A 57,671-nucleotide genomic window follows, 5' to 3' on the forward strand; every position below is an offset into this window, starting at 1 on the left:
GATTTTGATGGTGCCCCGGGCCGGACTTGAACCGGCACAGCGCGAACGCCGAGGGATTTTAAATCCCTTGTGTCTACCAATTCCACCACCAGGGCAACGCAATCATGCGATGGGTTAGACACCATCTGTCTCAGCGACCTTTGCCGTGAGAACGTGGCGTACTTTAACGGATTAATTTATCTGGTCAACAATAAATTTTATCTTTTTGATTTAAGTGCTTAAAAAGCGATCCAGACGGTACAATTGGCATTCAATTAGGCCAAGAAACACTCGTTAGCTTTCATCAACTCTAAGTCACACACATGTTGATGCCCGTAACAACTTAGTTTGTAAACGCCTGACTAACGCGGATCGTAGTCACCACTCTCTTCAGCTCTGTAACATCTGTAACAATTGGAGCCCCTACTCTTGGCACTGTTTCACACGAAATATCATATTTTGTTACCGATAACTTTGCATCGAATGTGGTCGTAGCTTTATAAAATCATTGACATTTTTTATTTTCAAAAAAAGCTCAATTCATTATCGAAAATATCAATAAATAATGATAGCTTACACTCGTTGCAGTAATTTAATGGACATATATCACATATAAGGACGTGGTTTACTTTGGCGACACACCATAAGAAAAACAAGGTATATCACTAATGTCTATCAAGAATCTTTCTATAGCGAAAAAGATATCGCTATCGTTTTTACTCATTGCCATCGTCAACATTGCGTTTGGCGTATTTTTATCTACAGAGCTCAAAAGCATTAAATCTGAGCTTTTAAACTATACCGATGATACGCTTCCTGCTATGGAAAGAGTAGATTCGATCCGAGATCACTTGTCTCGCTGGCGCCGTGCTCAGTTTGCGACATACACTTATGAAGACGCAGACCAAATCAGAAACAAAATTGCCAGCAACATTCGCGAACGTGAAAAGATCAGCAAAGAGCTCGATTCTTACGGTGAAACGATTTGGCCTGGTGAAGAGCAACAAACTTACCAGCGCCTTATGCGTCAGTGGAAAAAGTACCTGGTCACTATGGATCAGTACAACGAAGCGATGCTAGCCAACGACAAAAGCAAGGCCCACCCTATTTTGGCGAACTCTTTACCTGCTTTCGAAGCGGTTGACTCTGAGCTCGGTGAACTGATCCGTCTACTTAAAAATGCTATGGACAGTAACAAAACTCATATTCTTTCTTCTGTAAATGGATTGAGTAACTCGTCAATTGCGAGCAACGTGATTATTCTGCTTATCATGGTAGGCATGACGTACGTGCTGACACGCCTTATTTGTGGCCCACTAAAACTTGTTGTCGAGCAAGCAAATGCCATCGCAACAGGTGACCTATCAAACGACATCGATCGTAAAGCCATCGGCAATGACGAGCTAGGTGAGCTGGCAGATGCGACCACTAAGATGCAAGATGACTTGCGCCAAGTTATCGACAACGTGATTGCTGCGGTCACACAGTTAAGCAGTGCAGTAGAAGAGATGAATCAAATCTCTGATATTTCTGCGTCTGGTATGAAAGATCAACAACTGCAAATCACACACATTGCTACGGCAATGACAGAAATGAAAGCAGCAGTAGCAGATGTTGCACGTAATACTGAAGATTCAGCGAACCAAGCTAACGAAGCAAACCGTCGTACACAACATGGTGTTCGTGAAACGCAAGGCATGGTTGACGCGATTCATGAAGTTTCAAACGTAATTGGTGCTGCGGGCGATACTGTGGCAGAGCTTGAACAGCAATCGAATAAAATTAACGTTATTGTTGATGTTATCCGTGACATTGCCGATCAAACCAACCTACTTGCGCTTAATGCAGCCATTGAAGCTGCGCGTGCTGGTGAGTCTGGTCGCGGTTTTGCCGTGGTTGCGGACGAGGTTCGAACGCTTGCAGGCCGTACGCAAGATTCAACCAGCGAAATTACGTCGATCATTGAACAGCTACAATCGCTTGCAAAAGACGCGAAATCTGCGACAGAACTTTCTAGAACCAGTATCTCAGAATGTGCAGAGCAAGGCATTCAATCAAAACAGCTGATGAGCGACATTGAACACTCGATTTCTGATATCTCAGACATGGGCACCCAAATCGCCACGGCTTGTAACCAGCAAGACTCTGTTGCAGAAGAGCTTAACCGCAGCATTGAAAACATACACTTGGCATCTCAAGAAGTATCACAGGGCTCAGAGCAAACCGCACAGGCTTGTCGTGAGCTAAGCCAGCTGTCAATTTCTCTTAAAGATGTAATGAGCCGCTTTAAACTGAGTTAAACTCAGTGGATACCTTAGTTGATATTGAATCAACCTCGATTTGCGCAAATTGAGTGCAATCACTGAGATATATTTAGGTATATTGAATCATGATCTTCAAAAACGCTCCAAAGCACTCCTTGGAGCGTTTTACTTCGTCAGGTACTTTCCCCAAGTACTCAATAACATAACCAATACAAAAAACGCGTACGGAGACTTTATGCGCTTAAATAAAACCTTACTATCACTGACTATCGCTGCTGCAACCGTTGCTCCTGCGATGCAAGCTACTGCTGCCCCTCTTCAAATTAGCAACACTGTAGTAAAAGCAGAGCAAGTTCAAGGCGCTAACGCTTGGCTGGAAATAAACTTAGGTCAATTCCGCGATAATATTGAGCAGTTCAAGTCGCACATGGATGGCAAAACGAAAATCTGCGCCGTGATGAAAGCCGACGCATACGGTAATGGCATCGCGGGCCTGATGCCGACTATTATCGAACAACAAATCCCTTGCGTTGCCGTTGCAAGTAACGCCGAAGCACAGACCGTTCGCGACAGTGGCTTTAAAGGTCAACTTATGCGTGTACGCTCGGCGGATATTGGCGAGATCGAAGCTGCAATCGACTTAAATATTGAAGAGCTGATTGGCACTGCAGAGCAAGCCAAAGTACTGTCTAAGCTAGCAGAGAAAGCGGGTAAAGAAATCAAAGTTCACCTTGCTCTTAACGACGGTGGTATGGGACGTAATGGCGTTGATATGACGACAAAAGCGGGCAAGCAAGAAGCGCTAGAAATCGCTCAACAAGCTGGCGTTAATATTGTTGGCATCATGACTCATTTCCCTAACTACAATGCAGACGAAATTCGTCAAAAGTTATCTTCGTTCAAAGACAGCTCTGCATGGCTGATTAAAGAAGCGGGCCTAAAACGCGAAGATATTTTGCTGCACGTGGCCAACTCTTACACTGCACTTAATGTTCCTGAAGCACAGCTTGATATGGTTCGTCCTGGTGGCGTTTTATACGGTGATCTGCCAACCAACCCTGAGTACCCTTCTATCGTGTCTTTCAAAACACGCGTGGCATCCGTTCACCATCTGCCAAAAAATAGCACTGTCGGTTACGACAGCAGCTACAAAACGAGCAAAGAAAGCCTAATGGCGAACATTCCTGTTGGTTACTCTGATGGCTACCCACGAAAAATGGGCAATACGGCAGAAGTACTGATCAATGGCCAACGAGCAAAAGTGGCGGGTGTTGCTTCAATGAACACCACTATGGTTGATATTACAGGTATCAAAGATGTTGAGCCTGGTTCTGAAGTTGTACTGTTTGGCTCTCAGCAAGGCAAAACGATTTCGGCAGCAGAAATGGAAAAACATGCAGAGGTCATCTTCCCAGAACTATACACGGTTTGGGGTGCTGCGAACCCTCGTGTCTACGTAAAATAAACCCTTTCAGTTGTTCGTAACAGAACGAAAAAGCGAGCCTCGTGCTCGCTTTCCTACTCATATACTAATCTGTAACAATCCGTGCTCTTCTCAATTGAACAGAGCTTGCTATTTGCGTTGCGTTACTTTCCTTGAGCCCTAGCAAATGACAAACCCTCTAAACCCTTCATCTTAAAATCGTTCAGGTATACTTGTTTTTTATATAGCACTTAGTGTTTGAAAGCCCTTTCAATTGATGTTAAACATGAAGTTTACAAAAGAATAACAAACGCATTCATATGGCACTGCCCTTTTTGCCTGCTGGCTAGGTATCTCTATGACAGAAAATACTCAACATCTTCAGCGTTCCTCATCAGAGTTGCACGAATTTACTCGGGTCGACGTGTGGAACGGTTTCACCCAACTTTTACCTCTGTCCATGTTTGTGGTCATATTTGGCCTCGCATTCGGTGTTGCCGCCGTACAAACTGGACTAGATGTATTTCCCACTATGCTGATGAGCACACTGGTCTTCGCCGGTGCTTCACAATTTGCCACGCTAGAAATGTGGGGAGCAGAAGTACCTCTGATTCCAGTGCTTATTACTGTATTTGCTATTAATGCTCGTCACCTCTTGATGGGCGCTACGCTTTATCCATGGTTACGACAACTCCCACCGACAAAACGTTACGGTGTAATGCTGGTAGCATCAGACGCAAACTGGGCAATGGCACTCAATGCATTTGGTAGAAAAGAACCAGGTTTTGGTTTGCTTGTTGGCGGCGGCTTAGCGATGTGGTCGTTTTGGATTGTTGGCACCTGGATCGGCATTTATTTTGGTAACGCAATCAAAGACCCGGTGAGCCTCGGACTCGATATGGTTATGGGATGCTTCCTGCTGTCTATGGTGGTGGCAGGGCCGAAAGACTTAAGAATCTTTGCGATTTGGGCCACAGCAGCAGCCTCTTCTATGTTGGCGTACTGGTATTTACCAGAGAATAGCCACGTAGTGGTTGGCGCTATTACTGGTGGAGTCTTAGGTGCTTGTTGGAAGGAGAAAAAAGCATGAACATCGAAACGAGCGTAGGTGGCACACTGCTTATCATCATCGCTATGGCGTTAGTCACGCTCATAACCCGCTGGGGCGGAGTGTATGTTATGTCATTTATTCCAATTAGCGAGCGGGTTCAACGTTTCATCACTGCGATGTCAGGTTCCGTATTGGTTGCCCTTTTAGCCCCACTAGCGGTTGAGGGTGATTACGGTGCTAGAGCAGCACTTTTTTCTACTGCCGTCGTTATGTTCATCGTGAAAAAGCCTCTGCCCGCAATTGCAGCTGGCATCATCGCAGCCGCCGCGGTACGCGCTATTTAACCGTTGTTTCAACGCCGATACCAGTCATCAATAAAAAGCCCCAAAACACGAAGCCCTGATGTCACGAGTGTCATCAGGGCTTATCTTATGCTCATCATTTTAACGATGATCAACGATATTAATCACGGTGAGATAGCACATTATGCACAGCAGTTACAATTGCGCTTATATTTGTCCATTTTGCCAATACCAGGGTTAAAAGTGTTTGTTGGATCTAGCTCGTGGTAAAACTTCTGCAGCGAATTTTCAGCTTCGTACAAGTGACCCACATTATGTTCTGCTGGGTATTTAGCACCACGGCTATTGAGGTGTTCTAACATCAGCTTTTTCATCAACTTCGTGTCGGTCCCTTTTTTGAAAATGTAATCTTGATGGAATACATAACACATAAAGTGACCATAATAGAGCGCTTGAACAAGGTTCTTACTCACCTCTTCCGGTAAAGTTTCTAACCACTCTTCATCATTACGTCGCAAAGCGATATCAAGTGCAACGATGTCTTCTACGTCTTTTCGGTGAATCGTCTCGTAACGAATTGCTGCACCTGCTGCTGCAAAGCGATGTAAATAAGCTTTTTTACCCTCTTCCGGCGTACACTCGAAGAAATCACAGTCGTCTTCAACAGCCCAAACTTCTTTGAGGTATTTTTGCGCTTCAGCAATACCACCATCACTCATTTTCAATACCAGGTGATGCTCATACTTGTCACGGAAATCCAGCATTCGTTCTGGTAAATGTTGTGGGAACAACTTACTCGCGTAGTACAAAATGGTATCCGGCAGGTATTTACTAACAAACGGGACGCGCTCTAAGAAATTTTCTACTTTAGCTTTAAGTGCAAACATTTTTGGCAGCTTATCTGTGCCTAATAAGTCGATGGATAAGAAGACATCTTTGCCGTACTTCTCTGCCATGTTGAAGATATCTCGATGCAAGTATTCTCCCATCTCAGGCAAGTTCTCAAACGTAGATAAGAAATCTTTTCGCAGCTTCGTCAGTTTCGCAGGATCATTGGTGCCAAGGTAAAAAACCTGCTCTTTTTCGGGTACTGGGTAGCTATCAACTCGAACGGCGAAAACACCCAATTTGCCAGCGCAGCCACTGGCTTCAAATAATCGACGTTCATCGGCATTAAAGCGAGAAGGAATGTCAGAAGTCACGTCTCGAACACGTTCATCGTATTCTTTGTCTGATGCCATTCGCTCGTCATGAATGATCTTCGCTGGGTCAAAGTTTCCTTCTTGCAGGTTTGTCAGAATTTCTTCTGGCGTTTCACCTAACCCTTCAATACCAAGGTGGTTAACCAGGTGTAATTGGCCTTGCTTATCGACCTGCGCATAGATCGCCAGTTCGGTGTAAGCAGGACCACGCTTGACTAACGCACCGCCTGAGTTATTGGCGATACCACCAACCACAGTGGCACCTAATGATGAAGAACCGATGATAGAGTGCGGCGCTCGGTTCACCGCCTTCAATTCTTTTTCCAATGAGTGCAAACTTGCACCAGGCAAGCATACCGCCTGCTTACCGCCATCTAATAAGTGAATCTTCTTGATTTTGGTAATATTGATCACAACCACATCACGGTCATAATCATTACCACTTGGAGCTGAGCCTTCTGTTAAACCTGTTTTGGCAGCCTGCATAATAATAATGCAGTTTGCTTCAACGCACTGTTTAATGATCTTCCATTGTTCTACAAGAGTATTAGGAAACACGATAGCAAGCGCAGTGCCACTACCTGAGCGAAAACCCGAGCGGTAGTATTTTGTTTTAACCTCGTCGGTTAGGACATTTTCTTCCCCAACGATAGTTTTAAATTCGTCAATCAGCTGCTTTTGTTTCATATCCGTATCTCTAGTTATTGTACTTCGCTCACATCACCGTTTAGTGACGGTAATGGGCGTTTGAGCCACTATAAGCAGTCCATTTCTCGGCGTCTATGTCAGGCAGGCGAGCAACACTTAACCAATAGACAACAAACAAAATAATTCTTTTATTTTTCTGTCACTTATCTTTCACATTTGGAAAATTTAACGCAAGAAACAGACCGTTTCTTAAAAGAAACAATAGCAAAACCATTTGTTAACAGTTGTGCGCAGCATCTTGTTATCAATATTAGTGATAAAACAAGGAGAAAGCTTAAGCTTCTAAATTTATAAGAATTATTAGAAATGAAGATGGAAACAACAACTCAACACCAACATAACGATTGGTGTTGAGTTATTGTCTTAAAATCGATGATTTTGACTTTGAAAGCTGGTGTATAGATGATCAATGAAGATCTTAATTTTTTCTGGTTGTTGACGAGTGTAAGGATACACTGCATAAATACCCAAACATTTGGCGGTTTCGTCTTTGAACAATTGAATCAGGCGGCCTTGCTTTAAGTCTTCATAAACCAAGACACGCGGCACATAGATGATTCCCTGCCCTAACAGCGCCACATTTCTCAATACAGAAGAATTGTTGGTACAGAGGTTACCGTCGACGGTGATTTGATATACCTCGTCTCCCTCTTTAAACGCCCACTCATGCGCTCCGGTTTCTTGGTAGGAATAGACTAAACAATTGTGTTTATCCAAGGCTTGAGGTTGCTTAGGAATGCCATGTTTAGCAAGGTATTGAGGTGACGCACAAACAATCCAATTGGCATCCACCAGCTTTCTTGCGATTAGGCTAGAATCTGGCAACACTCCCGTTCGAATGGCCAAATCAAAGCGTTCATTCACGATATCGACGAAACGATTATCTAGATCCATATCGATATTGATGTCAGGGTATTTCTGATTAAACTCATTGATCACTTGAGGAAGAATTAACTCACCAGAGATAGTGGGTACAGAAACTTTAATGTTTCCAGATAAATTCTTACCTAACCCCACAATGGATTCTTCTGCCGTTGCCACCGCTTGATAAACGGCTTTTGCATGAGTAAAGAACGCTCGCCCTGCCTCCGTCAACGTTAACGTTCGCGTTGTTCGGTAAAGAAGCTGTACACCAAGCTCTTGCTCAAGCTTCGCGATGCGTTTACTGACAACCGATTTGGTCAATGACATGTGTCTTGCAGCAGCACTGAATGAGCCTTGCTCGATCAGGTGATAGAAAATGATGTAATCGTCGGTATTTCTCATGCGTCTTCGTCAAATCCTTTGGAGACCGACATTGTAAACGGATATTGGTCAATCTGCGAAACATAGGGGCACACTTAACAGCATAACTCGCGAAAGAAACAAGGGTTATACCCACAGTTCAAGAAATTGAGATGGCGTAAATTTATCAATATTCAGATACAAAAAAACCAGCTTTCGCTGGTTTTAAGTTGATGCACTTGGCATCGAGATACCGCAATTGCCATATCTGAATAATTTGGAGCGACACACGAGGTTCGAACTCGTGACCTCAACCTTGGCAAGGTTGCGCTCTACCAACTGAGCTAGTGTCGCATTGATTCTCGAAAGCCATTCACTCTCAAAGAATAATGGAGGCGCCTCCCGGAGTCGAACCGAGGTCCACGGATTTGCAATCCGCTGCATAGCCACTCTGCCAAGGCGCCTTTTTACTTCGCTTCAGGGCTCTTCCCCGTTGCGTTGGTGGCTACTTTACGGATTGAGAGAAGATAGTCAAACAAAAATCTTTCATTTTCTGTTTGTTTGATTTCTTTTAAGCCAATTAGACCAAAGTTCGATCTTATCGGCTTAAAACGAAGCAATATAAATCTAGCTTTCTGTACGTTTTACTCAATAGAATTTCAATGTCACTTAGTAATTACCGACTCGTTTAAGCAGCCTGCCCACAACATTAGGATGATAAAACCACGTGTGATCAAACATCGACATTAATGCTGGGTTTCCGTATTTAGATAGGCTGATCGCGTGAAAACGGTTTTTCTTCGCTTTAAGCGCATCCACTTTGGCAAGCAACTCGTCTTGTTGTTTTGGCGCGATAAAGTCGGAAATGACCACCATATCGGCATTTTTGTACTTATCACCGCTCATCAAGTCGATAGATTTGATCAAAGTTGGCTCTAAGTCTGTACCACCATGGAAGCTATAAGTTAAAAAGTCCGCCGCCTCGCGCAGACCATCTTGTTTGGTTAGCTCGTACGTAATGTGTTCCGTCGAAAAAATAATGACATAGCAATCACGTTGCTCCGCTAATGCAATTTGCATCAGCGCATAAGCCATGGCTTTGGCGCATTGCTCAGGAAACCCGCTCATTGAGCCGGACGCGTCCACACTCACAATAAACGGTCCTTTTTCGATATCTACCGCTTTGTTGTCAGGTCGGTGAGCTTTAACTTTACGTAACGTGCGCGATTTGCCCTGTGTACGGTAGTTCATAAGTCGTTTATCGACTAAGTGTTTATAGAACACGACCTCGAGTTCAGGATACGCCAAAAACATCGTTTCGTTGGGAAGTAGCTTATTTAAATCATCGCTTTCGTGAATGCCGACAATATCATCTGTCGCTTCATCACTCTTCTCTTCGATCATTTGTAGCTCTTCAGTAGGCGCGCGGTTAAGTTCGGGATCATTCACTTGCCCCGCCATACGGCCAAGTTGCTCGGCTATTTCTTGCAAGCCTTGGTGCTTCTTCAGAAACTCCGCATGGCGTTTCATCACTGTTAAGTCAGTTTTGCTCAACTTGGCAGATGCCATATCCCATAAGCGCCCTACACTTTCAGCATCACCCGACTCCGTGACCTTATCCATATTACGCATGGTCTCCATACGCTGATACAGGTCATTCAGCACTTTCTCTTTATTGGCCTCAAGCTCGCTTACTTGCGCTTGCTTAATCGCATCGGCTAGACTTTGGTACCATTGATCACAGAAGTAATGTGGGAACATGGGATTATTCATCCCCTTGTTCTTCTCCATCATTCGGCGAGCCTGCATATAAAAAGCGGAGTGCCACTCAAGCTTTTTAATCACATCTTCGATGTTTTCGAAAAACGCCTCTTCATCCCAGTGAATGACTTCTTGATATAAAGACAGCTCTTGTTGGAAACGCTCTGTCTCACATACCTTGGTAATCCGTTTTTTAACACTGCCCCTCCACTTTAATAAGTGGCCTTTGACTGAAGATTTAACGCCTCGGTTTTCTGCCATCATCATGACTTGTGAACGCGCCATTAAATCATTAACTGCGCTATCGATGATGCCAGAGTCGGCTACCATCAGCGCGAGGTTAAGTCCGTCTGCACCTAGCATGTCGTCTCCTTATGAGAAAAACTGATGTAAGTTTTTAAAGCGTTGGATCACTTTCTCGCTTTCAGCTTGGATAGACTCAAGTCTCTGACTGACCTGCTGCAGACTCGACTCCATTAGGCGTGGTAGTTCAGGATCAACAAAGCTATGCGGAAGAGCATCATGGAAATTCGCTTTTACCTTGCGCATATGGTGCTCTGCTTCACTGAGTTGATTTACGGCTTTTTCACTCTGCGTTAACCACTTTTGGTAAAGCTCTACATCCAAGCCCTCTTGAGTCACTAAGCTCACCAGAATGCCTCGGTTTGCGATATCACGGATAACTAGGTTATTTGCGGCATCAACATCAAATCGTAAACGACACATGTTGGTGTTTTGATTGACGTAGCCATACACATCACCGTGTCCTTCTTTGATGACTCGGTCTAGTTCATCTTTTGGCACGTAAACCCAGCGGCTATCGCCTTTCTCTGACTCTGAAACCGACATGTTGCTTTGCAAAATAACCAGTTTAACTAAGTTAACGGCTGCGCCAACTTTGTAGGTCTTAGCTTTAGAGGTATCAAAACGCATGGTTTCTTTACGCAGAATACCCGTTGCCGCTTCAGACGTTAACGTCATGCGGTAGGCATCTTCAAGCTCATGCTGAACATCGACCAAAGACTCGCGACAGTATTCAATTTCCAGTTCGGCGTCTTGTTGGTCAAATGCATGTTTTAGGGCGAACTCTTGGACCACTTCGCGTACCACGTCTCGCGATTCAGGGCTGTTCCATAAACAATCTTGCAGCAACAGTAGATCAAGTGGGTTGATTTCATCGCGTCCATTAAAAAACGCGCTCGCTTTTAGCAATTTCACGGCTTTCTTCCAGCGGCGGTCAGACACATACATGTCGGTATTAGCGACATCGCCAAACTGAGCTTCGACTTTGCTTTCTAACATCGTTTTAAGCTGAAAAAGCTTCTCGAATGCATTATCGGTTAACGTCAGCTTGTCGAGCTGCTGTTGCCATTGATGATATTCTTCATCTGTTATTGCTAGCCCTTCTGGCACTTGTGCCTCTTGTGACGTGCCTACCGTCAACATCGACTTAAAGTTTTGTTTATTCTGAATTCGATTAACAAACACGCGCACCAACATGCGGTCGTAAAGTGCATCCAAACCACTGTCTTCATCTGGCAGTTCATTGGACGCCGATACCAACAAACGCATTGGCACACGCTCAATATCGCTGCCATTTTTGAACGTTTTCTCATTGACCACTGTCAGCAATGTATTCAGAATGGCGGGGCCCGCTTTCCAGATTTCATCTAAAAATACGACTTGTGCGGTTGGCAAATACCCTTTAGTTAAGCGAACATAACGACCGTTATCTTTGAGTTCTTGAATACTCAGTGGCCCAAAAACTTCTTCAGGTGTTGAGAATCGAGTCATCAGGTATTCAAAGTAACTGCTATTATCGAACGCTTGGATAAGTCGCTTGGCAATTAAGCTTTTTGCAATGCCAGGTGGGCCTAAAAGAAAAACACTTTCACCAGCAAGTGCCGCAAGGAGGCAGAGCTTGATGGTATGTTCGCGTTCATAAACGCCATCCGTTAACGCTTTAGCCAACTTGTTGATGCGTTCTGAGAGAAGCGCTTTTTCGGCATTTGAGGCAAATAAGGTTTGTGTCATACGTTCTCCGGCTGCTGAACTGGTATTGCGTTAACATTTTTATACACTTGTTATAACTTTGTTACAAATGTATTTTGTTGAATTCCCCTTATAACAGATGCTTACCCCCTTCTTTAGCAAGCAATCAAAGTTTCCATTTATGAGATACAGCTCACTGAAAGTGCAAACGCTTTCGTCGTGTTGCAACATTTTTTGCTTTTGTTTCCCACCATTTGTGGTTAATGTCGAAAAACGTCAAAATGCGGTAACAGCTAGGGTTAATAACTGCATGAGCAAAATAATTCATAAATGGAAGCAAATTTCTCTGATTGAAGAAGAGGTTATGCTTCCTACAGGACAGGCAATTACGCACACCACAATCCATCACCCGGGCGCTGCGGTGATTCTCCCGATTACAACGGAAGGAGAGATAGTCCTTGTCCATCAATTTCGCCCTTCACTTAATAAATGGCTTTTGGAGCTTCCTGCTGGTACCAGAGAAGGCAATGAAGACCCTCTCTGCTGCGCGAAAAGAGAGCTAGAGGAAGAAACGGGCTATAGTGCAGAAAAATTTACCTCTCTCGGCCAAGTCACTCCCCTTGCCGGATTTTGTGATGAGATACAGTACCTATTTGTTGCAGAGAAGCTCAGCCAAACCAACCGTTACGAATGTGATGAAGATGAAGTGATTGAGGTTGTTACCTTGTCACTCCAACAACTCGAAGACAAGATTATTGATGGCACAATTACCGATGCCAAAACGATCGCTTGTTTAAGCAAAGCGCGCCTTTGCGGATATATTTAGGACTTTGACCAAGGAGACATTCATGGATTTTCGATCAGATACCGTTACACAGCCTACCCAAGCCATGCGAGAGGCCATGTTTAAGGCCCCCGTTGGGGATGATGTTTATGGTGATGACCCTACGGTCAATGAGCTTGAGGAGTTTGCCGCAAAGCTTGCAGGATTCGAAGCGGCTTTGTTTACCACTTCAGGCACGCAAGCCAATCTGCTCGGCCTAATGGCGCATTGTGAACGCGGAGATGAATATCTGTGTGGGCAGCAAGCACATAACTACAAGTACGAAGCTGGCGGCGCAGCAGTACTTGGGTCAATTCAACCTCAACCAGTCGAAAACAACCCAGATGGCACACTCCCATTTGATAAACTGGCAGCGGCGATTAAGCCAGATGATTGTCACTTTGCTCGTACCAAGCTGCTCAGCTTAGAAAACACGATTAATGGTAAAGTATTACCTCTGTCTTATTTAGCAGAAGCACGTGACTTCGTGAATAAACATAACTTGCAGATGCATCTAGATGGCGCTCGCGTTTTTAATGCAGCCGCTGCGCTTGATGTTCCGGTAAAAGAAATCGGTCAGTATTTTGATTCAATGACGATTTGTCTGTCGAAAGGTTTGGCTGCCCCTGTTGGTTCGTTACTGCTTGGTAGCAAAGAGTACATCGCAAAAGCACGTCGCTTAAGAAAGATGGTCGGCGGTGGTATGCGTCAAGCGGGTATTCTTGCCGCAGCAGGCAAACTCGCCCTTACCGAACAAGTGGAACAGCTAAAACAAGATCATATCAACGCAAAAAATTTAGCAGGAGGTTTAGCAGAACTGCCTGGTTTTTCAGTCAACCCTGAATTTGTTCAAACGAATATCGTATTCGCGAAGCTTGATCCTCAAGTGGACATAGTAAATATCGCTGCGAAACTAAAGGAACAAAATATCACGATAACACCTGGAAACCCTATTCGTTTCGTTACTCATAAAGACATTTCAGCGCAAGATATCGACAATTTCTTATCAAGCATTAAATCTCTGCTTTAGTTTGATTTTGATCATTGAGCTTCCCCTAAGGGGAAGCTTTACTGTATCGATATGACTTTTTAGCGAATAGACAATCTTCATGTTCAGATTTGTACTTCTAACCTCTCTTATTTTCTCTTCCGCTAGCCATGCCGCGCCTTTTGGTGATGCTGATAAAGGTAAAATCAAATCCCCTAGCTGCGTCTATTGTCATGGTGCAACAGGCGTCGCAGGTAATGATGCCTATCCAAATCTTGCAGGTCAAAATGCCCAGTATCTATACGATGCGATGAAGTCTTACCAAGCAGGCGAGCGTAAAGGACCGCTTGCCGAAATGATGGGCGCACAATTAAGAATGTTAAATGATGAGGATCTTCGTGATGTCGCTGCATTTTATGCAGAACAGACGCAAGACAAATGATTTATTTATCTCGGCTCACAACAAGAGCTTGTGAGCCCTCGACCCGAGCCAAAACATTTAACCAAACTTTGCTTGTAAAATAATCACAATGACTTCACTTCAAATATTTGATGAATTTATAGTCCAATATTTCCATTAATATTGACTTTTTATTCTGGTTTATTGATATTTCATGCTTCATTGAATTTAACGTGAAGTAAGTTATGTCTCACACACATGCGCAACCAGCAGACTCGGTTGCTACACCCAAATCATGGCAGATGCCAGATACCCTCATTTTGATCTTCATTGTTGGTATTCTCGCTGCGATTCTTACCTACTTAATTCCTGCTGGCCATTTTGACAGTCAGCAAGTGACTTATATGGTCGATGGTGCAGAAAAAACTCGCACGGTTATCGATCCATCTTCTTTCTCTTATGCAACCGACGAAAACGGTGAATTGGTTTACAACAAGGTTGGCCTGTTTGCTTCTGGTGGTGGCATTGGTTTAATGAACTTCCCATTCGAAGGGCTAGTTTCAGGCTCTAAATGGGGCAGCGCGATCGGCGTGATTATGTTTATGTTGGTTATCGGTGGTGCTTTCGGCGTTGTAATGCGAACAGGCACCATCGACAACGGTATCTTGCGCCTTATCGATAAGACCAAAGGTAACGAAGCGCTATTCATTCCAGTGCTATTTTTGCTGTTCTCTCTGGGCGGTGCGGTATTTGGTATGGGTGAAGAAGCCGTAGCATTTGCGATTATTATCGCTCCGCTTATGGTTCGCCTTGGTTACGATGGTATCACTACGGTAATGGTGACCTACGTGGCGACTCAAATTGGTTTCGCAACATCTTGGATGAACCCTTTCTCCGTCGCTATTGCACAAGGCATTGCGGGTGTACCTGTTTTATCCGGCATGACTGTACGCATGGGGTTATGGGTTGGCTTTACGTTAATCGGTATCGCTTTCACAATGCTCTACGCCGCTCGTGTGAAGTCAAACCCAGAACTTTCTTACAGTCACCGCACAGACAAATACTTCCGTCAGCAAGAGCTTGGCAATCAAGATTCTCGTTGGAATATCGGAGATACACTCGTCATTCTTACGGTCATCGCTACCACAGTATGGGTTGTTTGGGGCGTAGTGGCTAACGCATGGTACATCCCAGAAATCGCTTCTCAATTCTTCACTATGGGCTTTGTTGTCGCGATCATCGGTACGATTTTTCGCTTAAACGGTATGACGCTCAACTGCGCAGCCGATGCGTTTAAAGAGGGGGCGGCTATTATGCTTGCTCCTGCTCTATTGGTTGGTTGTGCGAAAGGTGTGTTACTTATCCTAGGTGGCGGTACGACCGATGAAGCGAGTGTACTGAATTCTATTCTGAACAGTGCTGGCGGCGTGATCAGTGGGCTTCCTGACGTAGCTGCGGCATGGTTAATGTATGTATTCCAATCTATCTTCAACTTCTTCGTTACTTCCGGATCTGGACAAGCGGCACTGACGATGCCCTTATTAGCGCCATTGGCGGATATTGCAGGTGTCACGCGCCAAGTTGCCGTTTTGTCATTCCAACTTGGAGATGGTTTTACCAACGTTATCGTCCCTACTTCAGCATCCTTGATGGCAACACTTGGTGTCTGCCGCATCGACTGGGGTGACTGGGCAAAATTCTGCTGGCGATTTATCCTATTACTCTTTACCCTGTCGAGTGTCGTCGTTATCGCAGCTCACATAATGGGGTTTGCGTAAAACGAAATCAATTGGCACAAGGCGAGACACGTTCTCGCCTTATTAATACTCTTCGTATGGCGACGTTAAGGTTTTAGATTGGCTTATGGTTTTGGAGTGGTAACTTTAATGGCAACACAACTTCTCGATGACATGATTCAAGGTCATCAAGTGATTCAATCTCTCAATGTAGCAGACCTAGGTTCGGGTGAGCATAAGTTTTGGTTCCGCATCGCAACCAACGCGCTCTCTCAGTGGCAACATCTTCCTGTTTTAGTATTCAAAGGTGAAAAACCTGGCAAGAAAATCATGATCACCGCAGGGGTTCATGGTGATGAATATAATGGTGTGTTAGCAGCGCAGAAGACCGCTAGAGAACTCATTGGCACTGAAGTCGCTGGTACTGTCACGATTGTTCCAACCATTAACATGCCAGGTATGCTAAACCACAGCCGCGATTTCTATTCCGCAGACCCGGATGCGTCTCCTGCAAACTTAAACCGCTTTTTCCCTGGTGACCAAAACGGTAATGAGGCACAACGCTACTTATATGCATTGTGGAATGATCTGCTCAAGCCAAATGCTGATTTAGCCATTGACCTTCACACTCAAACCAGTGGTGCGGCCTACCCACTATACGTGTTTGCAGACTTCCGAATTGAGCAATCATTAGAAATGGCTCGTCTCATTAATCCTGATGCGATTTTAAATGATCCCGGAGATGCTGGCGTCCTTGAAACCGTTTGGAATAACCATGGTGTCCCAAGCATTACGGTTGAAGTGGGTATGGGGCGCTACACAGAGCAAAAACTCATTAGTCGAACCGTATCAGGCATTTTAAATGTGTTGAAGCAGCATAACGTCGTAGAAGGTGAGATAGAGCCTATCACTTCATGCTTGGAAGGAAACGAGATCGTCAGTGTGAAAGCGACACATGGCGGCTTTGTACTACCTCATGTCGGTTTGATGGATTTTGTCGAGCAAGGCCAACTGGTTGCGATTCAATACGACAGCTTTGGCACTGAAGTTGAGCGCTACACCGCCCCTACAAGTGGTACAGTGCTCAGCCACAATGTGGAATCTATTCGGGCGCCTGGCTCTCTGATCGTTCGTTTGATTAAGTAAACCATAACCGTTTGTCGATAGATCTACCTTTCGACGCTCACTCAAATTTATATAAGCCCCATCACGAGTAATCACAAATGATGGGGCTATATTTTTGACCACATGAGGTTACAAGGTAACAAAAATATTCCAAGCAAAACTCAAAACCGCGAGACAGAAACTTCGCTTCTGTTGATTTTAGAAGTCACATTGATGAACTTAAAACTGTCGTCCACTCTCTTGATCAACGAGAATTAGCTCATCTAACGCGAAACCTTTCTCTTTAGCAACCTGCTTAAAACGCTCCAGGATTTTCTCATCAACGTTGGGTGTTCTAGACAATAGCCACAAGTAATCGTGGTTGTAACCAGAGACAAACGCATAGTCATAGTTTTCACCTAGCTCAAACACAATGTAAGAAGAATAGATTGGCCCAAAAAAGGAGACTTTTAAGTGCGCAACCGTTTCGTCTTCAACAAAATAAGCTTTACCTTCAGCTTCGGACCACTGTTGATCTTCTTCTGAATATCCGCGGTTTGTCACCTTAACCCCACCATCCTCGCGAAGCCGATACTCGGCCGTAACGTTGGATAGACCACGCTCAAACGAATGATCGAGCCGTGCGATTTCGTACCACTTGCCTAGATAAGGCTCTAAATCAAAATTGTTAACTGGCTCCACCCCATCAGGTTTAGAGGTACAGCCAAATAAAGTAACAAGTGATAAAAGTAATAATGTTTTTAGCGATTTCATACAACACCTAAATTTGATTTAGTGATTGATTTTACTGTAGAAGGTAGCAAATCGATCACTAAGTCGCACTACTGTCCCAAAGGTACGTAGCTACACATCACAGTTCTTCATTATCAATAGCATGCTGAACACCAAAACCTCGTTATGTCAGCAATTCCCTAACAATATTGTTCTATGTTTTACTTACAAGTTGGTCATACTTGTATATTTTGTCAGCATTTAACCGTATGCATATAGAAACTTTGCACAATATAGACATACGCTGTCATATCCCCCTCCTATAATACGTCGCGATATAGACAGAGGTTATTGTTATGAAATTAAAAACAGTGTCAGTTTGTGCACTTTTGGTATTGCTTGCAGGTTGCCAGCAGGAAAACCCAAGCCAAGCGACACAATTAACAACCTCGGCAGATGTATGTAATACACAAGGAAACATGCCAGGTGGGTGGAATGAGTTTAATGCTACCCCTGATGCACAAAAGGCAATGGCTTTTGTTTTGAAAAGAATGGACACAATAGCGTCGTTCAAACAAATACTGAACGTTCACGCGCAAATCGTTAGCGGCGTCAACTATGCCATTGAGTTTGAATTGGATGATGGCTCTATTTGGAATACAGTTGTTTATCGCAACCTAGATGGTGAGTATGCGATTACCCAATCGCCAAAAGAAGGCCACTTTTGCGAACTGTAGCGATTAAGTAAGAAAGCCCCTAGATAGGGGCTTTTTGAGTATATCTGTTACTTTCTGAGAGCCGCTGTAACAATCAGCTCCACTTTTAATTCTGGACTGGCCAACTTAGCTTCCCCGCATGCACGCGCAGGTGCGTAGCCCTCTTCAAACCACGTATCCCAAACGCCATTCATTTCATCAAAATCTTTCATGTCTGCTAGCCAAACAATCGTCTGCAAAACGTGTCTGCGGTCACTACCCGCTTCAATCAATAAATCTTCAACACGTTTCAAAGCTTCTTCCGTTTGCTCAGCAACACTCGTACCTTTTACACCAACTTGTCCACATAGGTACACGGTATCGTTATGAATCACGACCTTACTCATTCGTTTATTGCTGTACTGTTTTTGCACGTTGTTCATGACTTGCTCCTTCACTTTTGTATTTTTCCATAAATGATTTATTGACTGGCGTTAAACTGGATAACTCTCCCAGCTTCAGCGGTTTGATTGGGTTACGCAGGCGGTAATAACCAACTTGCTCCATCGATAGTCCTATTTTATCGCTGATAATATGTGCGACTGTCGAACCGCAGTAACGCCCTTGGCATGGCCCCATACCGCAACGGGTATAGGTTTTTATTTGATTAATTCCATTCGCCCCATTGGCTGCATGTTGTCTAATTTGACCGGCCGTCACCTCTTCACAACGGCAGACGATAGTCTTATCTGATGGGGATAACGCTTGTTTGGGCGGCGCGTACAAGGTGTCTAAGAATGGACGGACTGCCAACTCGTGCTCTATAGATTCTTTGAGCGCCAGAGATTCATTAATCAGCTCCCGGCTCAGCTCGTTTTGTAGCGATTGCAATACCTGGCAAGCGACCAATTCACCTTGTAGCTCGGCCACCAGTGCACCGCCAATACCACCGCTATCTCCGGCAATGAAAACGCCCTGTCGAGAACTCATATTGTTTTCATCAAGCGTTGGTTTCCAACACACTTGTAAGGCATCCCACTGATGGTCTAATCCCATTGCTCTAGTCAGTTGCACGTTTGGAATTACGCCGATATGGGCCAATACCGTCCCCGCCTCTAACGACACTTTATTTCCGCCACACTTAAACACCAGCCCTTGCACAGAATCTGTACCTTCGGCCTCGATATCTGTCGCCCCTGTATAGCGTTTTATTCCGGCCTTTCGTAACTTCGCCAGTAAACCTAGCCCCTTAACCAAATACTTACGCCCTGTCCACGCGTTTGACGCAAATCGGAGTGATTTTAAATATCCATCTGATTGTTGAGTATCGACGATCGCTTTAGGAGGTGATCCGGCGTCAATCATTTGCGCGGCCAAAAGGTAAAGTAGTGGCCCCGTTCCAACCATAACCGCTTGTTTTGGCACTAAGCCCGATGTTTTCATCATGATCTGACACGCCCCTGCGGTCATTACACCGGGTAATGTCCAACCAACAAACGGAAACGGACGCTCTGTCGCGCCAGTCGCAATAATGATATTTTTCGCGATGGTCTTATGTGCTTTGCCTTGCTGACTCCAATAAACCGTATTGTCTTCATCAATTCGCCACAATGTGGCTTGCGATACGTGATTCACTTCCGCTTGATTAAAGGCTTTTACTAACTCTGCACCGCGCAAGTAATCCGGGCCAAAAATATGCCCATTCGGGTGGCCGTTCTCTTGCACTGCGCGGTAGATTTGCCCACCAGGACGCACTTGTTCATCGATAACAGTGACGCTAGCACCCGCGGCCGAGCAGCGCACAGCCGCTTTCATCCCTGCGGGGCCTGCTCCGATCACACATACATCCACTACATTGGTTACTTCGTCTTGCATGATGTCTCCTGTTAGGTGGTTTGGCGGCGAATCTGCATGCCGTCTTCGATTAAATTCATGCAGGCTTGAACATTCTGTTCACCATTCACTTCAACGCGACACTCAAAGCAACTTCCCATCATGCAGAACGCTGCTCGCGGGGAACCCGACTGCGGCGTTTCACGTGTATGGTTTACTTGCGCAGAAAAAAGTGCCACGGCAATGGTGTCCCCTTCACACGCGGTATACGCTTTGCCTTCCCAGTAAAACTGAACCGACTTAGGCTGAGAGCCAGCCTGTTCAAGTCGTTGAAACTTAGAATCGTTCTTCACTGAACACCTCCAAATTTGGTGCATCGGCAGAATCTTCCAGCCAATGTGGAAGTAAGTAGGAGTGCGCCGCTGCAAGGGTAATTCCGCTGTGGCAGCTAATCAGGTAAGCGCCAGAATGCGTTGTTGATTGCTGGTAGATCGGCAGGCCATCAGGAGAGACAATTCGAATCGCGCCCCAACTGCGGACCAATCTTGTTTGTGCCAAAAACGGATACACGGCGATGGCTCGTTCCGCAATAGCGGCTGTCATTTCAAGCGTGTCACTATCATCAAACCCAGCGTTCTCTTTCGAGTCACCAATCTGGATGCCGCCTTCGTCAACCTGTCGAATAATGCCAGAAGGACGCTTGATGATTTTCGGCAATTTTTCCGTGATCAGCACTTGCCCCTTTTGAGGCGAAATTGGGGCAACAAAGCCCAACTTAGGTCCGAGTTTGGCCGCACCTAAACCCGCAGACAGGATCACTTTATCACTTTGGTACTGCGTACCGTCCTCAAGTGTTACTTGAAAGCGCCCTGTGTCATCCTTTTCAATATCCGAGACATGGACACCCGTAATAAGGTTCGCGCCAAGATTACGAATGGCTTTGGTATACGCTTTAAGTAGTTGCAGCGGATTCACATGACCATCTTCCGGGCCATAAATCGCCCCTACCACATCTGGGCCGATATCGGGTTCTTCTTTGAGCAAGCGGGCTCTGTCCCAGACTTCATAGGGATGATCAGTACCCAGGGCTTCGCGTAAATGCTCGTATTGCTGCGCCTTGGCCATGAGTTCTTTTTCACAGAAGTGGAAATCGTATCCACCTTGCTGAACCAGGTTTAACTTTTCACCCGTTGCACTTTCCAGCTCGTGCGCTAATCCTTGCCACAAATTCACTGAACGACGTGTCCACGCTGCGTAATGTGGCGCGTCTAACCCTTTGCTTGATAACCACACTAAGCCAAAGTTTCCGCGTGATGCCCGATGCGCACTGTCTCCACCGTCTAATACGGTGACTTGATGGCCGGCTTTCAGCAGCCCGTAGGCCAAAGCGCAACCCACGACACCGCCACCGACAACTATGTATTCCGGTTTCATAACATTCTCTTCAGACTAAATTTGGGGGCAGGACTGCCCCCGTTTGTATGTGCTTTGCCTAATTCAGCGCTTTATCTATGATTGGCTGGCTCCAGTCTGAGCCGATATCTTCGATGATCTGTGGCCATACTGTTGCGCGAACTTTATCCGCTGTTTTTCGCAGTTGCGCTGGTGTCATTTCTACAATGGTGGCGCCTGCTTCAACGAGTCTTTGTTCGTTTTCTTTTTGGTCGACTTGAGCCGCCTGCCAGCGACGAGACTCAAACTGTTGCGCTGCGGCCTTTAGTGCTTGTTGCTCATTTTCGTCTAAGTCATCCAAACGCTCTGAGTTGATCATCAAGTACCAGATTTCGAAGTGCGTGTTCAAAGGAATATATGTCTTTGTCACGTCACGGAATGATGCGTAATAACCTTCAGCGCCAGAACCAATCACACCATCAACTACGCCAGTTTGAACCGCGGTGAAGGCTTCAGAGAACGGCAGTGGGGAACCGATGTAACCAACATTATCAGCCAAAAGTTGGAAGCTCTTGATAGGCGGAACACGCAGTTTAATACCTTTAGCTGAATCTGGGTTGCCTGCATCCACAGCTTCACGATTTAACGAGATACCACCGAAGTAGACTGGATACGCAGCAAGCAGAGTAATGTCTTGTTTTTCAAACAACTCTTCCATGGCTTCACGTACTGGTGCGCCGCTACCATAAACGTTTTGCGCCTCTTCCCAATCATTGGCTAAGAAAGGCAACAAACCAATCTGCATGCGTCTATCCGTCGACGTAGACGCGGGTTGCAACGCCATATCGATAGCACCGACAGAAATGCGTTCCTGAACTAAGGTGTAGTCACCCAAGGCATTGGCGGCATAAACGCGCAACTTAAGATCACCGTCTGTTGAGGTTTTAAGCGCCTCGCTAAGTTGTTTAATATCGTTATCAACCACTGTCCCTTGTGGACGAACATGACTGATTTTTAATGTCGTTGCTTGCGCAGGGATCGCTGTCACTGCAGCCGCAATGAGCGAAGCAAGAACGCTGTATTTTTTCAGTGTTTTTGATGGTGCAAACTTACTTGTTTTAAACATGGTAATTTCCTTTTAATAACCAAACACAGTAGGGAGGAACAGAGACAAATCTGCCCAGAACGAAGTTAGGATTACGACTGGCAGGTAGCCAAACACAATCAGTAGCATTGCAGGGCCAACAACTTCCGAGAACTTAACGTTTCCGATGCGAGCACCTAGGTAAAGAATCGACGCATATGGAGGGGTTACACCACCCATTGCCGTGTTTACGCCCATAATGGCGGCAAACTGAATTGGACTGATACCAATTGCTGTCATCAGTGGTAAAAGCAGCGGCGCGATAAGGATAATGGCAGTAAGGTCATTCACCACCATGCCCACTAAAAACAGCAACACGTTAATGAAAATAAGCAGCAACGCTTTGTTATCGGTGATACCAAAGATGGCTTCTACAAGCTGCTGAGGAATGTCTTCAACAACGAACATCTGGCTCAGGATGAGACTAAACAGAATCATAAACATGATAGAGCCAACCGCGGTTGCCGATTCTTTCCCGGATTCCAGCAGAGTTTTCCAGCTAAGACCTTTGTAGATCATGAACCCAACTGGCACAGCGTAGATCACTGCGACGGCTGCAGCTTCTGTTGGCGTCATAATGCCGCCATAAATGCCACCCAAAATGATCACAGGCATCAATAAAGCAGGGATCGCGTTAAAGGTTTTGCTTGATGTCTGCTTTATCAATTCGGACATCGTTGGTTTGTCATCCAACACCAGTGGAAACTTACGCGCCATGAACATGTTGATTCCGGCAAAATTGAAAGTGACCAACAAACCCGGACCTAAAGTGGCAAGAAAACAGGCCAGAATAGAGGTATCTGTGACCCAACCATAGACAATCATGGTGACACTTGGCGGAATCAACAGACCTAGAATTGATGAGTTTGCAATCAAAGCTGTTGCGTACGCTCGTGGGTAACCGCGCTTTTCCATTTCAGGGATAAGCAAAGGCCCAATGGCAGCCACACCCGTCAAGCCACTACCTGAAATTGCACCAATAATTGCACAGCTAACTGAGGCCACGATGCCCAATCCGCCGCGGATATGGCCGACAAAAACGTTCACAAATCCTAATAAACTGGCGGCGATACCACTTCGACTCATGATGGTGCCAGCCAAGACAAACAGCGGTATCGCAAGCAGAACCGGGTTCATCAATTGGCCAGCGCCCCACATCATATTGCCTTTCATCGACATATCGCCGACAAAACTCATTACCATTAACGCACCACCGAAACAGAACGGTAAAGGCACACCGAACGTCAGCAGTATGACCAAAACTGCCACTGCTAACAGAGCTACTTCAACCATAATTTAAACCTTACTTACTGAATAGGATGGAGATCTAAGCTGGCGTACCAACTTGACGATATGAACAGCGATGAAAAGAGTGATCAGAAGTAATCCGAGAAATACGGAGCACTCATGATAAAACGTAGGTATATAAAGCGTTGGACTCTCTTTCCAAACTCGCCATGCGTACTTGGCATAATCCCATGCCCAGTAAGTCAGCCAGGCCGAAATAACAAAGCTGATCACTTCACCAACCAGAGCGAGGATCTGGTGTCCGCGTTCTGTCTTAATGAAAATTTCCAGCACATTTGCACGGATTTGCGTGTCTTCCCTTGAAGCATTCACCGCGCCAAGCATGTAGAGCCAAACAGTGGGGATCACCATCGACTCTTCCAGCCCCATAATTGGGACCTCAAAGATATATCGCGTCACGACTTGGATGAACTGCATCAGCGCTACAGATGCAATCAAGCAAGTCAGCAGATATCTGAACTTTTGCTCCACAGTACATTTCCTTATTGTTGTATTTGTAAATACATCGTTAATTTAATGGTGACAGTTAATAAAAACAAATTTAAAATTTCTCTAAAGTCATAATTTTTTCTTATAGGAAGACATGAGCAATATATCAATAAAACAACTTGAAACCTTCCGTACAGTGATGCGTTCTGGCTCGGTTACTGTGGCAGCGAAAACTTTGTGCCGGACTCAGCCTGCGATAAGCGCGATGCTGGTTAGCTTGGAGAAAGAGCTTGGGTTTGCATTGTTTGAGCGGCATAAAGGCCGGCTAATCCCAAACCCTGAAGCGTACTTTTTACTTGAAGAGACAGACGCCATTCTGGAGCGGTTATCGCGCTCAACACAGCTTATGGCAGAGGTCAAAAACCTAACCCGAGGGAAACTTCGCATTGCGTGCATGCCTGCCGCAGCGCTGTTCTTTATGCCGCATGTCATTGCAGAATTTGTGAAGGATAGACCAGAAGTAGAAGTATCGATGATGATGCGCAGCTCGACCATGGTTCAGGACTGGGTCGCCTCCCAGCAGTATGATATTGGGTACTCGGAACTACCGAAAGACAGGGATTCTTTCCATGTCGAACCCATTAACCTTGAGGGGGTTTGTGCGTTGCATAAAGACCACCCACTGGCGCTTAAAGAAGTGATTACCCCGAAAGATCTGGATAACGAACCGCTGGCTGCGCTGTATACGCGTCACTCCGCAAGTGAGCATGTACGCATGCTATTTGAGGAATATGGGGCCACTTATCGCCCAAGATTCGAGTTGCAAAATTACATTTCAGGCTTCGAATTTGTGGAGCAGAAGCTGTGTGCTTGCATCTGTGATCCAATCAGTGCGGCCAGTTACAAACTGTATAAATCCGGCCAAGGAAATGTGGTGTTTCGCCCATTTACGCCAGCCGTAATGTTTGACCACGCTATTCTCACCCCTGCGCATAAACCTATGTCTCAGCTTGCCAAAGTGTTTGCAGAGAGCATACGAGGAGGAGTCAAACAATTCGTTTCCATGTAGATGGTTGTTCCGATCATCAACTAAGTATACTTTGCTGCAAATCGTAGGATACGACACAGCAAAGTATACATCTTTTCAATCGAGTATTAGTTATACTGTCCTAGTTAGTTGAGATTTGACCGATACTATCGAACCGACTCTTGATGGTTCAACATCAATCCTCTGCGCCATTTGTTCTTTTAACTCAGAAACGTGAGAAATAACACCGATCATGCGTCCAGTCTGTTGTAAATCCACTAGCGTTTGAATCGCGAGATCCAAAGATTCTGGGTCTAAACTACCGAACCCCTCATCAATGAATAAAGTGTCTAAACGGATACCACCACTATAGGATTGCACAACATCCGACAAGCCAAGCGCCAAAGCAAGCGCTGCCATAAATGATTCACCACCGGAAAGTGTCGCAACATCACGTGTTTTTCCTGTGTAGCCATCTTCAACCATTAAGTCTAAGCCGCGACCCGCAGCGCCTTTGAAGCCCTCTGTTTTTCGAGCAAGAATATAGCGCCCTTTACTCATGAGGCTTAAACGTTGAGAGGCCTGAATTAAAACATCATCCAACAGTACACCAAGAACAAAGCGATGCAGGCTAACCCTGCTGCCTGTTTTACCACTGGCAACGTCGTATAACGTACCAAACACTTTGTACTCTTCTTCTAACTTGCTATTTTTCTCATGCAGCGTAGCAATATCTTTACGAACTTTTTCAATTCGCTCAAAGGTTGAGCGCGTGGTATCGAGCTGATTCCTTACTTCAATATACTGCGCCTGCAGAGTGGTTAAGCTGTCGTTAAGCGAATCCAAGTCCGGTCTTTCAAGCGCTTTCAATGCATGGTTTAAATCATGTAGTGTTTGTTCAAGCTTGGTTTGTGTCTGTTTGAAGTTGTCTATTTCTTTCTGCCACGCTTGAAGCTCATCATCTGTCACTCTGCTATTTAGATAACTGCTTTCATCCTCAAATTTACTCGCCTGTAATGCCTCATTCCACGCTAATTCTGCTTGGCTAAGCTTTTGTTCTGACTCAGATAGCCACTGCTTGTTCGTCACTAACTGACTTTCAGCATTCGATTGCGCTAATACCGCTTGCTGCAAAGCGTTTTGCGCCTTTTCTAAACCTGTATTCAAGGTCAGAATTTGCTCTTTTGTGAGCGAAATGTCACGCTCAAGCACATCAACGGAACTGTATTTCGGATCAATGGAAGCTTGTAATTGAGTCAATTGTTCTTGGTTTGCTTGAACGGTTGATTCATTTGCCGCCATTTGATTCTGCAGCTCATGAATTTTATTTTCACCCACTAAGCAGCGTTGATTAAGCTGTTCAACGTTCTTTTCTAGCTTTTCAATATCAATAGATTGTAGACGTAGAAGTTGATCATTAAGCGCCTGCAACCCAGTTTGAACCGTCGAGATCTCAGATGCAGCATGCTCACCAAGCTCTTCTTTCAACTGGTCGATTTGATTCTGATGCTGAATAATGACAACGTTATGTTGTTCTAGCTGATTACTTAGCTGGTTCAGTGAGGTTTGAGCTTCTCTTTCTTTCACTCTGGCAGCCTGAACTTGCTCTTTTGTAACGACTTCTTCAACAAACGTCGCAAGGTTAGGATGCGCTTGGCTGCCACATACCGGACATGCTTCACCTGCCTTTAGTCGCTGCGCTAATACTGCCGCTTGAGCGTTGTGCCACTTAAGCTCTATCGTATCAGCGGCTTGTTGACACTGCATATAGCGCTGACTGGCTTCCTGTAATGACTGCTGCTTGCTTACGGTTAACGCCGTGAGTTTAGAGAGCTCCAAAGTAAGACCATGCAGCTTTTGTAGATCCTGTAGTAGTCGTTGTTTTTGTTTTATTTCCGCATCGATGCTGCCAACAAGCGCAACATCTACTCGGGCTTGCTCTAGCTCTTTCTGGCCCTGTTGCGCCTGAAACGCTAACTTGTCTTTCAGCTCTATGTACTGTTTTAACGTTGCTTCAAATTGTTGTTTTTGTTGATGACCTGCCGTTATTTTGCTTTCCAAGTTGGCTTTTTCAACCAACTTGTCTTTCATGCTTTCAAGTTGATACTGCAGTTGCGTTAACTGTGGGACTTTTGCCGCGGCTTCTTTTGCACTTTGCTGCAAGTTTTCTTTTTCTTTCGTAACAGCATTGGCTTTATCAAGGCTCTCTTTCAAGGCAACTATTTTTTGTCTGAGCTCTTGAGTTTGAGTTTTTGCATTTTGTAATGAAACGTAGGGTAATTCTATCTTATTGGCATTTTTAGCATTTTCTAATTGCTGTTGACGAACTTTTATCGAGTCTGAGTGTTCTAGATGCAGCTTGAGTGCGTTTTCTGCTTGCTCTCGTTTAGAAAACTCTCCATTAATAGTTTCCGCTTTTTGTAATTCAGATTTAGCAACATTTAGCTTATCTAACGAAGCTTGTTCATTCTTTCTATCGACCTCTAGCTGCTCAGCTGCTTGTTCAAACTGGTGTAATAATTCCTGCTCTGAACTCACTCCTGCAACTTGTAAAGCGCCTCGAATTTGATTATCAAATTCATCTTTCGCTTTACTGATTGCGCTCGCTTTATCCTTGAGCGCGTACTCAATTTTTTTATATATGTCCGTTTGAAAGAGCTGACCAAAAATTTCTTCGCGCTCTTTAGAACTAGCAAGCAACAGCTCGCGGAACTTTCCTTGAGGCAATACCATTACTTGGCGAAATTGCGTTTCATTCAAACCAATAATATTGCTCACTTCAGTTTTAACCTGAGTCGTCTTACTAGTGATGAGCTTTTCGGTCTCGCCGAGTTCATAAAGAGCCGCAGTGTGCTTTTTTACCGTCATCCCTTCACCACGCGCTTTGGGCGCTTCCTGCTCTGGAGATCGCACAACTCGGTATTGTTTGCCATGTAACGAAAATTCTAGAGCGACTTCGGTTGGTAAGTCTTGCGCCGATAAGTCACATCGCATCTGGATGCCTTGCCGCTCATTACCGGTAGTTTCACCGTAAAGGGCAAAGCAAATGGCATCTAAGATCGACGTTTTACCTGAGCCTGTAGGACCATTAATCAAAAACAGAGGGTTACGGCCAAGCTTTTCAAAGTCAATGACTTCGGTTTTTGCAAACGGACCAAAGGCTTGCATGGTAAGTTTGATCGGTTTCATCTTTGGTCCCTATTGCTGTGATAATTGCTTAATAATGTCAGTAACGGCTTGTTCTTGCTCTTGGGATAATTGACTATCTTGCGCCTCAATAAAAAAGTCTCGGAACATATCAATTTCGCTTCGTGCCAACTTTGCTTGCGCCATTTCCTGCTCTACCCCAATTAACATGCCCGGTTTTTCAAGATGTAAAACGTTTGGATAAACCGAACGAAGCTTTTCCATTGGATTTAAAATCGCATGTTTATCCATCAAACGAACTAACAAATAATCTTCATTTTTAGGGTCAGTCTTGCCCTGCTCTATGACTTTATCTAGCTCTCCCTCAACAATGCGCATTTCATGAGGGGCAATTAGCTCAATATGTTTAGCAGAGACAAATCCTTTCTTGTCTAGTTCGACTAACGTGAAGCCTTTCTTCTGGTTCTGTTCACCAAAACTATACTTCATAAGTGAACCAGAATAACGGATATGCTCTGCGCCTTTCTTTTGAGGCTGATGTAAATGACCAAGTGCGACGTAGTCGAAATCTAAGAAATGCTCATGACTTACGCGATCAGAGCCACCAATAGATAGTGGTCGTTCAGAGTCAGACTCAATAGCACCATCAACAAAACAGTGGCTAACGAGAACACGCCTTTGCTCTGAAATGAAATGCTCTCTTATTTGCTCTACAAGCAGTTGATGTGCCTCATCATGAGTTGATACCGAGGTTTTGTAGGCAAATCTGACCTGTTCAGGGTCGTTATAAGGCATGCCATAAAACGCTACCTCACCCGCAGAGTCCGTTTTTATGATGATGGGAGTTAGCATATCTTCAAAGTTACTAACAATATGAAGGCCTGCATTTTTCATTTGCTCTGAGCCAAAACCTAATCGTTCTGCACCATCATGGTTGCCAGATATCAATATCATCGGTGTTTTCAGTTCAGTACAAATACGCTTCACGACTCGATTTAGCAGTTCTATTGCAACCGTTGGTGGCACCGAACGGTCATAAATATCTCCCGCCACTACAACGGCATCGACGGGGTTGTGTTCAATATAGTTAATCAGTTGTTCGAGTACTGCTTGTTGATCTTCGAGTAGTGATACATTGTGGAATTGTCGACCAAGATGCCAATCTGAGGTGTGGATAAACTTCATTCGAATTCACTTTCTGCCAAATCTTTAAGCCAGGTTTGCTTCTGCAAGAATCCGAATTTCAGCCGTGTAAACATCAGAGTATTACGCGACTGGCTGAATCTGGCACAAACCAAAGCTCAATATATTTAATTTGGGTTAGGATATCTTGAGTCGAACAGCTTTTCATGTAGTTTATGTTCTATGGTTCACTATTTCACCGGAAAGCGAGAAGAACGTTGTATAAACACCTTTTAAGCAACATTAAGCGATGGTCTCGAATAAAAAAACCGTCACATTTAAACCATTAAAAACCAACGTTTAGAAGGGACAAACTAGCTCAAGAACTACTCGTCGTTATGCCAATTGTATAGAACTCCCACCGTATAACCATCTGGCTCGATATCAGCTTGCAAAACGTGGAAGTCTGAGTTGAGGCTGCTTCTTTGATGCTCCTCAATCATTAACACTTTTAGAACACCTCCGCATGCGCCCAGCCCTCCTAGTTTAACATCAATAAATTGATACTGAGTTTGATCAGTCACCCAGGGAGACAAGAATTGCATAGCATTTAACCATCGAGGCTCATCTCCATCAACGGATAAATGCAACTCACTAAGTGAGTGATCACACCCTACTCCAAGTTGTTTAAACACTTTATCGACAGCAATGCTTTGTTGTTTGGTATCTAAATCAATTCTAACATCATCAGTAACAAGGCCGGACTGTTGAAAAAAGCACTTCGTCAAAATGATCGAGTTTTGAGATTTGGCATGCTCTTCTGCATCGCGAGCAATTTCTATAGCCAGTATCCAAGTTGCTTGTGTTTCGTTAACTTCACGGTTTATCCGATTTAGCGCCATCAAGAACGCCGCTTGACCATAAGGATAAAAATAAATTTCTCTATTGGCAGAGTTACCAAGGATAAGAGAAAACTCGTTTATCAATGCCTTAAGCAAGCTTTTATCTACCGAAGACGGTAAAAGAACGCAGATATTTCCTTTGATATCACTTTGCTCCAGTATCTCGCGCTTAGAGCGCACAAGATTTAATATCTGCTCATACAGTGATTGATCAGGATAGGATCTTGGTGTTTCTGCGGGCAATCTAAAACATTCGTTAGCTATCTCACGAACAGTGTATGGCCTGCCATTAATAGCAAGAAGATGAGTTTGAAATGCGAGTGGCATCTAGCCTCCGATTAAAACCGTAGGCATGCCAGACAGAATTTTACCACCATGAGACGTTGAATCCCCGACCCTTGCCGCTGGCTTACCGTTGATTGTAACGCTAGAAGAGCCTGCTGAGATGCTATCCGGAGGACCTATACATATAAGCTTATCTCCCTGCCTAGCCGCTGGAATGCCGCCAATTGTCACGTTTGGCGAGCCAACTACGACGGGGCCACCTACATGAGGAATTTTTCCTGTTTTTTTAGGACAAAGATGAAAGCTGCCCAATATCGCGGCTGGTTTACCCACTTTAAATCACCTTAGTTCAATGAAATTTGCCCAGCTTTAAGAGCGATAGCAGAGCCGTTAATAGATATTTTATTGCCTTTGATGTTGATTTCTCCGGAACTAGACATCTGAATCGAAGCGCCACCGACTTTGATCTCGATACTCTTTCCTGCATTAAAAGACAATACTTCACCCGTTTCATTAGAAAAGTTTTTACCTACTTTCAAGGTCGCATTCTTGCCAACCTCTTGATTGACATCATTCGTCACTTTTTCGGTTTTACTGTTTTCAACGGCAATATCAACACAGTCTTCAACTAGCATTTGGAAAAGTTTTTCGGCATGAAGATAGATGTGTTCTTCACCGGGTTTGTCATCAAAGCGCAACTCATTAAAATTAGATGTGCCTTTTTGTACAGAACGCGATTTATAACCACTTTGAGAGCTTTGCTCTGGTAACGTGTAGGGAGGGAGTTGACTACCATTGTACAGTGACCCCGTAACAATTGGCTGGTCAGGATCGCCATTGACAAACTCGACGATGACCTCTTGTCCTACTCTAGGATGAAACACCGAGCCCCATCCGTTACCCGCGATATTTTGCGCAACACGAATCCAACATGAACTGTTTACATCGTATTTGCCAACACGATCCCAGTGAAACTGAACTTTAATACGACCGTGTTTGTCTATGTAAATTTCGCCATCTTTGTTTCCCGTTACCACTGCGGTTTGCAAACCTTTCATCTGAGGTTTCGGATAGTTCACAGAAGGGCGAAGGATTGTTTTTGAGTCAACACAACTAAATGATACTTTAACACCTTGCGCAGCAGTGCCACCTTGACCAGTCTGATTATAAACAGCCGCAGATAAAAAAACGGCGGACAGTACGTATTCTTTGCCGACTCGAGACTTATCTTCATGCTTTTTAAACTTAAAGCACTTTCCCACACTGAACGTTCGACACGTTGCCTCGCCACGACACAGATATGCGTTTTGCTGTAGTGCTTCTATAGCGTGCGTGTTTCTAAGTACGTATTGATCATCACTTTCCGTTTCACCCATGTATTCAAAATACTCGCTTTCAGGCACGGTAAAAAAATCACTTTCACCCTTGGCAGTATTTTTAGGATTAGACGAAGGCTTAAGCATGTTATAGCCAGACTTTTGGCTTGCTTTAGTCGTCAAAACTTGGGTTTCATGCCAAGAAGAAATATGGCTAGACTTAGCCGTACCTGTATCAAAATCGACTAAAAACTCTGTACCCGGCTTATAGAAACTGATGTCATCAAAAATCTTAAGCGTGTGGACAGACTTAGTGTGTGTGAAACAGAACGATAGCCCTTCTTCTGACAATAAGCGTCGGACAAATTCAAGGTCTGACTCTTCATATTGCACTTTGTATGTGTATTTAGGGTACGACTTAGTTAACTCAAAACTAAAGGCGACACTATGCTCCGAGAGTACTTCGGAGATAATTTCTTTTATATCTTTATGCTGAAATATTCTGCAATTTTTTCTATAATCGGCGAAACGTAATTTAGGCTCTATTAATAACTCTATATTTTTATAATTCTCACCATTATGAGTATTAGAAACTCGTTGCCCTTCTAATCTTGCAGCAGATACATAACCATGTATATAACGAGGTTTTGAAGAAACATCCTCACTATTTTCAAGGGTAATTGTTACTTCTTTACCAATTATTTCGTTTAACTCACTTCGTTGATCATTAAAGTAAGCTTTAGCACGCAATGAAAAAAGTTCTGAGATCTCTTCTTTATACTCAAATGAGTTTAGTATGATGGCATCTTTTCCGAATGGAGAGGAAATTCGGATGAAATTGTTATCTTGAGTTGCTCTTTTCATTAAATACTTCTTTCAAAAAATGCGGGGGAATATTCCCCCGCATAAAAATTACATTTGTTGACCTTTAACACCGCTGTAGCCGTATACCAATGGCGCAGAAGTGTTGTTTTTATCGTCAGTAGGAGTCACTGTCATCATCATTTCAGTGTAAGAAATAGTGATGGTTTCAACTGGACGATCATCCTGGATAGAAACTGAGTAGTTAGAAATCATCGCATCAGTCAGTTCGATCTTCATGATTTCTTCAACTTTCTCACCCTGCTTAGTAATATGGAAAACCGCAGGTTTACCTTTACCAATTGTCGCTTCTTTAAATAAGTCAGGAGAAGAACGGTCTTGAAGTTTAGTGATAGTCAAATCATATAGACGAGTAGCGCTCGCTTCACGGTCCATCGCTGTACCAGTGTATGATGAGATCTCACGACCTACACTCCAATCTACAGATAGTAGTGTAATCAAATCTTTATATTGCTCGGCAGTTGCCTCACCCTTAATATCTGCGTATTTAAGATACGTATTAGACTGCATGCTAATCTCCTATAGCATTATTAATTGACATATATCGTAGTAATTTAATTATCTGACGTTTGATGATAATTAGTGATTAATGTATCAAAAACTTCATTTTAAATACGCCCTGTTATATCTTTAAATAAGACTTAATTTAAGCGTTTTTTATAAAAAATAATAGTTAATATGAACCAACTCCCAATTATTATTGAGAGTGTAAAGGATGTTAAACTATTGAGACATCAAGTCCACTAGTTGTACCTTTAACAATAATTTCATCAAACGTCTTATCATTAAGAATTGCATGCAATATTTCATGAGAAATCTTAGGAAGTAATGTGTTTTCTATGGTTGTCTGTACCACACGTGCACCGCTCCCCGACTCATTACTATTGTCTACAATATCATTAATTAGTTCTTCATCAAAAAATAGGTCAGCGCCGTAATTTTTACGAATGCGATTCGTAACTTTGGCTAATTTTAATTTTGTTATTTCTATCAATATTTCTCTTGATAGAGGCAAATAAGGTAATACATTAACACGTCCTAAAAATGCAGGTTTAAAGTCAACCAACAAATCGTCACGCAAAGCACCTTTTAGTGCTGAAGGTTCTGGATACAAATCAGGATCAGAATACAAAGACATCGTCGTTTCGGTCCCTGTATTCGCGGTCATAATAATAATAGTGTTTTTAAAATCTATATCGCGACCTTCACCATCTTTAATTGAGCCTTTATCGAATACCTGATAAAAAATATCTTGAACTCCAGGGTGCGCTTTTTCCATTTCATCCAAAAGAATCACACTATAAGGTTTGCGTCTGACGGCTTCAGTAAGTACGCCACCTTCGCCATACCCAACATAACCTGGAGGCGAGCCTAATAATAAGGAAACTTTGTGCTCTTCTTTAAACTCGGACATATTGATAGTTGTGACATTCTCTTCACTGCCGTACACTTTCTCTGCAATAGCTAAAGCAGACTCAGTTTTACCCACTCCACTTGGTCCCGTGAGAAGAAATACACCATTTGGTCGTGTCTCATCCGTGAGCTGTGCACTGGCAGTTTTTATCACTTCAGACATGACTTCCAAAGCGTGATCCTGTCCGACAACTCGTTTACACAAACTCTCTTTCAAACTCAGTACAGCTTGGATTTCATCATCCTGAAGTTTGCCCAGTGGTATCCCGGTCCAATCTGAAATTACTTCTGCAATAAGCGCTTCATTGACATGCGAAAATACTAATGGCTGCGAGTTAGCGGAGAGGCTACTTTCGAGCTCCTGTAACTTGTCCCTAGCAGTCTCAGAACCCTCCTTGATTATTTGAGCTCTAAGTGACTTAGCTTCACTTACCCACTCTTTTTCTTTCTCCCACAGCGTCTCTAGTTCAACTATTTCACTAGATAGAACATCAATCTCTTTTCTGACATCTTGCAACTGCATATCAAGAGGTGCACCTAGCTGACTTTCTTGGCTTAGGTGCTCATATTCAGCTTGCTTGGCTTTTAGTTTATTCCTTTTCGCATCTAGACCTCCCGGTGTAGACGATTGACTTAACGCGACTCGCGAGCAGGCTGTGTCTAAAACAGACACAGCCTTATCTGGCAGTTGTCGGCCATTAATGTATCGAGCTGAGAGTTGAACGGCAGCATTGAGAGCCTGGCTAGTGATGTGGACGTCATGGTGTTGTGCCATTACGTCAAGTAAACCACGTAACATCTCGATCGCTAGCTCCGGCGCTGGCTCGTCGACCTTCACTACTTGAAAGCGTCTGGTAAGAGCCGCGTCTTTTTCAAAATACTTTTTATATTCTGCCCAAGTTGTTGCTGCGATCGTCCTGAGTTCACCTCTAGCTAACGCTGGCTTTAGAATATTCGCTGCATCACCTTGTCCTGCTTGTCCCCCACCACCAATCAGACCATGTGCTTCATCGATAAACAAAATAATGGGTTGTGGTGCGTCGTTAACTTCTTTCACAAGGTTTTTAAGTCTGTTTTCAAACTCACCTTTCATGCCAGCACCAGCTTGCAATAACGCCAGATCCAAAGACTTAATCGCTACATTTTGTAGAGCAGGAGGTACATCGCCATCAATAATCTTTTGCGCCAAACCTTCAACAACGGCTGTTTTTCCAACGCCAGCTTCACCAGTTAGAATCGGGTTGTTTTGTCGACGTCTTAATAAGATGTCGATCATTAAACGGATTTCATTGTCTCTACCAATAACCGGATCTATCTTACCTTCCCTAGCCTGCTCAGTAAGATCTGTTGTAAATTGATTCAGCGCAGAATTCGCGTTTGATTTCCCTAGGTCATTCGATCCTGATTGACGCGTATTACTTTCTTTAAAGTTCAATAACCGAGATGGTTCTATCTTGTTTAGCTCAGGGCTAATCGAACCAGCCATGTTGACTAACGTATCATCAGACAAGTAGGCAAATAAAAGATGAATGCAATCCAACTGCTCCTGATTGAATTCAATCGTTGCCGATAGCAAAGCATTTTGCATCACAGTCACTGTGTGAGCTGAAAGACCTGGGACCGATTGACATCCCGTTTTGTATTTTTCAAGTGTCTTTTGAAGATCAGTTTCAACCTTGATTTTATCGACATCAAATTCGTCGAAAACTTCCGAGTAAATATCGGCAGGGTGTTGAATAATCGTCATTAACCAGTGAGACATTTCAATACTGTGATGGGTTCGAGAGCTTGCCATCGCAGCTGCTTGTTCAAGTGTTTCCTTAGCCTGAGGAGACAATCTTTCGACCAACGCTGAAAGTGAGAGTGAAGCCATTATGTTTCCTTTAAATAGTAATTGTTATGGTTCGATCTTTTGTGCGTTTATGTTTTTTAAGTACAGAACCAACACCTAACTGACCATGTTTTTTTGATAAACAAACTTGAGGTAATAAACTATGTTTGGTGGTGAGCTGCCATTTCACTTGCTTATGCTTACCAATAAATTCATAAGCCGCACGTTTAATAATTTCTACATTTGGATGGTTAGGCAGTAATTTACTAACCAGATCTTTGTGCTTTGGCAGAAACTCGATCGTTGTTCCTGCGTTTATATTCCAAGCTTTCGAGCCTAAGGATGCTCCGGAACCAAGTTGAGCAAACTGCCCTTCTGGCATAGTTCGAGATGAAAGACGTGTTTGCTCTTCTTTTGCAAGATGTAGCCACTGCCCTTGAAACTCATGAATCTTTACTTGGCATCCAGATAAACATTCAAGAACACTTTTTAGTCCAGCTTTACTTCTCGTCGGTGAAGCAAAAACACCACCATAGTGCAGGGACAAAGAACTACCCTGCCCAGTTAATGCCGATTTACAATCTTCTAAAGGTGAACGTAATCCCTGTGCATGAGCACGAGACTGAACGGTCAATTGACTTAGTTGCCAGCATCGATAGTAAAGAGACAGTAAACGATGGTTAAAAATATCGTAGAAGTCCACCATTGCTGTATCGCCTTCTTTTTGACGATGCAAAGCTAACTCGCTGTAGTGCTGAGGGAGCACCCCCTGCTCACCCGTTAGGCCTATCAGATTAGTTTCTAGTGCTAGCTTGTGGCTATCAATATGTTTCAGATCGCAAAGCTGCGCATTTTCAAAACCTAACGATGGGTTGACCTTTAGGTTTAGTTTTTCATGCTTAGGTAGAGCATCTGTCCCTATTTGTGCCTCGGCTTGCAAGATCTCGTGTTCGATAAGGTGAATTGCTTCAAACAACGGATGTTGCTTTAGATCTCGATAAAATTGCTCCGCGATCATAGCAACACCTTATCGCCAGTTAATGCAGGCCATAAGTGGAAGGGTTTTCCCGTTGACTTAAGTCTTATTTCTAGCTGCGTAAAAATGTTAATTTCAGCATATTGTGCAAAGTAAACGGATAAAACACTACCTAGGAGGAAGATTTGCTCTTTAGGTAAAATTTGATCAGAAACCGTCAAAATGATTTTTATACCGTGCGCAAAACCAACTTTACCTTTCTGACTGACTCTGCCTGTAGTCGGCTCGAACTCTAACTTCGCTAAAGCATCAATTACCGCTTTCGTTTCTGCGGTCCCAGAAAATGCATAGAGATTCAGAGTTTGCTTCAAAGTTGTTAATCCATCTTCTTCGGTAAAGTGGTTTAAAGTTAGAAGCTTAGTTAACTGCCATCGTGTACTTTCATCCATTTCTGGCCGGAGGGTTTCTGATATAGAAACTAAACAACGAACTGACTCGAAGTTGTCATTTACTTCCGGCAAAGAGACTTTTGGAAGACCGCCTCCAAATGGAAGCTTCTGCGCTAAATTACGATTGCAGCACTCCGCTTCAACGTACATTAGCCAGTTTTCTCGGCTCTCTGGACTGAACAATTGATGCCTTTTATCAACAAAAGAAATGTAAGTTTCCCTGCCCGGTTCATCGTATCCACCAGCCCAATTTTTATCCTCACGTCTCATCAACCAATAAATTTCACTGGCGTTCATATAATGCGTGTGCTCACCAGCGTGATAACATGGCAGGTTGTGATACGTTTTGTTCCAGTTTCTCAATGTTACGTCAGAAATAGAGACAACCTCGTTACTCTCGGCTTCCTGGTATTGCGGTGATAAGTGGTAATCGTACTCGGTTGGTAGAATACGCTTGGGCTCCATAACACTTTTAAATAAGTTGACGACTGGCACACAACCAACCATCAAGCTCTCTTCATCCACTTGCTTAGGAAGCCAATCATCATTGGTATCAAAGTAAAAATACAGTTCAGCTTGCTCTCCAAGAGCTAGCTCTGATAATCCAAGTTCAGTGATATCAAAGAACATGAACTTCTCAGGAAAGTGCAGATACTCAACAAGTAATCTTGCTCCCGAAAAGCTTCTCTTACTGTATGGAACAACCTTCTCATCTTCTGAAAATCCCACTTCAATAAGATGCCTTTTCGTTAAAGAACGAACTTCTTTGCCACCCGCAACGACAGATAAACCAATTAGATTTTGAAATAGCATTTGGTAAAGTTTAAACGTCAACTGAGATTGCCCGTTTAAATAAAAGCGCAACCGTTCTAATCCCATGTCACTCAGAGATGTCTCTTCATCTTGGGCGGTGAGCTGGATTTTCAAAACTGAATGAGCATGGCTTTCCCATTGGGAGCCCACCGATTTAAGCGGTGCGTTTTTGAAAGCGCCAGAGGTCACATCAACAGGGTACATTCTGACCGGATAACAGGTTCTAAACTCGCATTCGTGGTATCCAGGAGCACCGATAACGACTCGCTCACCTTCTTCTACGTCAAAAAAAGAGGAAGTGGAGCTAGAGCAGTTCATCTTAATGACGGACATTGATGGAATTGGTGCGTGAAAATCCGGATATAACTGCCCCATCAAAGATTCAGTGAACTGAGGATAACTATTGTCTAAACTTTGTCTAATCCTTGCCGTTAGAAATGCACAGCCTTCTAGCAATCTTTCTACATGTGGATCGTCAACCTGCTCCTCACTGATACGGAGTCTCGCAGCGATCTTAGGATACTGCTCCCCAAACTCTTGTCCTTTGTGACGTAAATAAGCTAACTCGCGATTATAGTATTTGAGAAACTCTTCACTCATTTCGCTCTACTCAGTTTCATACCTAAATTTACCGGCTCTACTTCAGAATTGAATCGCACTTCATGAATGCTGTTATCGATTAAGCAAGTGGCGCTAATTTGTAACCTCAACACCCTATCAATAGCGTTTTTCTCGTCCGAAATCTGGACATAAGGATTCCTTAACCTAGGCTCGAACTCTTTAATTGCATCATGAACAATGTCACAAAGCTGATTCTGCCCCTCTTGGCTGCTATAAGGCATCGAGGAAAAATCTGGCAGACCATAATTCAATATTGAATAGCGAACCTCTAAAAGGTCATCAGGAATGTTTTTCCATCCGATACGACTATTTAACATAGACTCCAGATCTCTAAGCAAGCTGTTCAACATCTGTTGTTGGCTCGTAGGGAAGTCTTTTTCATCTCTAGTTGAAGGATCACTATCCATCAATTTGTCGAGCAGAGAAACGGTTAAAGACATGTTATTGTTACGCTATTTGTTTCGACTCTAACAATGTAATCAAGTCACAGATTGGGAGGGCTGAATCACCAACTAGCCAACATTTTTGGCCTAAACCCACGAAGGATTCTTGCTCACCAAGCTGTTTCCAATCTGTTTCTCGACCTAGCTTTTGTGCGTCAGTTTCTGAGTCAACATAGGTCAATGGCATATGGCCTTCTCCTTCGCCAAGTCCGTCAATATCAAACTCTACAGGTCGCCAAATACTTTCTAATAAAGAGGTAGGTGCTTTTATTTCTAGCGCTTGAATGCTAGAAATTGGAACAAGAAAATAGTTACCCGCGGTGGAAAACAGTTCAATGTAACCACCTAAACGATCATCAATATCCCTAGCATCTTCATAGTTTGTACCGTTTATGTTAAAGCCTTTAATAGTACGATGCTCTTCAATGCTATGCGCTAGGTGTGACGCTTCTGCATAGTCTTGATTTTTGAGAGCGAGGTTAAAGCGAACAAGCTCTTTAGTGAATTCCTCGTCACCTAATACCTTGGCACTAGCCGCACCGTCGATAAAATCTTTTCTAGCCTGGGCCGCTTTCACTAAATGTCGCAACTGACTTGCACCAGGTAGATACTCAGGAAACAATTTGATCGATTGCATAAGTTGCTCATCCGCACGCTCGAAGTCTCCATCAATGCAAAGCAGCTCAATGAACGAGCTTCTCAAGCTTGCATCTTTAGGCGCCGCTTTAATTTCATCAATTAATAGCTCTAGAGCTTGTTGCAATTGGCCTTGGGACAAAGCATTTTTCCATTGGGTCATTGTTATTTCCTTACACCAAGTGCTCTGGTGATAATTCAGTAATTAATTTAATGCTAGATACCATTTGATCGAGCTGGAAGTGCGGTCGCAAATGGATAACAGAGTAATAGTGTCCTGGAGTTTCTCTTTTCTCTCGAACCGTAATTTTCGCTTCATTTAAGGGGTACTTCGCCCTAAGTTCATCAGATGCTTCATCCGACGCGGTAGTGTACTGATGCAACCATCGTTGAAAGTCTCGCTCAAGGCTTTCTGCATCTTGATATCCACCAATCTTGTCACGCCCCATAACCTTGAGATAATGTGCGACTCGCGACACACACAACGTGTATTGCAACATCGACGTGAGCTTTGCATTCGTTGAAATGTGTTTTTCTGCATATTGCTTAGGCTTGTAGAGAGATACATTCGAGGTCATCCCTACCATATCGGTTTCAGGTACAGGAGAAATAGAAATGAAACCGCATTCAGACAACTCTTGTTCTTTTCTCTCAGAGATCTTTAAGTTTAAAGGACATCTTTCACGGTCATTCTTGCCATTAACACGCATTTTGTTCCTAGTAGGAGCAACGATAATACCCTGACTATAATCCCCTTGCTTAATGCCTCGCATGTGCGTAAACCACCCATGCTCCTGAAACGCTCTAATTGATACGGCCGCAAAACAATACGCGCTACTCCCCCATAGCAAATCGCGATTAGAGTCGTAGACATGCTCTTGAAAGTCGAACTGATCGTTGCGTGAACCATCACTTTTATATGGCTGACGGAATAAAACATTCGGCGCAGTCAGGCCAATAAATTTGGTATCATCGTTGTCTCTCAAACTGCGCCATTTTGCGTAATCTGCCTGTTCAAATTGGGCCGCAATATCTCTTATCGCAGAAAGCTGTGAAAAACTGTCAACACCAAACATCTCCGGCGATGCTGACATAATGAACGGGCTGAATGCTGCCGCTGCAGACTGAGAGATCTTGCTGAGCACAGACAGATCTCTATCAAAATAATTTTTACTCGCATCACAACGAAGTTGATAATCGCCAACTACCACGCCAAAGGGTACTCCCCCGGCCATGCCATATTCATTTTGATAGAGCAGCTTAAATAGTGCTGATTGGTCAAACTCGATGGCTTTTAGTGCATCTTTACTGACTTCATTCCATGTTGCCGCCAACACCTTGACTTTGACGGAGTCTGATGAGCGAGTGTCGACCTGTTCGCATAAATACCTCACGCCGATCCAACCTCTTTCGAGTTGTTGAAACTCAGGATGATGTATTATTTCGTTTAATTGAGATTCTAATAGCTCATCAATTCGGTTTATCGTGTTCATCACACTATGACGAAAACTGTCCAAATCTCTTGAACGCGTACCTTCTAGCCAAATTCGAGCTGACTCTAAAAGATCAGAAGATTCATTGAATCGAGTCAACCACGGGCTATCAAGCTCAGCATAGCCTCCTGTGCTGAATTCATGCTTTAGCTTGCTGGGATCGCGAAAGTTAAGTGACACTGCTATTTCCATCTAGAACATAACGATTTGGTATGGCTGGCCCTACGACCAGCCAATTCATTTCTTATCCACCCGACTGAGGGATCTTTGCAACAAGTCGCAAAGATGTCGTCAATTCTTCCATTTGCAGCCAAGGCTTAAGCCATGCTACAGCATTGTAAGAACCTGGTGCGCCAGGGATTTCCTTAACCTGGACACGAGCATCTGCTAGAGGGTATTTCGCTCGGATCTCTTGACCACCACCCTCTGAAGCATTTACATAGCCTAGAATCCAGCGGTTCAACCAAGACTCAACGTCTTCTGCTTCCATAAAGCTACCGATTTTATCTCGAGCCATTACCTTCAAATAATGCGCAAAACGAGATGTCGCCATCATGTAAGGTAGACGTGCTGAAATCGCCGCATTAGCCGTTGCTTCTGGAGATTCGTGGTTCGCCGGTTTTTGACAGGTTTGCGCACCAAAGAACACCGCATAGTTGGTGTTTTTGTAGTGACAAAGCGGTAAGAAACCAAGTTTACCCAGCTCTGCCTCACGTCGGTCGGTAATACCAATCTCTGTTGGACACTTCATATCAGGATCGCCATCATCACTCATGAAGAAATGTGTTGGCAAATTATCCACTCGACCACCACCTTCTGCACCACGGATAGCTGTACAGAATCCATATTTTGAGAAGGCGTCTGTTAACTTAACACCAAGAACATACGAAGAGTTCATCCAACAGTAGTCATTATGCTCAGCATTGACAGCAATACCTGACACTGGATCTACTTCGAACTCTTCAAATCCAAATTCCTCAACTGGAGCAGTGGCTTGTCCGTATGGCAAACGAGCCAGAACTTTCGGCATAGTCAGGCTAACAAAACGTGAATCAGCACTCTCACGGAACGAACGCCATTGAGCGTATTCTAGCGACTCAAAGACCTTGTCTAGATCGCGTGGTTTTGACAGTTCAGTCCACTCATCAAAACCAAATAGTGCTGGTGAGGCCGCGGACAAGAATGGGGAGAAGCCTGAAGCGGCTACATTTGACATTAGGCGCAGCGACTCAATATCCTCTGGGTGGTTGGTAAACTCATAGTCACCAATTAATGCACCATAAGGTTCACCACCTGCACTGCCAAACTCAGACTCGTAAACTTTCTTAAAGATCTGGCTTTGGTCAAATTCAACCGCTTTACTCAAGTCTTTATGTAACTCTTTCTTGGTCATACTCATCATGCGAATTTTCAGAGTAGAGCTCGTCTCTGAGTTCATCACTAGATAATTTAAACCACGCCAAGAACCTTCAAGTTTCTGTAATTCAGGATGATGCATTACTTCAGACAACTGATCAGAAATCTGTTTATCAAGTAAATTAATCGCTTCACGAAAAGTTACCGTTAGGTTTTTGTTCCAAGTAACCGTCCCTTTCATCGCTTCTTCAGTGAGCGTTTTAATTAGCTCTTCAGCACGAGAGGCTTCTGTCTGCTTAGTTGCACCAATAGCTTGATCTAAAAATGAAGTTGTTTGTTCATTAACAGTTGGATCTAACTGCTTTTCAGCTTCAGTCGTCATTATTCCGCTCCTTCAGTACTGTCTGACTTCGCTTTCTTGCCAAGATCTAACTCGCCCGCAAGTTTTGCCAGATTGTCTGTGTTGTTCAAAACATCCTCTAAGATGTTTTCAAGCTCTTCAGAACGGTCAACTTTTGTCATCAAATCACGCAGTTTATTACGCGTTTCCATCAGTTGGCGCAGTGGATCAACTTGATTTACGATCGCAGCGGGCTCAAAGTCTTGCATTGATTTAAAGTTCAAATCCACCTCAAACTGTGAATCGTCGTTCGCAAGCTTATTCGCAACTTTGAACTTAACCGATGGGTTCATCTTTTTGAGCACATCATCGAAGTTGTCTCGATCGATCTGAATAAAACGGCGGTCTTTCAAAGGCTTCAACGCTTCAGTGTTTTGACCAGCGAAGTCACCCATTACACCTACAACAAAAGGTAGCTCTTTCTTAAGAGTTGTACCTTCAGTTTCAACATCATAGGTAATGTGGACACGAGGCTTCCGTACTCGTGACAGTTTCGAGTGGATACTCGTCATACCATTCTCCCTTTATTAATTTTCATTTTGTTCTGCTATGCCAACCAAACGGAAGTAGCTTTTCTTTGCATCTCCGTCGGAGATAAGTTCCGCCAGTAACTCCGGCAGAGGCATTCCACACCAACGAATGATCTGTTCGATGGAGTAAGAAACTGGTGAGTGAGGCTCACTCTCTCTGAAGAAATCAGCCACTTGCTGCAATTGTCTAATCGCCTGCTCTCGTGATTTCATGTTTGTCGCTAATAGTGCATCAGAACTTTGTGAACTCACTTGTTGTTCCGAAGAAGAAGATTCATCCACCTCCTCCAGTTCTTCAAACACAGCTTGTGGTTGATTAAAACGCTCTCCAAGGAGATGCTTTAATGCCGAGTGTATTGATTCAAGCCTTTTTGATATATAAGAGCTAGGAGTGACATCACCTACCGCTTCATCTAATCGCTGACTGAATTCATTAAATGACTCTGTGGCGAACTCCAGATCAGCGATTAGCTCACGATAAAAGGCATCAGAGGTAGATTTAACTGTAGTTGTAATATCAGATAGCTCTGTAGCGCCAAGATCGACTCGATTTCGGCGCTTATCTTCATCTAAACGCTCCAACTCAATAGCTCGCTGATATTCCCAGTAGGCATACGCTTGCTCAACGCCTACGTCAGTAAGCGGGATACAAGCAATAGGGAAAATAAGTGTTCCTTCGCTATCGATACCATTGAGGCCAGTAATCGCCGATATTCTTGTTTCAATACCATCCTCATCAGGCATTGGATAGAGATCATCCCAAAACTTCTCGATGAACTCGGTTGCGAGTTTGTACCCAACGCCCATACCACGAAAACCATGCAATCGAGTTAGAGCCTCTATAAGCCAAGCCACAAACTCTAAATCTTTAGATTGATTCGTAAGTATCTCTGGTACTTCTTCAATAAATACCCGCCATAAGTTACTGTGGGTATAAATACTTTCTTCTTCTATAAGCGCATTACGCTCTGCATTTCGCGCAGCCATACGCTGATCTTTTAATCGGTAATAAGCGGACTGTGGCGATACATCTTCTCTAGGATCAACACCTGTGGGATTCTCTTGAGATATAGGAGCCAACGCTTGTTCATACCAATCGAACATCTCACTATTCATAAGACCTCCCTCTAAGAAAAACGGGGATCGTCGCGTCTTCTCTCGTTACTGCTTCAAATTCTGTCTGCGCTTGGCGAACTTTGACTAACGCACAAGTAACGTTATCACTTGCACCTCTCACTAACGCCGAATGCATGAGCGCTAATCCTGCTTGATTTACTGAGTCCGCATACAATGTCCGGTGAATTTCATCACTCGTTAATTCTTTAGAAAGCCCATCACTACACAGAAGAAATTGATCTCCGTCAGCCAACTGCCCCGAAACTTGATCAATAGTGATACTCTCATCTACCCCAACAGCTCTGGTAATAACATTTGCGAGAGGATGTGACTCAGCATCTTCAAATGCCAATAACCCTTGATCGACTAAATCCATAACTTGACTATGATCGCGTGTTTTTTGAGAAAAATGACCATTTCTAAGCTGGTAAATTCGGCTATCACCGACCCAAAGACAGTGGTAATACCCGTCCTGGATAAACAACAAAACGAGAGTTGTTCCCATCGTTTTACCGTCTAAGTGATTTTGTGCGTATTGATAAATTTCTAAATTCGCGGCTTGAACCACACTCCGGATATCATCGATATTGGTATTTGGGACATCCTGCATATGGCGCGCGATTCTATCCACTAGCATCTGGCTTGCTATGTCGCCAGCACTATGCCCACCCATTCCATCGGCTACAACCCAAATATGCTGCTCTGTCATATCTAAAAGAGCATCCTCGTTATAAGGGCGTACTTTTCCTGCGTGCGATTTAGCAAAGGTAAAATAGTTCCAATTCATTCTTCTATCCTACCAATTCCACTTTTTCCAACCGCCATCAAGCATGGCAGAAAATTGACCAATAGAAGGGAAACCGCTGGTCATAAACATACATGGTTCAACTAGAGTCGAGCCTTCAGTCCACCAAAAGCATGGCTTACTCAATTTTTCTTTAATGAGGTAATTCAAAAGTGCGCTTTGATCTGCTCCACCTTGATCATGAAAAATCGTAGATATTTGGCTTTGATAAAGAAATTTAAGAGGCCGCACTTCACTTTTTACATTCGCCACTAAATCGTTTTTTTCTTGCATGCTCTTATGCCAAACATCAAATACAAAGTCGTCCTCAAGTACTGCTAGGGCAAGAGATGCACTGTCCTCGGTCCAAGCTTTGTCCCCCCAATATTGCGCAGCTTCACCTTTTACGGCACGAGCTATAGTAAAGAAAAAGTATCTACCGCATGCATCTACACTAGGAATCATGCTACCAATGTATGTCGAGTCTTCTAAGTAACTAACATCCAGAGCAAAGTGCCACACAGGCGCGGTTAAAAAGTGCTCATTCCAACTTTCACCCAATTGTTCTCTGCTGACTGCAATAACAGCCTGCTGCCAGTCATGCCAGCGCTCTGAAAAATCTTGTGATAAGCCATCTTTCACAAAGTCTCCTTTTGCAGGCATTTTACCGATATAACCCCAGGCTGATGTTACAAGGTTCGTGGACATCTGAACCTCTCCATTTCATTTGACCAAAACGGATTAATAGCACTAGACGGAATAAGCTCTAGTTGCACCTTATTTCCCTTTAAATCAATCATAACTATGTTGTCTTTACGTGATTCTGGTCTTGCTTTAAGTGATTGATCCAAAAGCTTGAATATGCCCCACTCACCTTCATAGGTATGAGCAATTTCGCGTTTAGATTCTGGTGGTGTGAACACTATTCGAGTCTGGTCTTGACCCGCAGGCCAGCTCAAGGATTTAGCTCGTGCTGGTCCATGCTTATAAACCAAATCTTGCTTACCTAGCTCTAGAACAAACCGAGTAATGTGCTGATCCAGATACACTGGTTTCATACCGAACTCTACGCGCAATGAATTATCAGATTCAAAGAAAGACTGCCTGATACGCTTCGCTCTTTGAAAGACCATCAGCGTTTCTGGACGAACTCCAATTTCCTTTTCTAATCGCCAACGACTTTTCGACGTATCGACAAACGGTTCAAGATACTCTTGGAAGAATGAGTCAAGCGTACCTCCATAACCAAAGAAACGTTTGAAGTCCTTCAGCCTTACTTCTCTGCTCGCATTTGGCTCGAATGGGTATCTACCCGCAATCGTCCGCTGATAAGGGCGCACCACTTGCGTAACCCAAAGCTGATTTAGATGATCTTTCGACCCGCTCTCCGCAAACTTAACTGACTCTTGAGAAAGTTCACCTAGCCATTGATTAAATGGCCTAGGCAAAAGTTCTTTAGCGCGAGCAAAGGAAGCAGCCACATCTTGTGTAACGGTCCCATCTAAAATACTTTTGTAAGCAATTTTCTGATTATTACCTGAGCTTGATAAATCGCTTAAGTACGAGCGCAAGTTAACCATAGCTTGTTGAATATCATCAAAGTCTTGTTCGCCGAGACGTAAGATCTCCGAAAAATGAGATTCGACTTCTTTACCTGGCAGTGCAACATTGAAACCATTTTCTTCAGGCAAGTACATGTCTAGTCTATCTGCCGTATTCGAAAATTTAACTTTGGCAACCTTACCAGCAACTTCAGAAGCGGCCTTCTGATTTTCTGACAATGATACTTTCGACAAACCAACTTCTTTTTGGATTGCCCTCAACAACGATTCGATTGGTCTTTCAACTCCAGATAGAACTCTAGCTTGTTCTGTTGCAAGCTCTAGGCTCGGAGCCTGCTTAAGTTGAATATCTTCGATCAGAGTTTTCCATTCATTCACATAATCTTGATAGTATCGAGATTGGACTCCTTGAATAGCGCTATCTTGATCAATTTCATGAGCCTTAAGATCGTCACCATAAACCCAGTTCTCTTCCATTAGGCTTTTTACTGTACGGTTGATCTGAATCTGAAAAATGCTATGAAAGCCATTGTACGTATAAAAGCCTGAAATGCCCTGTGATAACGGCTTTCCACTCGCTCGTTCAAACTGCTCAAGCCCTTTAGGCCCCAAGACATCAGTCAAACGAAATGAAGGAACATGACTCTTCGAAAATTGTATCTTCATTCGCTGATAAGCACGTTCTGGTAGAGACATTTGTGTCAAAACCTCGCGGGCATTAGTCACGGCAGCAGTATTATAAGAAAAGCCTTGTCCATTATTCTCTAATAAATTTTGAGTGTGCTGTAACAGACCTTTTCTTAAGTCTATATTTAGTTCACCCGGATATTGACGTTCAAAATAGAAGTTAAACCAAGCCAACACTTCATCTTGTTGGTATTTGTCTGGATTAAATAACATCAAATAAGTTTTCAACGTTTCATACAAATACTCTCGATGCTGTTGATTACTTTCCATTTCCGTCACCAAGCTATCAAGAAGCAAGGGAGCGTAATATTGGGTCAACGCATCAGAATATGCATTGTTCGCCGCCTGTGAGACTTTATCTCCTTGATAGAGACCAAACCTTTTTACGGAATCAGCATCGCCGTAGTTGCTTTGCTTTCCTAGAGGAAGCGTCATCAATCGGTCTAATGTCTCTACGGCTGAGATAATATCCGCCTCAAAATCTAGGCTCTCAGCACCAATCATTGCTTCAATATGGCCGGCTTGCTCATTGGTATCGACAATCAGCTGAGAATTCCACTTGTAGCTCATAAGCCAAAGTGAAGACGCACCTAGCAGTAGAGAAGCACAGCCAATGTAAACACCTCGGCGCATCCACCCTGACTGCTTTTGATAGTGACGATTAACCGTTCCTAACAGTTGTTCCTTGAAAATAACCTTATCAAACAAGTTCTTCACGAAATAACTATGAGACCCTGTTGGGCTCTTTGCTAGAGCGAGGCGATTTAGTCCAAGTCCATTGGTCGATTCATTCATTAACTTATCGACTGGTAAGCCTTCTTGGACCGAGCTCAACATAAACACACCACGAATCAAGGCTGGCTCTTCAAAACTATTTTGTGCAAATATTTCCGCTAAAAATTCATCAAGGTTAGCTTGCAATACCCTTAGCTGTTTAGGAAATTCAAAAATAAGTGCTCGCTTCTCTAAATCATCTTCAGTTTCAAGGATTCTCAGCATTCGAGCATCAAGTCGCTCCAACATGCCATGAAATTCTTTATTGAATAAAGAAATAACCCCTCTTTCATCAGCCACTTCACGCGGAAACATGAAACCGAACAATTCCTCACGCTCTTCCTTACTTAGATCAGAGAAGAACTCATTGAAACCCGCGACTAAATCCATTTTGGTCAGTAGTACGTAAATAGGAAATTGCATCCCTAACTGATTCTTCAGTTCTTGAAGGCGCGACTTGATAGCTCGAGCATGAAGGCTTCGCTCGGTTCTCGTCTGCGACATCACACTGGCTAAACTGATCGTGACAATTGCACCATTAATTGGCCTTTGCGTTCTATATTTTTTCAACAACCCTAAGAAGCCGTGCCATGCTTTAGAGTCGACTTTTTCTTGACTGTCTTGTGTCGTGTATCGACCGGCCGTATCAATCAGAACTGCTTTATTTGCAAACCACCAATCACAATGACGAGTTCCACCGACTCCAGCAATAGAGTCAGAACCAAGGCTATCCGCTAACGGAAACTCTAGCCCTGACTGCTTTAACACTGTTGTTTTCCCTGTCCCTGGAGGGCCGATCAACACATACCAAGGCAAGTCATATAAGCTTCGCTTTCCTTTATGTGTTTTCGTTACTACTTTGACAGCTTGCTCAATACGCTCGCGCATTAAGTCAATTTCACTCGCCGCTTCTTTATCTGATTGACTATCAACCTCAAGTAACGTTTGAATACTTTCGTCTTCTTTAACTTTTTGCTTGTGCTGCTTAGTCACGTTGAATAAAGCCCACACAAACACCAGCACTAAAATCGTGACGAGTCGTTGGAAGTCGCTCTTTAGTGGCTCATATCCCGCTATCGTGATAAGTGGACCAACAACCCAAATAAAAATTGAACAAGCAGCGACACCGATAAGACCGAGAAACCACCTTTGAGTAAATATTCTGCCAATTTCTTTAATACGCATCTCTATCTACCTGTTATTAATTCGCGACAAGGAGGTCGATTTCAATTCGACGGTTAATAGCTCGGTTTTCGTCACTATTATTTTCAACCAATGGTCTTGCATCACCCAGCCCTTCTGGTATTACTCGACCTTCTAGTGCGCTATTCGAGATAAGTTGTTCAGACATAGCAGTAGCTCGAGCTAATGATAGATGCCAGTTCGAAGGATATTTACTCGTGAAAATTGGCCTATCATCGGTATGACCTGTCACAATGATCTTGCCTTGGGTAGACTCCAACGTTCTAGCGAGTTTAGAAATTACGGGTTGGATATACGCGACAACATCAGCACTACCTGATTCAAATAGATCTTGCGACTTTAACGAAATTCTTACCCTGTCTTGCAACGGCTCGACGTTGATTAGCCCCTTCCCGATCTCAGTTGCCAGATACATAGAGATCCTTTCTGCAATTGGCGCTGATTTTGATTCTGACGTTGTATCTTGGTTAAGCTGTTGCGGTTGAACCAAATTGACTAATTGAGAAAAGGTGCGGTTGGAAGCCTTGTTTAGCTCATAGCTAAAATACATAAATATACAAACCAATAATGCAGCCGTTACGGAGCACACAACCCAGAGAGGAGCTCTGTCGGAAGCCTTAGAGCCATTCAAAATGTGTTGTTCGATACTATTGCTTAGCTCTTGAGGTATCCCTCTTCCGTAAGACTTAAGAATAGCGATAATCTGCCTTCTCAGTTTTCGGTGAGACTCCAGTCCGTTTTTTTCCAAACGGTATTGGCCGAGAAACCCAAGCGATAAGCACACGTACATCAATTCAAGCAAATCTAAATTTGTATCTGGTTGCGCCATGCACTTATCAAGGTACTTAAAGAACGCCTCCCCACCTTGGCTGCTGGCATAGAAAGAACTAAGCAATGAGTCATGGCTCCAAAATGAATGCCCCCCCCAATTAGTATTGAGCACCGCTTCATCTAACGAGCAACACAAACAGTAACGAGCCGTATCAATAGTGTCCAAATCAACGTCGTGGTGGCGTAGTCGGTTCTCATAATCTCTAAGTTTTTGTGCCAACGTCTCTTTTAGAAACAACGGGTCAGAATGAGTTGCTGTCGCTCGAATTTGACCAATAATAGATAAAAGACCATTTGCTTCTGCCAATAAAGGGTTGTTCCCATAAGCAACCACTGAATCGTTATTCACCAATTCAGGACTTTTTGAGATAACTACCGTATTATCTGCTGACTTTTCTGATTGTGGTTTCGGTGCGGGCGCTCTTCCACCCGGTGTTGGTTTTACGATCGTTTGTTCCATACTGAGCACACCTATTGACTAATACTCCACAGCTCAAGGTCAGCATTCGGAAAATGCCCCGATAAATGCAGCGCAATACCACCACTGTCTTTCAGCCTCATCCAAAACGGGCCTTTCTTGACTACTTCGAAGTAGACATAACCCGTTTGGTAAGGGATCTGCCTCGGTACTACACTCAATGGCGCTACGTTTATGCCATTAATCTGATTGTTGATCAGATCACGAATCTGCTCCGCTGGTCCAAACTTGAGCTGCGCCGGGACTAAACGTCTGATTTCATCTGTTGTCGTATCAGCTTTGACCGCAAGCACAAACTGGCATGATTCAAGTAAACGCTTATCTGGAAGTGGCGTCACTTGAATTCCATATTGTCGTGGCTCCAAAGGAAGTTTGCTTGCTGTTTGATCAAGGACAACGCTTAGATATTGACTCAGAACTTGATTCAATTCGCTATAAACACTTGATACATCTAAGTGATCGTATGTAAGTAAGCTTGGCATCCTCTTGGTTTTGTCAGAAAACGTAGCTAATTCACCAATATAACCTTTCAGGGTCGTAGCTAATTCCAATGGATGTAGCCTGTCTAGGTCACTAAAGTGCTTTAACATCGCCTCATACCTGTTCAACATTTGTAGCATGATGAAATCAACAGCAGATGCAGAGGCGGCTTTGCCCTTAATCAATCGCTGCGCAATAACGTCGGCACGCATCTTTGTCATCGCAATAACGTTACGCAAGTAAGCCGACATAACTTTGTCGCTAAGTAAATTGATAAGCGGTGGAACATACGAATCGTCTAGTATTACTTCGCCTTCTGCCGTTACCTCTTTTATTTTCAAAATCGGTAACTCAACATAACCCGCTAATTTGTCATTGCTGGCTTTCAGTTCCAGGTTTAGGGCTGCGACTTGAATCGTTTCTTCATCCTGCCCAGTGAGATTATCTATAACGTCAACGTCTTTAAGTACATAACGAGAAACGATCGCCTCACTTACATCAGAAACATTTTTACCTTTGATATTTGAAAGGGGAAGAGTGATTTTTACTAACGTATTTTCTACGTCTTTATCAATAAATAAAGGCACAACCGAATCGCTGGCTGTTAAGGTATTAACCAGAGTCATATCTGGCAAAACTGCCTCAAAGTGATCTAATTCAATCAGACCATCTTTTAATGCATGTTCTTTTACTCGACATTTCCAAACCCCCCAATTATAAGCCCCACCAAACTGATGTAAGCCTTTGAATTCTTGAGAGGTTGCGCGTTCATGTTGTTGAAAGTGCTGGGGACGTAAAAACATCCCTTCGCACCAAGCCGTCTTGGAGTATTGCGTCATTTATAATTAGCCAACTAAACGTTATTTTACGACCAAAGACAGATCTTCTAACAGAATTTGATAGGTGTTGTAACCGGTCTTATCCACTTCAATGACTTGTCGCCAATTTGAATTTTCAATATCTCGAAACGCTGCGACAATGCCTAAGTATTCAGTCTTTGGAGACATACTTGCCTGATATGTTTCTTTCTGACCTGGAGTTAATGATATTTCATATTTATTCACTAAATCAGGGCCTAAGACTTTTTCACTTTCTTCATAAATTGAAAAAAAATCCTGACTTTCAAAAAGGGTATTTGATGTTAATTCAAAAACATACACGACTACAGGGGATGGCCTACCATTGGAGTCAGGGTTAATATTGTGATTTGCTGTTATTTCTAAATCTGAATATGGGTCAACAACTAAATTGGCTGCTGAGCATCCAAATAAAACCATTGAAATTAATAACAAAATGTACTGATAAACTCTTTTCATCACCCTATTTCCTAGCTTTTATTTTTTAATGCTAACTCATAGTGTTTAGCGAAATCTTCTAAATAAAATGGAGATTCTTTATTGATAATGTCATCGGATAGCTTTTCATGAATATCCTCAAACCGCTTCCAACTTTGAGCATATTTTCTTGCTGGAATAACCTTATTAATAACCGTGTCTTTAGCTAAAGCTTCTGAGTATATCGACGTAGGCTCAACAAGCGACATAACACTTGAAACCGTACCCTCAACACCTTTCATTAACGCTTGTTCATGATTTTCTATATCACTAAACGCTTCTTTAATGGCTGCACTTGGTTTTAGGAAACTTGCAGTTTGACGGTTATATAAGTTATGAATTGCATCTTCTAAATTCGCAGAGAACTTCAGAGGATTATTTTCTGACTTCCGAAACGCAGTATGACTAAGTCGATTTGTTTGTTTAAATACCGCTCGATTGTGCAGCGTTTCCATTAAACCAACTAACATCAAAGAAAATGATTCCCCCAGTTGTTCAAACCATTGCTCTCTGTTATCGCTGGGAATCATCGTTGGATCAATACCCGCTCCTTTAATGAACGCCGCAAGCTCGCTCCCTTTACTATCAAATTTGGGAGTTGATTGACGTTCTAGCTGTCGTGGGGTTTCCGGTACAGGTGTAGGATCTACACTCTGTTTTTCTGGTTTGGGGATATCAATAAAATCATCGACTAAGCCAATATCTAGTTGAAAGTCCGAAGGAACACTCTCATTCAAAAGCTCACTGGCACTAAGGCCGAGGTCTACAAACTCTGCTTCAGATGAACTCGAGAATGCTTCAGGTTCTGAACTGGAACGAAAGTTACTTTCCTGATTATGGAATGCCTCAGTGCTAGTTTGAATACTTACTGAAATTTGGTAATCCCCTAAACTAACCGTATCGTCGTCACTTAGTGCAATCTCATTTCCTTGGCCCACAGGTGTCACAGCGTTATTAACAAACGTGCCATTAGTTGATAAGTCTTTTATCAAGTATTTATCACCAAACTTGATGAGCTCTCCGTGAGTTCCGGATACTACTCTTTCAGGGTCTGGCAGTGTCCAATCACATTGCTCAGACCGACCAAACGTAACTTTGGCATGCTCATCACTTGATTCAAACACAAACTCACTCTCAATCTCTGGAGTAAATTTGTGAAAACTTGTTATGGTTAAAACCAACTTCATGTAAACCTCGCCAAAGACCTGCTAAATATTATTTTTAATTTTATTATTAGTCACTTTCTTATTAACAGTAAGATTAATAAAAACCTTAAACCTGCCATTGAAAATCATGCACGGAATAATGAATCATTTTTTTATCAAAGCAATCACGTAATGTTCAACAATTTTAATTATCCAACCAAGTTCAAATTTTTGACACTTAGACTTTCATCAATAAAAAAACGAATGTTAGTTTGGCCGCGAAATTCTAACATAATGACTTTTCATTGAGCAGAAAGGTATATATTCCCCCATCATTTATACGGAGTTCTTGTGATGGAAGACAGCAATAAAAACAATTCTATAAATAATAAAGATAGCGGAGACAAAACTAAAATTGTAAAGACTCAAAAACGAGACAATGCAATTCAATCAAATAAAGTTGCTAGCAATGAAGGCTCCGTTCAAAATAAAAATGAAACAAATACAAAACTGTCTCAAAAAGAAAACACTCCGTTAGTTAATAAGAAAATAAACAATAAAAATAACACATCAAATAATGACAAAGATGTTATTAATGAGAATTTAATAGGCACAACTGTCAAAAATCGATATGAAATCGAGTCGGTTCTTGGCCATGGCGGACTTTGTGATGTTTATTTGGCAAAAGATAAGATATTAGAATCTTCAGGTTCAGAAGCCCCTTACGTAGCATTAAAAATTTTACAAAAAGAGTTTGCATCTCAGCCAGAGACTGCACGCATGTTGATACGTGAAGCTCAGCAAACACAAAGATTAAGTCACCCTAATATTATTAGGGTTTTTGATTTTGGTGTCGATGGCGAAATATATTTCTTAGTGATGGAATATATTAATGGGGAAACATTAGAGAATTTAATACAACGATCTAGGCCGCATGGGCTGAAGTTTAATGCAACTTTATCGATTCTAAATCAGGTACTTGACGCCCTGTCTTACGCCCATTCACTTGGTGTCGTGCATGCCGATTTAAAGCCCGCTAACGTCATTTTAACGTCTGAAGGTAATGTTAAATTACTCGACTTTGGTGTATCTAAAACTCATCAATTAAAGCAAGATCAATACGCAGCTAAACGTAAATCCGAAAATGTGGAGACTCTTGGTTATACTCCAAACTACGCATCGCTCAACTTGTTGTCGGGTAAAGAGCCAAACTTAAGCGACGATATGTTTGCGCTATTTTGTATTGCTTACGAGTTATTGAGTTGCAAGCATCCTTATTCAAGAACTCCTGTTAATGAAGCTCTCAAAAAGAAAATGAAGGTCTCGAAACCTACTAATATGCCAGCATCTAAGTGGCCTATCTTTGCACGCGTGTTTTCAACTGGCATCATCCCCAAAGACCTTACCCCAGAGCAGTTAAAACAAAAGTTGAACTTGCGATATTGGCCTATCGTTAGCGGTGTAGCTGCAAGCGTACTATTGGTTACCGGAATCGTGTTTGGCTATCAACAACAACAAGAAACCATCTCTGATTTAGAAATAGCGATTAACAAGCAAAATGATCAGATTAATGGGCAGGAATGGTTGCTTGATACACCGCCAGAAAAAAGCTTGTCACTGATTAATAGTGAGAAAAACTTACACCCGGTGATTAAAGCTGGCTTACTACGACAGCACAAGAGCTACCTTCTAAGTGAGTTTGAATCTGAGATTGATCAGGTTCTGAATTCTGATGCTAACAACTATCCAAATTATGATGAAATCGAGTCTGTACTAAACAAAGCAAAAACCTACTACCCTGACTCACATAAAATTGAAGTTCTGGCGTTAGATATTCAATCAAGCAAGCACTCCACATTGCTTTCGATAGCCAGACAAATCAATAGCCAACTGGAAAAGTCTCGATACAGTAAAGAAGAAGACAGTAAGTCCATCTATGAACTGAAAGATGAGTTAAATCAAATTCATCAGGATTACCCATTTACACCAAGCTCATTATCTAGCGATGTTTTTGGTAAACACCTAACTGAAGCACTCAAAAATAAAGATGCTGCAGCACTTGTTGCGCTAATTAAGGTTGGGAATACTTTCTTCTCAAACGTTGAAGAGCATCAAAACAACTTAAAAATAAGCAACGCGATGAAAGATGCAGTTCTCGAAATGAAACTGTATGAGACCGCGCTAGACTCTAACGATCCTCTACCATTTCCGGACGAGGCTGCTCGAATTTTGTTCCAAGAGGAATTTGAAAACTTCTATTACCGCCTAGAAAAGGCAAGAACAACAACTCACCTCGATAACTTAGTGAAAGATGTTGATCAGTTTTCGAAGAACTTTCCTATCGGTTTTCAAGATATTAACGATTTGAGATTCAAAACTGCAGATAAATACCTGCGCTTCTCCGACATACTGCTCAATAAGAGAAGGACCACAAGCGCAAGGCGCGCAATGAAGAAAGCGAACGAGTTAATGAGGCAGGTAGAACAGGACTCCAAGCAAAGCTAATTGTACAAAAGGGGCGCAAGGCCCCTTTTTTGCGTCAATCTACTTGCCATTATGCAACTAGGTTGCTAGCTTGTATTTGTACTCGATTAGGAGAGTTGACCTTGACTGAAGGAATAGTCAAAGTTGGCGAGCGCTTGGCTTACTTGTTTGATGATTGCTTTAAACTAGGTAGACAAGACTGTTCCCAACCCAGCATTTTATTTGTAACCCACTATCACGTAACTTGTGTTGCCACGACACGAGTGCAAAATGCTTTGCACAAAAGATTAGATCATAGACACTTGTATATAAGTCAAAGTGTACCGAACAATAACTTTGTTTTTATGAGTCTAGCTCAAGTGATAAGCACACTGTTCAGCGCTCAACTCCCCCCACTTCAACGTTCCTATCCGATACATTTTTCTACCTCGCGGTTAGTCAGAGGTAAACATGATTAATTTTGATGTTCTCAATAAATACATGGAGAACGACGTAGATCTTATCGTCACCGTTTTTTCCACATACTTAGAAGACCACGCCAATGACATACAGCGTATCAATGAGTTATACGCAAACAAATGTTGGCCGGAACTCTACTTATTGGCTCACAGTCTAAAGGGCATTCTAGAAAGCTTTGGTGAAGAAACCGCTGTCATTGTTT

47 protein-coding genes and 3 tRNA genes (1 of these 50 running past the window's edge) are annotated in these 57,671 nt (G+C 43.2%); 13 read left to right on the top strand and 37 right to left on the bottom strand.

Features of this window, described 5'->3' with window-relative positions; all coding sequences use genetic code 11:
- Positions 1–8 precede the first annotated feature (8 nt).
- Positions 9–95, bottom strand: a tRNA-Leu gene (locus CBX98_RS08850).
- A 552-nt stretch (positions 96–647) separates the two neighbouring features.
- On the opposite strand from CBX98_RS08850, the gene CBX98_RS08860 reads away from it, so the two are divergent.
- From CBX98_RS08860 to CBX98_RS08875, 4 genes are all read left to right on the top strand, one after another.
- Positions 648–2,279 carry a methyl-accepting chemotaxis protein gene (locus CBX98_RS08860; protein ID WP_012842212.1) on the top strand — a complete coding sequence of 544 codons (1,632 nt, stop codon included), beginning with the start codon at positions 648–650 and terminating at the stop codon, positions 2,277–2,279.
- A 199-nt stretch (positions 2,280–2,478) separates the two neighbouring features.
- Positions 2,479–3,708 (top strand): alanine racemase, encoded by a 1,230-nt coding sequence (gene alr, locus CBX98_RS08865; protein ID WP_109169011.1) that lies wholly within the window; start codon positions 2,479–2,481, stop codon positions 3,706–3,708.
- Between the two features lie 316 nt (positions 3,709–4,024).
- Positions 4,025–4,756 (top strand): AzlC family ABC transporter permease, encoded by a 732-nt coding sequence (locus CBX98_RS08870; protein ID WP_031780544.1) that lies wholly within the window; start codon positions 4,025–4,027, stop codon positions 4,754–4,756.
- Positions 4,753–5,061, top strand: a complete 309-nt coding sequence (locus tag CBX98_RS08875; protein WP_005396412.1) for an AzlD domain-containing protein — start codon at positions 4,753–4,755, stop codon at positions 5,059–5,061. The genes CBX98_RS08870 and CBX98_RS08875 overlap by 4 nt, the downstream gene beginning before the upstream one ends.
- A gap of 140 nt (positions 5,062–5,201) precedes the next feature.
- Here the strand turns inward: CBX98_RS08875 and dld are convergent, their stop codons facing one another.
- From dld to CBX98_RS08905, 6 genes are all read right to left on the bottom strand, one after another.
- Entirely contained in the window at positions 5,202–6,908 is a 1,707-nt protein-coding gene (gene dld / locus CBX98_RS08880; RefSeq protein ID WP_109169012.1) for a D-lactate dehydrogenase, read from the bottom strand.
- 384 nt (positions 6,909–7,292) lie between these two features.
- Positions 7,293–8,195: a LysR family transcriptional regulator gene (locus CBX98_RS08885; protein WP_109169013.1), complete on the bottom strand. Its 903-nt coding sequence runs from the start codon at positions 8,193–8,195 to the stop codon at positions 7,293–7,295.
- A gap of 236 nt (positions 8,196–8,431) precedes the next feature.
- A tRNA-Gly gene (locus tag CBX98_RS08890) sits at positions 8,432–8,507 on the bottom strand.
- A 36-nt stretch (positions 8,508–8,543) separates the two neighbouring features.
- Positions 8,544–8,617 (bottom strand) — tRNA-Cys (locus CBX98_RS08895).
- 205 nt (positions 8,618–8,822) lie between these two features.
- On the bottom strand, positions 8,823–10,277 hold the full coding sequence (viaA, locus tag CBX98_RS08900) for an ATPase RavA stimulator ViaA (protein ID WP_109169014.1): 1,455 nt from the start codon (positions 10,275–10,277) through the stop codon (positions 8,823–8,825).
- A gap of 9 nt (positions 10,278–10,286) precedes the next feature.
- Entirely contained in the window at positions 10,287–11,948 is a 1,662-nt protein-coding gene (locus CBX98_RS08905) for an ATPase RavA domain-containing protein (protein WP_109169015.1), read from the bottom strand.
- A gap of 268 nt (positions 11,949–12,216) precedes the next feature.
- Between CBX98_RS08905 and CBX98_RS08910 the strand changes: the two genes are divergently transcribed.
- The 5 genes from CBX98_RS08910 to CBX98_RS08930 all read left to right on the top strand — a co-directional run bounded on the left by CBX98_RS08910 (position 12,217) and on the right by CBX98_RS08930 (position 16,999).
- Complete coding sequence (locus CBX98_RS08910) at positions 12,217–12,732, top strand: NUDIX hydrolase (protein ID WP_005396403.1); 516 nt, start codon at positions 12,217–12,219, stop codon at positions 12,730–12,732.
- A gap of 22 nt (positions 12,733–12,754) precedes the next feature.
- Positions 12,755–13,759 (top strand): low-specificity L-threonine aldolase, encoded by a 1,005-nt coding sequence (gene ltaE, locus CBX98_RS08915; protein ID WP_109169016.1) that lies wholly within the window; start codon positions 12,755–12,757, stop codon positions 13,757–13,759.
- Positions 13,760–13,838: 79 nt separating this feature from the next.
- Positions 13,839–14,159 carry a cytochrome c gene (locus tag CBX98_RS08920; RefSeq protein ID WP_005396401.1) on the top strand — a complete coding sequence of 107 codons (321 nt, stop codon included), beginning with the start codon at positions 13,839–13,841 and terminating at the stop codon, positions 14,157–14,159.
- Between the two features lie 203 nt (positions 14,160–14,362).
- Positions 14,363–15,895 (top strand): putative basic amino acid antiporter YfcC, encoded by a 1,533-nt coding sequence (yfcC, locus tag CBX98_RS08925; RefSeq protein ID WP_109169017.1) that lies wholly within the window; start codon positions 14,363–14,365, stop codon positions 15,893–15,895.
- Between the two features lie 108 nt (positions 15,896–16,003).
- Entirely contained in the window at positions 16,004–16,999 is a 996-nt protein-coding gene (locus tag CBX98_RS08930; RefSeq protein WP_109169018.1) for a succinylglutamate desuccinylase/aspartoacylase family protein, read from the top strand.
- Between the two features lie 198 nt (positions 17,000–17,197).
- Here the strand turns inward: CBX98_RS08930 and CBX98_RS08935 are convergent, their stop codons facing one another.
- Positions 17,198–17,731, bottom strand: a complete 534-nt coding sequence (locus CBX98_RS08935; protein WP_109169019.1) for a lipocalin family protein — start codon at positions 17,729–17,731, stop codon at positions 17,198–17,200.
- 314 nt (positions 17,732–18,045) lie between these two features.
- Between CBX98_RS08935 and CBX98_RS08940 the strand changes: the two genes are divergently transcribed.
- On the top strand, positions 18,046–18,426 hold the full coding sequence (locus CBX98_RS08940) for a cystatin domain-containing protein (RefSeq protein WP_109169020.1): 381 nt from the start codon (positions 18,046–18,048) through the stop codon (positions 18,424–18,426).
- Positions 18,427–18,473: 47 nt separating this feature from the next.
- Here the strand turns inward: CBX98_RS08940 and CBX98_RS08945 are convergent, their stop codons facing one another.
- From CBX98_RS08945 to CBX98_RS08975, 7 genes are read right to left on the bottom strand one after another with little or no spacing between them, the layout of a single operon-like run.
- Positions 18,474–18,827: a RidA family protein gene (locus tag CBX98_RS08945; protein ID WP_109169021.1), complete on the bottom strand. Its 354-nt coding sequence runs from the start codon at positions 18,825–18,827 to the stop codon at positions 18,474–18,476.
- On the bottom strand, positions 18,796–20,259 hold the full coding sequence (locus CBX98_RS08950) for an NAD(P)/FAD-dependent oxidoreductase (protein WP_109169022.1): 1,464 nt from the start codon (positions 20,257–20,259) through the stop codon (positions 18,796–18,798). Before CBX98_RS08950 ends, CBX98_RS08945 begins: the two co-directional genes overlap by 32 nt.
- Before the next feature lie 11 nt (positions 20,260–20,270).
- Positions 20,271–20,570 (bottom strand): (2Fe-2S)-binding protein, encoded by a 300-nt coding sequence (locus CBX98_RS08955; RefSeq protein ID WP_109169023.1) that lies wholly within the window; start codon positions 20,568–20,570, stop codon positions 20,271–20,273.
- The gene (locus CBX98_RS08960) at positions 20,554–21,651 is read right to left on the bottom strand and encodes an FAD-dependent oxidoreductase (RefSeq protein WP_012842198.1); all 1,098 of its coding nucleotides are present in this window, start codon (positions 21,649–21,651) and stop codon (positions 20,554–20,556) included. Before CBX98_RS08960 ends, CBX98_RS08955 begins: the two co-directional genes overlap by 17 nt.
- Before the next feature lie 58 nt (positions 21,652–21,709).
- Positions 21,710–22,735 (bottom strand): TRAP transporter substrate-binding protein DctP, encoded by a 1,026-nt coding sequence (dctP, locus tag CBX98_RS08965; protein WP_053395060.1) that lies wholly within the window; start codon positions 22,733–22,735, stop codon positions 21,710–21,712.
- A gap of 12 nt (positions 22,736–22,747) precedes the next feature.
- Positions 22,748–24,046 carry a TRAP transporter large permease gene (locus CBX98_RS08970; RefSeq protein ID WP_012842196.1) on the bottom strand — a complete coding sequence of 433 codons (1,299 nt, stop codon included), beginning with the start codon at positions 24,044–24,046 and terminating at the stop codon, positions 22,748–22,750.
- A 3-nt stretch (positions 24,047–24,049) separates the two neighbouring features.
- Complete coding sequence (locus tag CBX98_RS08975) at positions 24,050–24,532, bottom strand: TRAP transporter small permease subunit (RefSeq protein ID WP_012842195.1); 483 nt, start codon at positions 24,530–24,532, stop codon at positions 24,050–24,052.
- 112 nt (positions 24,533–24,644) lie between these two features.
- Between CBX98_RS08975 and CBX98_RS08980 the strand changes: the two genes are divergently transcribed.
- Positions 24,645–25,559, top strand: coding sequence for a LysR family transcriptional regulator (locus tag CBX98_RS08980; RefSeq protein ID WP_012842194.1), 915 nt, complete (start codon positions 24,645–24,647; stop codon positions 25,557–25,559).
- Positions 25,560–25,649: 90 nt separating this feature from the next.
- On the opposite strand, the gene CBX98_RS08985 is transcribed toward CBX98_RS08980, so the two are convergent.
- The 22 genes from CBX98_RS08985 to tagH all read right to left on the bottom strand — a co-directional run bounded on the left by CBX98_RS08985 (position 25,650) and on the right by tagH (position 54,568).
- On the bottom strand, positions 25,650–28,706 hold the full coding sequence (locus CBX98_RS08985; RefSeq protein ID WP_109169024.1) for an SMC family ATPase: 3,057 nt from the start codon (positions 28,704–28,706) through the stop codon (positions 25,650–25,652).
- 9 nt (positions 28,707–28,715) lie between these two features.
- Positions 28,716–29,849 (bottom strand): exonuclease SbcCD subunit D, encoded by a 1,134-nt coding sequence (locus tag CBX98_RS08990; RefSeq protein WP_012842192.1) that lies wholly within the window; start codon positions 29,847–29,849, stop codon positions 28,716–28,718.
- A 323-nt stretch (positions 29,850–30,172) separates the two neighbouring features.
- Positions 30,173–31,015, bottom strand: coding sequence for an NAD/NADP transhydrogenase subunit beta (locus tag CBX98_RS08995; RefSeq protein ID WP_109169025.1), 843 nt, complete (start codon positions 31,013–31,015; stop codon positions 30,173–30,175).
- Positions 31,016–31,306, bottom strand: coding sequence for a PAAR domain-containing protein (locus CBX98_RS09000; protein WP_005375969.1), 291 nt, complete (start codon positions 31,304–31,306; stop codon positions 31,016–31,018).
- An 11-nt stretch (positions 31,307–31,317) separates the two neighbouring features.
- On the bottom strand, positions 31,318–33,153 hold the full coding sequence (tssI, locus tag CBX98_RS09005) for a type VI secretion system tip protein TssI/VgrG (protein WP_109169026.1): 1,836 nt from the start codon (positions 33,151–33,153) through the stop codon (positions 31,318–31,320).
- Positions 33,154–33,201: 48 nt separating this feature from the next.
- Positions 33,202–33,681 (bottom strand): type VI secretion system tube protein Hcp, encoded by a 480-nt coding sequence (locus CBX98_RS09010; RefSeq protein WP_005375967.1) that lies wholly within the window; start codon positions 33,679–33,681, stop codon positions 33,202–33,204.
- Between the two features lie 208 nt (positions 33,682–33,889).
- Entirely contained in the window at positions 33,890–36,457 is a 2,568-nt protein-coding gene (gene tssH, locus CBX98_RS09015; RefSeq protein ID WP_109169027.1) for a type VI secretion system ATPase TssH, read from the bottom strand.
- A 10-nt stretch (positions 36,458–36,467) separates the two neighbouring features.
- Entirely contained in the window at positions 36,468–37,433 is a 966-nt protein-coding gene (gene tssG / locus CBX98_RS09020; protein WP_046875360.1) for a type VI secretion system baseplate subunit TssG, read from the bottom strand.
- Complete coding sequence (gene tssF / locus CBX98_RS09025) at positions 37,430–39,253, bottom strand: type VI secretion system baseplate subunit TssF (protein ID WP_046875359.1); 1,824 nt, start codon at positions 39,251–39,253, stop codon at positions 37,430–37,432. Before tssF ends, tssG begins: the two co-directional genes overlap by 4 nt.
- Positions 39,250–39,714: a type VI secretion system baseplate subunit TssE gene (gene tssE / locus CBX98_RS09030; RefSeq protein WP_012842186.1), complete on the bottom strand. Its 465-nt coding sequence runs from the start codon at positions 39,712–39,714 to the stop codon at positions 39,250–39,252. Before tssE ends, tssF begins: the two co-directional genes overlap by 4 nt.
- Positions 39,715–39,721: 7 nt before the next feature.
- Positions 39,722–40,516 (bottom strand): type VI secretion system accessory protein TagJ, encoded by a 795-nt coding sequence (locus CBX98_RS09035; protein ID WP_104973744.1) that lies wholly within the window; start codon positions 40,514–40,516, stop codon positions 39,722–39,724.
- Positions 40,517–40,526: 10 nt separating this feature from the next.
- Positions 40,527–42,038 (bottom strand): type VI secretion system contractile sheath large subunit, encoded by a 1,512-nt coding sequence (gene tssC / locus CBX98_RS09040; RefSeq protein ID WP_109169028.1) that lies wholly within the window; start codon positions 42,036–42,038, stop codon positions 40,527–40,529.
- Positions 42,039–42,090: 52 nt separating this feature from the next.
- A complete protein-coding gene (tssC, locus tag CBX98_RS09045) occupies positions 42,091–43,584 on the bottom strand; it encodes a type VI secretion system contractile sheath large subunit (RefSeq protein WP_005396386.1) in 1,494 nt (497 codons plus the stop codon).
- Complete coding sequence (gene tssB, locus CBX98_RS09050) at positions 43,584–44,114, bottom strand: type VI secretion system contractile sheath small subunit (RefSeq protein ID WP_005396385.1); 531 nt, start codon at positions 44,112–44,114, stop codon at positions 43,584–43,586. The genes tssC (CBX98_RS09045) and tssB overlap by 1 nt, the downstream gene beginning before the upstream one ends.
- 15 nt (positions 44,115–44,129) lie before the next feature.
- Positions 44,130–45,248 (bottom strand): type VI secretion system protein TssA, encoded by a 1,119-nt coding sequence (gene tssA, locus CBX98_RS09055; RefSeq protein ID WP_109169029.1) that lies wholly within the window; start codon positions 45,246–45,248, stop codon positions 44,130–44,132.
- On the bottom strand, positions 45,241–46,035 hold the full coding sequence (locus CBX98_RS09060; protein WP_005398381.1) for a protein phosphatase 2C domain-containing protein: 795 nt from the start codon (positions 46,033–46,035) through the stop codon (positions 45,241–45,243). The genes tssA and CBX98_RS09060 overlap by 8 nt, the downstream gene beginning before the upstream one ends.
- Positions 46,036–46,044: 9 nt before the next feature.
- A complete protein-coding gene (gene tagF, locus CBX98_RS09065; protein ID WP_104970766.1) occupies positions 46,045–46,740 on the bottom strand; it encodes a type VI secretion system-associated protein TagF in 696 nt (231 codons plus the stop codon).
- Positions 46,722–50,240 (bottom strand): type VI secretion system membrane subunit TssM, encoded by a 3,519-nt coding sequence (gene tssM / locus CBX98_RS09070; RefSeq protein ID WP_109169030.1) that lies wholly within the window; start codon positions 50,238–50,240, stop codon positions 46,722–46,724. The genes tagF and tssM overlap by 19 nt, the downstream gene beginning before the upstream one ends.
- A 16-nt stretch (positions 50,241–50,256) precedes the next feature.
- Positions 50,257–51,549 carry a type VI secretion system protein TssL, long form gene (gene tssL / locus CBX98_RS09075; RefSeq protein WP_046875354.1) on the bottom strand — a complete coding sequence of 431 codons (1,293 nt, stop codon included), beginning with the start codon at positions 51,547–51,549 and terminating at the stop codon, positions 50,257–50,259.
- Between the two features lie 11 nt (positions 51,550–51,560).
- Positions 51,561–52,886, bottom strand: coding sequence for a type VI secretion system baseplate subunit TssK (gene tssK / locus CBX98_RS09080; RefSeq protein WP_104972680.1), 1,326 nt, complete (start codon positions 52,884–52,886; stop codon positions 51,561–51,563).
- A gap of 21 nt (positions 52,887–52,907) precedes the next feature.
- Complete coding sequence (gene tssJ / locus CBX98_RS09085; protein WP_005395676.1) at positions 52,908–53,363, bottom strand: type VI secretion system lipoprotein TssJ; 456 nt, start codon at positions 53,361–53,363, stop codon at positions 52,908–52,910.
- Between the two features lie 11 nt (positions 53,364–53,374).
- Complete coding sequence (gene tagH / locus CBX98_RS09090; protein ID WP_048625116.1) at positions 53,375–54,568, bottom strand: type VI secretion system-associated FHA domain protein TagH; 1,194 nt, start codon at positions 54,566–54,568, stop codon at positions 53,375–53,377.
- 312 nt (positions 54,569–54,880) lie between these two features.
- On the opposite strand from tagH, the gene CBX98_RS09095 reads away from it, so the two are divergent.
- Positions 54,881–57,031 (top strand): serine/threonine-protein kinase, encoded by a 2,151-nt coding sequence (locus tag CBX98_RS09095; RefSeq protein ID WP_172605944.1) that lies wholly within the window; start codon positions 54,881–54,883, stop codon positions 57,029–57,031.
- Between the two features lie 429 nt (positions 57,032–57,460).
- Positions 57,461–57,671: the 5' portion of an Hpt domain-containing protein gene (locus tag CBX98_RS09100; RefSeq protein WP_005395669.1), read on the top strand. The gene runs 125 nt beyond the window's last position; the window shows 211 of its 336 coding nt (coding positions 1–211); its start codon is at positions 57,461–57,463; the stop codon falls past the right edge of the window.

The organism is Vibrio sp. T9 (assembly GCF_003123985.1).
GTDB classification, from domain to species: Bacteria; Pseudomonadota; Gammaproteobacteria; order Enterobacterales; family Vibrionaceae; genus Vibrio; species Vibrio diabolicus.

Coding starts and splice junctions, on each gene's coding strand:
- CBX98_RS08995 (WP_109169025.1), bottom strand. CDS start 31,015: ATGCCACTCGCATTTCAAACTCATCTTCTTGCTATTAATGGCAGGCCA.
- tssC (WP_109169028.1), bottom strand. CDS start 42,038: ATGGAAATAGCAGTGTCACTTAACTTTCGCGATCCCAGCAAGCTAAAG.
- CBX98_RS08940 (WP_109169020.1), top strand. CDS start 18,046: ATGAAATTAAAAACAGTGTCAGTTTGTGCACTTTTGGTATTGCTTGCA.
- CBX98_RS08935 (WP_109169019.1), bottom strand. CDS start 17,731: ATGAAATCGCTAAAAACATTATTACTTTTATCACTTGTTACTTTATTT.
- CBX98_RS08870 (WP_031780544.1), top strand. CDS start 4,025: ATGACAGAAAATACTCAACATCTTCAGCGTTCCTCATCAGAGTTGCAC.
- yfcC (WP_109169017.1), top strand. CDS start 14,363: ATGTCTCACACACATGCGCAACCAGCAGACTCGGTTGCTACACCCAAA.
- tssH (WP_109169027.1), bottom strand. CDS start 36,457: ATGGCTTCACTCTCACTTTCAGCGTTGGTCGAAAGATTGTCTCCTCAG.
- CBX98_RS08960 (WP_012842198.1), bottom strand. CDS start 21,651: ATGAAACCGGAATACATAGTTGTCGGTGGCGGTGTCGTGGGTTGCGCT.
- CBX98_RS08985 (WP_109169024.1), bottom strand. CDS start 28,706: ATGAAACCGATCAAACTTACCATGCAAGCCTTTGGTCCGTTTGCAAAA.
- ltaE (WP_109169016.1), top strand. CDS start 12,755: ATGGATTTTCGATCAGATACCGTTACACAGCCTACCCAAGCCATGCGA.
- tssB (WP_005396385.1), bottom strand. CDS start 44,114: ATGACGAGTATCCACTCGAAACTGTCACGAGTACGGAAGCCTCGTGTC.
- tssE (WP_012842186.1), bottom strand. CDS start 39,714: ATGTCTTTAACCGTTTCTCTGCTCGACAAATTGATGGATAGTGATCCT.
- tssM (WP_109169030.1), bottom strand. CDS start 50,240: ATGCGTATTAAAGAAATTGGCAGAATATTTACTCAAAGGTGGTTTCTC.
- tssF (WP_046875359.1), bottom strand. CDS start 39,253: ATGAGTGAAGAGTTTCTCAAATACTATAATCGCGAGTTAGCTTATTTA.
- CBX98_RS08875 (WP_005396412.1), top strand. CDS start 4,753: ATGAACATCGAAACGAGCGTAGGTGGCACACTGCTTATCATCATCGCT.
- CBX98_RS08970 (WP_012842196.1), bottom strand. CDS start 24,046: ATGGTTGAAGTAGCTCTGTTAGCAGTGGCAGTTTTGGTCATACTGCTG.
- CBX98_RS08860 (WP_012842212.1), top strand. CDS start 648: ATGTCTATCAAGAATCTTTCTATAGCGAAAAAGATATCGCTATCGTTT.
- CBX98_RS08885 (WP_109169013.1), bottom strand. CDS start 8,195: ATGAGAAATACCGACGATTACATCATTTTCTATCACCTGATCGAGCAA.
- tssJ (WP_005395676.1), bottom strand. CDS start 53,363: ATGAAAAGAGTTTATCAGTACATTTTGTTATTAATTTCAATGGTTTTA.
- CBX98_RS09035 (WP_104973744.1), bottom strand. CDS start 40,516: ATGACCCAATGGAAAAATGCTTTGTCCCAAGGCCAATTGCAACAAGCT.
- tagH (WP_048625116.1), bottom strand. CDS start 54,568: ATGAAGTTGGTTTTAACCATAACAAGTTTTCACAAATTTACTCCAGAG.
- CBX98_RS08920 (WP_005396401.1), top strand. CDS start 13,839: ATGTTCAGATTTGTACTTCTAACCTCTCTTATTTTCTCTTCCGCTAGC.
- tssL (WP_046875354.1), bottom strand. CDS start 51,549: ATGGAACAAACGATCGTAAAACCAACACCGGGTGGAAGAGCGCCCGCA.
- CBX98_RS08905 (WP_109169015.1), bottom strand. CDS start 11,948: ATGACACAAACCTTATTTGCCTCAAATGCCGAAAAAGCGCTTCTCTCA.
- tagF (WP_104970766.1), bottom strand. CDS start 46,740: ATGTCCACGAACCTTGTAACATCAGCCTGGGGTTATATCGGTAAAATG.
- tssG (WP_046875360.1), bottom strand. CDS start 37,433: ATGATCGCGGAGCAATTTTATCGAGATCTAAAGCAACATCCGTTGTTT.
- viaA (WP_109169014.1), bottom strand. CDS start 10,277: ATGCTAGGTGCAGACGGACTTAACCTCGCGCTGATGGTAGCCGACTCT.
- CBX98_RS08980 (WP_012842194.1), top strand. CDS start 24,645: ATGAGCAATATATCAATAAAACAACTTGAAACCTTCCGTACAGTGATG.
- CBX98_RS09095 (WP_172605944.1), top strand. CDS start 54,881: ATGGAAGACAGCAATAAAAACAATTCTATAAATAATAAAGATAGCGGA.
- tssC (WP_005396386.1), bottom strand. CDS start 43,584: ATGACGACTGAAGCTGAAAAGCAGTTAGATCCAACTGTTAATGAACAA.
- CBX98_RS08910 (WP_005396403.1), top strand. CDS start 12,217: ATGAGCAAAATAATTCATAAATGGAAGCAAATTTCTCTGATTGAAGAA.
- CBX98_RS08945 (WP_109169021.1), bottom strand. CDS start 18,827: ATGAACAACGTGCAAAAACAGTACAGCAATAAACGAATGAGTAAGGTC.
- tssA (WP_109169029.1), bottom strand. CDS start 45,248: ATGAATAGTGAGATGTTCGATTGGTATGAACAAGCGTTGGCTCCTATA.
- CBX98_RS08930 (WP_109169018.1), top strand. CDS start 16,004: ATGGCAACACAACTTCTCGATGACATGATTCAAGGTCATCAAGTGATT.
- tssI (WP_109169026.1), bottom strand. CDS start 33,153: ATGAAAAGAGCAACTCAAGATAACAATTTCATCCGAATTTCCTCTCCA.
- CBX98_RS09010 (WP_005375967.1), bottom strand. CDS start 33,681: ATGCAGTCTAATACGTATCTTAAATACGCAGATATTAAGGGTGAGGCA.
- CBX98_RS08990 (WP_012842192.1), bottom strand. CDS start 29,849: ATGAAGTTTATCCACACCTCAGATTGGCATCTTGGTCGACAATTCCAC.
- CBX98_RS09060 (WP_005398381.1), bottom strand. CDS start 46,035: ATGAATTGGAACTATTTTACCTTTGCTAAATCGCACGCAGGAAAAGTA.
- alr (WP_109169011.1), top strand. CDS start 2,479: ATGCGCTTAAATAAAACCTTACTATCACTGACTATCGCTGCTGCAACC.
- dctP (WP_053395060.1), bottom strand. CDS start 22,735: ATGTTTAAAACAAGTAAGTTTGCACCATCAAAAACACTGAAAAAATAC.
- CBX98_RS08950 (WP_109169022.1), bottom strand. CDS start 20,259: ATGCAAGACGAAGTAACCAATGTAGTGGATGTATGTGTGATCGGAGCA.
- dld (WP_109169012.1), bottom strand. CDS start 6,908: ATGAAACAAAAGCAGCTGATTGACGAATTTAAAACTATCGTTGGGGAA.
- tssK (WP_104972680.1), bottom strand. CDS start 52,886: ATGACGCAATACTCCAAGACGGCTTGGTGCGAAGGGATGTTTTTACGT.